54 protein-coding genes and 1 tRNA gene are annotated in these 53,052 nt (G+C 67.5%); 24 read left to right on the forward strand and 31 right to left on the reverse strand.

Annotated features, from left to right (window positions below):
- Positions 1-111 precede the first annotated feature (111 nt).
- Together ACFWPX_RS35150 and ACFWPX_RS35155 are read right to left on the reverse strand one after the other, a co-directional pair.
- A complete protein-coding gene (locus tag ACFWPX_RS35150) occupies positions 112-1,746 on the reverse strand; it encodes a long-chain fatty acid--CoA ligase (protein ID WP_378932859.1) in 1,635 nt (544 codons plus the stop codon).
- Between the two features lie 110 nt (positions 1,747-1,856).
- A complete protein-coding gene (locus ACFWPX_RS35155) occupies positions 1,857-2,237 on the reverse strand; it encodes an ArsR/SmtB family transcription factor (protein ID WP_378915775.1) in 381 nt (126 codons plus the stop codon).
- Positions 2,238-2,289: 52 nt separating this feature from the next.
- Between ACFWPX_RS35155 and ACFWPX_RS35160 the strand changes: the two genes are divergently transcribed.
- From ACFWPX_RS35160 to ACFWPX_RS35170, 3 genes are all read left to right on the forward strand, one after another.
- On the forward strand, positions 2,290-3,429 hold the full coding sequence (locus ACFWPX_RS35160) for an acyl-CoA dehydrogenase family protein (protein ID WP_378932863.1): 1,140 nt from the start codon (positions 2,290-2,292) through the stop codon (positions 3,427-3,429).
- 247 nt (positions 3,430-3,676) lie between these two features.
- Positions 3,677-4,456: a DUF1542 domain-containing protein gene (locus ACFWPX_RS35165; protein ID WP_378932866.1), complete on the forward strand. Its 780-nt coding sequence runs from the start codon at positions 3,677-3,679 to the stop codon at positions 4,454-4,456.
- 74 nt (positions 4,457-4,530) lie between these two features.
- Positions 4,531-4,606, forward strand: a tRNA-Arg gene (locus tag ACFWPX_RS35170).
- Positions 4,607-4,613: 7 nt separating this feature from the next.
- On the opposite strand, the gene ACFWPX_RS35175 is transcribed toward ACFWPX_RS35170, so the two are convergent.
- The 5 genes from ACFWPX_RS35175 to ACFWPX_RS35195 form a co-directional block, all read right to left on the reverse strand.
- Entirely contained in the window at positions 4,614-5,501 is an 888-nt protein-coding gene (locus ACFWPX_RS35175) for an exodeoxyribonuclease III (RefSeq protein ID WP_378932870.1), read from the reverse strand.
- A 183-nt stretch (positions 5,502-5,684) separates the two neighbouring features.
- Complete coding sequence (locus ACFWPX_RS35180; RefSeq protein WP_378932873.1) at positions 5,685-8,066, reverse strand: ATP-binding protein; 2,382 nt, start codon at positions 8,064-8,066, stop codon at positions 5,685-5,687.
- 192 nt (positions 8,067-8,258) lie between these two features.
- Entirely contained in the window at positions 8,259-8,648 is a 390-nt protein-coding gene (locus ACFWPX_RS35185; protein ID WP_378932876.1) for a neutral/alkaline non-lysosomal ceramidase C-terminal domain-containing protein, read from the reverse strand.
- Positions 8,649-8,716: 68 nt separating this feature from the next.
- The gene (locus tag ACFWPX_RS35190; protein ID WP_378932879.1) at positions 8,717-9,145 is read right to left on the reverse strand and encodes a hypothetical protein; all 429 of its coding nucleotides are present in this window, start codon (positions 9,143-9,145) and stop codon (positions 8,717-8,719) included.
- A gap of 31 nt (positions 9,146-9,176) precedes the next feature.
- The gene (locus ACFWPX_RS35195) at positions 9,177-10,076 is read right to left on the reverse strand and encodes a sigma-70 family RNA polymerase sigma factor (RefSeq protein ID WP_378932882.1); all 900 of its coding nucleotides are present in this window, start codon (positions 10,074-10,076) and stop codon (positions 9,177-9,179) included.
- Between the two features lie 276 nt (positions 10,077-10,352).
- Here ACFWPX_RS35195 and ACFWPX_RS35200 point away from each other — a divergent pair, with 276 nt between their 5' ends.
- Complete coding sequence (locus tag ACFWPX_RS35200) at positions 10,353-10,859, forward strand: nuclear transport factor 2 family protein (protein ID WP_378932887.1); 507 nt, start codon at positions 10,353-10,355, stop codon at positions 10,857-10,859.
- Here the strand turns inward: ACFWPX_RS35200 and ACFWPX_RS35205 are convergent.
- Positions 10,847-12,109 carry a serine hydrolase domain-containing protein gene (locus ACFWPX_RS35205; protein ID WP_378932890.1) on the reverse strand — a complete coding sequence of 421 codons (1,263 nt, stop codon included), beginning with the start codon at positions 12,107-12,109 and terminating at the stop codon, positions 10,847-10,849. The genes ACFWPX_RS35200 and ACFWPX_RS35205 overlap by 13 nt on opposite strands.
- A gap of 145 nt (positions 12,110-12,254) precedes the next feature.
- Between ACFWPX_RS35205 and ACFWPX_RS35210 the strand changes: the two genes are divergently transcribed.
- Complete coding sequence (locus ACFWPX_RS35210) at positions 12,255-12,965, forward strand: helix-turn-helix domain-containing protein (RefSeq protein WP_378915755.1); 711 nt, start codon at positions 12,255-12,257, stop codon at positions 12,963-12,965.
- Here ACFWPX_RS35210 and ACFWPX_RS35215 read toward each other — a convergent pair.
- The 6 genes from ACFWPX_RS35215 to ACFWPX_RS35240 form a co-directional block, all read right to left on the reverse strand.
- The gene (locus ACFWPX_RS35215; protein WP_378915753.1) at positions 12,947-13,522 is read right to left on the reverse strand and encodes a dihydrofolate reductase family protein; all 576 of its coding nucleotides are present in this window, start codon (positions 13,520-13,522) and stop codon (positions 12,947-12,949) included. The two genes, ACFWPX_RS35210 and ACFWPX_RS35215, sit on opposite strands and share 19 nt — an antisense overlap.
- A gap of 226 nt (positions 13,523-13,748) precedes the next feature.
- Positions 13,749-14,078: a hypothetical protein gene (locus ACFWPX_RS35220; protein ID WP_378932893.1), complete on the reverse strand. Its 330-nt coding sequence runs from the start codon at positions 14,076-14,078 to the stop codon at positions 13,749-13,751.
- Positions 14,079-14,218: 140 nt separating this feature from the next.
- The gene (locus tag ACFWPX_RS35225) at positions 14,219-14,386 is read right to left on the reverse strand and encodes a DUF4236 domain-containing protein (RefSeq protein WP_084472559.1); all 168 of its coding nucleotides are present in this window, start codon (positions 14,384-14,386) and stop codon (positions 14,219-14,221) included.
- Positions 14,387-14,454: 68 nt separating this feature from the next.
- Entirely contained in the window at positions 14,455-14,739 is a 285-nt protein-coding gene (locus tag ACFWPX_RS35230; protein WP_378915750.1) for a hypothetical protein, read from the reverse strand.
- Positions 14,740-14,858: 119 nt separating this feature from the next.
- On the reverse strand, positions 14,859-15,296 hold the full coding sequence (locus ACFWPX_RS35235) for a DUF6194 family protein (RefSeq protein WP_378932899.1): 438 nt from the start codon (positions 15,294-15,296) through the stop codon (positions 14,859-14,861).
- A 52-nt stretch (positions 15,297-15,348) separates the two neighbouring features.
- Positions 15,349-16,173, reverse strand: coding sequence for a helix-turn-helix transcriptional regulator (locus ACFWPX_RS35240; protein ID WP_378932903.1), 825 nt, complete (start codon positions 16,171-16,173; stop codon positions 15,349-15,351).
- A gap of 130 nt (positions 16,174-16,303) precedes the next feature.
- Here ACFWPX_RS35240 and ACFWPX_RS35245 point away from each other — a divergent pair, with 130 nt between their 5' ends.
- Entirely contained in the window at positions 16,304-16,768 is a 465-nt protein-coding gene (locus tag ACFWPX_RS35245) for a hypothetical protein (RefSeq protein ID WP_378932905.1), read from the forward strand.
- Here the strand turns inward: ACFWPX_RS35245 and ACFWPX_RS35250 are convergent.
- Positions 16,750-17,631, reverse strand: coding sequence for an NAD(P)-dependent oxidoreductase (locus tag ACFWPX_RS35250; RefSeq protein ID WP_378932908.1), 882 nt, complete (start codon positions 17,629-17,631; stop codon positions 16,750-16,752). The two genes, ACFWPX_RS35245 and ACFWPX_RS35250, sit on opposite strands and share 19 nt — an antisense overlap.
- Before the next feature lie 244 nt (positions 17,632-17,875).
- Between ACFWPX_RS35250 and ACFWPX_RS35255 the strand changes: the two genes are divergently transcribed.
- Both ACFWPX_RS35255 and ACFWPX_RS35260 read left to right on the forward strand, forming a co-directional pair.
- Positions 17,876-18,862: an adenylate/guanylate cyclase domain-containing protein gene (locus tag ACFWPX_RS35255; RefSeq protein WP_378915741.1), complete on the forward strand. Its 987-nt coding sequence runs from the start codon at positions 17,876-17,878 to the stop codon at positions 18,860-18,862.
- 82 nt (positions 18,863-18,944) lie between these two features.
- Entirely contained in the window at positions 18,945-19,712 is a 768-nt protein-coding gene (locus ACFWPX_RS35260; RefSeq protein WP_378932913.1) for an RluA family pseudouridine synthase, read from the forward strand.
- 7 nt (positions 19,713-19,719) lie between these two features.
- Here the strand turns inward: ACFWPX_RS35260 and ACFWPX_RS35265 are convergent, their stop codons facing one another.
- Positions 19,720-20,328, reverse strand: a complete 609-nt coding sequence (locus ACFWPX_RS35265) for a TIGR03086 family metal-binding protein (RefSeq protein WP_378932919.1) — start codon at positions 20,326-20,328, stop codon at positions 19,720-19,722.
- A 73-nt stretch (positions 20,329-20,401) separates the two neighbouring features.
- Between ACFWPX_RS35265 and ACFWPX_RS35270 the strand changes: the two genes are divergently transcribed.
- Both ACFWPX_RS35270 and ACFWPX_RS35275 read left to right on the forward strand, forming a co-directional pair.
- Complete coding sequence (locus tag ACFWPX_RS35270) at positions 20,402-20,845, forward strand: MarR family winged helix-turn-helix transcriptional regulator (RefSeq protein WP_378915735.1); 444 nt, start codon at positions 20,402-20,404, stop codon at positions 20,843-20,845.
- 151 nt (positions 20,846-20,996) lie between these two features.
- On the forward strand, positions 20,997-21,776 hold the full coding sequence (locus tag ACFWPX_RS35275) for a phosphodiesterase (RefSeq protein ID WP_378932922.1): 780 nt from the start codon (positions 20,997-20,999) through the stop codon (positions 21,774-21,776).
- 10 nt (positions 21,777-21,786) lie between these two features.
- Here ACFWPX_RS35275 and ACFWPX_RS35280 read toward each other — a convergent pair whose 3' ends face one another.
- A complete protein-coding gene (locus tag ACFWPX_RS35280) occupies positions 21,787-22,671 on the reverse strand; it encodes a LysR family transcriptional regulator (protein ID WP_378932925.1) in 885 nt (294 codons plus the stop codon).
- An 85-nt stretch (positions 22,672-22,756) separates the two neighbouring features.
- Between ACFWPX_RS35280 and ACFWPX_RS35285 the strand changes: the two genes are divergently transcribed.
- The 5 genes from ACFWPX_RS35285 to ACFWPX_RS35305 all read left to right on the forward strand — a co-directional run bounded on the left by ACFWPX_RS35285 (position 22,757) and on the right by ACFWPX_RS35305 (position 28,294).
- Positions 22,757-23,677 (forward strand): DMT family transporter, encoded by a 921-nt coding sequence (locus tag ACFWPX_RS35285; protein WP_378932928.1) that lies wholly within the window; start codon positions 22,757-22,759, stop codon positions 23,675-23,677.
- Between the two features lie 80 nt (positions 23,678-23,757).
- On the forward strand, positions 23,758-25,887 hold the full coding sequence (locus ACFWPX_RS35290) for an ATP-binding cassette domain-containing protein (RefSeq protein ID WP_378932931.1): 2,130 nt from the start codon (positions 23,758-23,760) through the stop codon (positions 25,885-25,887).
- The gene (locus ACFWPX_RS35295; protein WP_378932934.1) at positions 25,884-26,621 is read left to right on the forward strand and encodes an energy-coupling factor transporter transmembrane component T family protein; all 738 of its coding nucleotides are present in this window, start codon (positions 25,884-25,886) and stop codon (positions 26,619-26,621) included. Before ACFWPX_RS35290 ends, ACFWPX_RS35295 begins: the two co-directional genes overlap by 4 nt.
- 244 nt (positions 26,622-26,865) lie before the next feature.
- Positions 26,866-27,498: an ammonium transporter gene (locus tag ACFWPX_RS35300; RefSeq protein ID WP_378932937.1), complete on the forward strand. Its 633-nt coding sequence runs from the start codon at positions 26,866-26,868 to the stop codon at positions 27,496-27,498.
- Between the two features lie 154 nt (positions 27,499-27,652).
- On the forward strand, positions 27,653-28,294 hold the full coding sequence (locus ACFWPX_RS35305) for a cysteine hydrolase family protein (RefSeq protein ID WP_378932940.1): 642 nt from the start codon (positions 27,653-27,655) through the stop codon (positions 28,292-28,294).
- Between the two features lie 63 nt (positions 28,295-28,357).
- Here the strand turns inward: ACFWPX_RS35305 and ACFWPX_RS35310 are convergent, their stop codons facing one another.
- From ACFWPX_RS35310 to ACFWPX_RS35320, 3 genes are all read right to left on the reverse strand, one after another.
- Positions 28,358-28,537 carry an antitoxin gene (locus ACFWPX_RS35310; protein WP_378932943.1) on the reverse strand — a complete coding sequence of 60 codons (180 nt, stop codon included), beginning with the start codon at positions 28,535-28,537 and terminating at the stop codon, positions 28,358-28,360.
- Positions 28,538-28,612: 75 nt separating this feature from the next.
- Complete coding sequence (locus tag ACFWPX_RS35315; protein WP_378932946.1) at positions 28,613-30,871, reverse strand: ATP-dependent DNA ligase; 2,259 nt, start codon at positions 30,869-30,871, stop codon at positions 28,613-28,615.
- Positions 30,872-30,922: 51 nt separating this feature from the next.
- The gene (locus ACFWPX_RS35320) at positions 30,923-31,168 is read right to left on the reverse strand and encodes an antitoxin (RefSeq protein WP_378932949.1); all 246 of its coding nucleotides are present in this window, start codon (positions 31,166-31,168) and stop codon (positions 30,923-30,925) included.
- A 194-nt stretch (positions 31,169-31,362) separates the two neighbouring features.
- On the opposite strand from ACFWPX_RS35320, the gene tnpB reads away from it, so the two are divergent.
- Positions 31,363-32,832, forward strand: a complete 1,470-nt coding sequence (gene tnpB / locus ACFWPX_RS35325) for an IS607 family element RNA-guided endonuclease TnpB (protein WP_378932954.1) — start codon at positions 31,363-31,365, stop codon at positions 32,830-32,832.
- Between the two features lie 27 nt (positions 32,833-32,859).
- Here the strand turns inward: tnpB and ACFWPX_RS35330 are convergent, their stop codons facing one another.
- Together ACFWPX_RS35330 and ACFWPX_RS35335 are read right to left on the reverse strand one after the other, a co-directional pair.
- Positions 32,860-33,993, reverse strand: a complete 1,134-nt coding sequence (locus ACFWPX_RS35330; protein ID WP_378932958.1) for an MBL fold metallo-hydrolase — start codon at positions 33,991-33,993, stop codon at positions 32,860-32,862.
- Positions 33,993-34,721 (reverse strand): enoyl-CoA hydratase, encoded by a 729-nt coding sequence (locus ACFWPX_RS35335; RefSeq protein WP_378932961.1) that lies wholly within the window; start codon positions 34,719-34,721, stop codon positions 33,993-33,995. Before ACFWPX_RS35335 ends, ACFWPX_RS35330 begins: the two co-directional genes overlap by 1 nt.
- Before the next feature lie 115 nt (positions 34,722-34,836).
- Between ACFWPX_RS35335 and ACFWPX_RS35340 the strand changes: the two genes are divergently transcribed.
- Positions 34,837-35,952: an NAD(P)-binding domain-containing protein gene (locus ACFWPX_RS35340; RefSeq protein ID WP_378932964.1), complete on the forward strand. Its 1,116-nt coding sequence runs from the start codon at positions 34,837-34,839 to the stop codon at positions 35,950-35,952.
- Here the strand turns inward: ACFWPX_RS35340 and ACFWPX_RS35345 are convergent.
- Both ACFWPX_RS35345 and ACFWPX_RS35350 read right to left on the reverse strand, forming a co-directional pair.
- A complete protein-coding gene (locus ACFWPX_RS35345; protein ID WP_378932967.1) occupies positions 35,933-36,787 on the reverse strand; it encodes an aldo/keto reductase in 855 nt (284 codons plus the stop codon). The two genes, ACFWPX_RS35340 and ACFWPX_RS35345, sit on opposite strands and share 20 nt — an antisense overlap.
- Before the next feature lie 102 nt (positions 36,788-36,889).
- Complete coding sequence (locus tag ACFWPX_RS35350) at positions 36,890-38,401, reverse strand: carboxyl transferase domain-containing protein (RefSeq protein WP_378933005.1); 1,512 nt, start codon at positions 38,399-38,401, stop codon at positions 36,890-36,892.
- A gap of 106 nt (positions 38,402-38,507) precedes the next feature.
- On the opposite strand from ACFWPX_RS35350, the gene ACFWPX_RS35355 reads away from it, so the two are divergent.
- Positions 38,508-38,786: a helix-turn-helix transcriptional regulator gene (locus ACFWPX_RS35355; RefSeq protein WP_378915706.1), complete on the forward strand. Its 279-nt coding sequence runs from the start codon at positions 38,508-38,510 to the stop codon at positions 38,784-38,786.
- Complete coding sequence (locus ACFWPX_RS35360) at positions 38,783-39,316, forward strand: hypothetical protein (protein WP_378932970.1); 534 nt, start codon at positions 38,783-38,785, stop codon at positions 39,314-39,316. The genes ACFWPX_RS35355 and ACFWPX_RS35360 overlap by 4 nt, the downstream gene beginning before the upstream one ends.
- A 72-nt stretch (positions 39,317-39,388) precedes the next feature.
- Here the strand turns inward: ACFWPX_RS35360 and ACFWPX_RS35365 are convergent, their stop codons facing one another.
- The 4 genes from ACFWPX_RS35365 to ACFWPX_RS35380 are packed head-to-tail and all read right to left on the reverse strand — an operon-like array spanning position 39,389 to position 44,606.
- The gene (locus ACFWPX_RS35365; RefSeq protein WP_174551063.1) at positions 39,389-39,991 is read right to left on the reverse strand and encodes an ATP/GTP-binding protein; all 603 of its coding nucleotides are present in this window, start codon (positions 39,989-39,991) and stop codon (positions 39,389-39,391) included.
- Positions 39,972-40,346, reverse strand: coding sequence for a DUF742 domain-containing protein (locus ACFWPX_RS35370; protein ID WP_056818578.1), 375 nt, complete (start codon positions 40,344-40,346; stop codon positions 39,972-39,974). Before ACFWPX_RS35370 ends, ACFWPX_RS35365 begins: the two co-directional genes overlap by 20 nt.
- Positions 40,347-40,353: 7 nt before the next feature.
- Entirely contained in the window at positions 40,354-40,767 is a 414-nt protein-coding gene (locus ACFWPX_RS35375; protein ID WP_011207200.1) for a roadblock/LC7 domain-containing protein, read from the reverse strand.
- Positions 40,764-44,606 (reverse strand): ATP-binding protein, encoded by a 3,843-nt coding sequence (locus tag ACFWPX_RS35380; RefSeq protein ID WP_378932974.1) that lies wholly within the window; start codon positions 44,604-44,606, stop codon positions 40,764-40,766. The genes ACFWPX_RS35375 and ACFWPX_RS35380 overlap by 4 nt, the downstream gene beginning before the upstream one ends.
- Before the next feature lie 319 nt (positions 44,607-44,925).
- On the opposite strand from ACFWPX_RS35380, the gene ACFWPX_RS35385 reads away from it, so the two are divergent.
- The 3 genes from ACFWPX_RS35385 to ACFWPX_RS35395 all read left to right on the forward strand — a co-directional run bounded on the left by ACFWPX_RS35385 (position 44,926) and on the right by ACFWPX_RS35395 (position 49,051).
- Entirely contained in the window at positions 44,926-46,971 is a 2,046-nt protein-coding gene (locus ACFWPX_RS35385; protein ID WP_378932977.1) for an AMP-binding protein, read from the forward strand.
- A gap of 17 nt (positions 46,972-46,988) precedes the next feature.
- The gene (locus ACFWPX_RS35390; protein WP_378932981.1) at positions 46,989-47,684 is read left to right on the forward strand and encodes a response regulator transcription factor; all 696 of its coding nucleotides are present in this window, start codon (positions 46,989-46,991) and stop codon (positions 47,682-47,684) included.
- A gap of 110 nt (positions 47,685-47,794) precedes the next feature.
- On the forward strand, positions 47,795-49,051 hold the full coding sequence (locus ACFWPX_RS35395) for a sensor histidine kinase (protein WP_378932984.1): 1,257 nt from the start codon (positions 47,795-47,797) through the stop codon (positions 49,049-49,051).
- A 55-nt stretch (positions 49,052-49,106) separates the two neighbouring features.
- Here the strand turns inward: ACFWPX_RS35395 and ACFWPX_RS35400 are convergent, their stop codons facing one another.
- Both ACFWPX_RS35400 and ACFWPX_RS35405 read right to left on the reverse strand, forming a co-directional pair.
- A complete protein-coding gene (locus ACFWPX_RS35400) occupies positions 49,107-49,253 on the reverse strand; it encodes a hypothetical protein (RefSeq protein WP_378915692.1) in 147 nt (48 codons plus the stop codon).
- Positions 49,254-49,350: 97 nt separating this feature from the next.
- A complete protein-coding gene (locus ACFWPX_RS35405) occupies positions 49,351-50,013 on the reverse strand; it encodes a hypothetical protein (protein ID WP_378915690.1) in 663 nt (220 codons plus the stop codon).
- A gap of 279 nt (positions 50,014-50,292) precedes the next feature.
- Here ACFWPX_RS35405 and ACFWPX_RS35410 point away from each other — a divergent pair, with 279 nt between their 5' ends.
- Entirely contained in the window at positions 50,293-51,450 is a 1,158-nt protein-coding gene (locus ACFWPX_RS35410; RefSeq protein ID WP_378932987.1) for a hypothetical protein, read from the forward strand.
- 66 nt (positions 51,451-51,516) lie between these two features.
- Positions 51,517-52,098 carry a Uma2 family endonuclease gene (locus tag ACFWPX_RS35415; RefSeq protein ID WP_378932990.1) on the forward strand — a complete coding sequence of 194 codons (582 nt, stop codon included), beginning with the start codon at positions 51,517-51,519 and terminating at the stop codon, positions 52,096-52,098.
- Positions 52,099-52,149: 51 nt separating this feature from the next.
- On the opposite strand, the gene ACFWPX_RS35420 is transcribed toward ACFWPX_RS35415, so the two are convergent.
- Positions 52,150-52,779, reverse strand: coding sequence for a hypothetical protein (locus ACFWPX_RS35420; RefSeq protein WP_378932993.1), 630 nt, complete (start codon positions 52,777-52,779; stop codon positions 52,150-52,152).
- Between the last annotated feature and the right edge of the window lie 273 nt (positions 52,780-53,052).

The raw sequence follows: 53,052 nt of genomic DNA on the forward strand, positions 1-53,052 counted from the left end.
AAAACACCCCCCCCCGCCCCATTATAAAACCCCCGCCCCGCCGGGGGTTTATCGCCTAAACACAAAAAGCGGGGGCGTTGATTAGCAGCCCCCCCCCGCCTTTTTGCTGTCCTACACCGTGACGACGTCGAGCTCGCCCTCGGCGTACTGGGCGCGCAGGCGCTTCTTGTCGAACTTGCCGACGCTGGTCTTCGGGACCTCGGCGATGAAGGTCCAGCGCTCGGGCAGCTGCCACTTGGCGAACTTGTCGGCCAGGTAGTCGCGCAGCTCGGTGGCCTCGGCGGCGGCGCCTTCGGCCAGCACGATGGCGACCAGCGGGCGCTCGTCCCACTTCTCGTCGGGCACACCGATGACCGCGGCTTCGGCGACGGCCGGGTGGCCCATCACCGAGTTCTCCAGGTCCACCGAGGAGATCCACTCGCCACCGGACTTGATGACGTCCTTGGAGCGGTCGACCAGGGTGAGGTAGCCGTTGGGGCTGATCTTGCCGACATCGCCGGTGCGCAGCCAGCCGTCGTCGAACTTGTCCGGGTCGATCTCCGCGCCGGAGGGCGAGTAGTAGGAGCCGGTGATCCACGCGCCGCGGACCTCGAGCTCGCCGAGCGACTCACCGTCGTTCGGGACGACCTTGCCGTCGTCGCCGACCAGCCGGGCCTCGACGTTGGCCGGGAAACGACCCTGGGTGTAGCGGTACTCCCAGGCCTCGTCAGCACTGACGCCGGCGGGCGCGTGCGCGACGCTGCCCAGCGGGGAGGTCTCGGTCATGCCCCACGCGTGCAGGATGCGCACGCCGTGCTTCTCCTCGAACGCGCGCATCATCGCGGGCGGCACCGCGGAACCACCGACGACAGCGGTGCGCAGGTGCGAGATGTCCTGCGGTGCGGCGGAAAGCGCGGCCAGCACGCCACCCCAGATGGTGGGCACCGCGGCGGCGAAGGTCGGCTTCTCGGCGGCCATCATCTCCAGCAGCGGGGCGGGCTGCAGGAAGCGGTCCGGCATCAGGATGTTGGCGCCCGACATCAACGCCGCGTACGGCAGGCCCCACGCGTTGGCGTGGAACAGCGGCACGATCGCGAGCACATAGTCCGAGCCCTGGAAACCCATGCCGTTGGGCGAGTTCACCTGCATGGCGTGCAGCCAGTTGGAGCGGTGCGAGTAGACGACGCCCTTGGGGTCGCCGGTGGTGCCGGAGGTGTAACACATCGCGGCGGCCGAACGCTCGTCGATGACCGGGAAGTCGAAGTCGGCGGACTGGGCGTCGAGCAGCTCGCGGTAGGAGTGCACGGTGACGCCCTCTGGCGCGGTGAGCGCGGCGGCATCGCCGTTGACGACGATCACATGCTTGACGGTCTTCAGATTCGGCAGGTACTGCGCGAACAGCGGCAGCAGCGTGCCGTCGACGAGCACGACCTTGTCCTCGGCATGGTTGGCGACGAAGACCAGCTGCTCGGGGAACAGGCGGATGTTGAGCGCGTGCAGCACCGAGCCCATCGCGGGCACCGCGATGTAGGCGACCATGTGCTCGTTGTTGTTCCACATGAAGGTGCCGACGCGGTCGCCCTCTTCGATGCCGAGCCCACGCAGCGCGTTGGCCAGGCGGGCGGAATCCGCACCCAGCTCGCGGTAGGTCATGGTACGAACACCGTCTCCGGTCCATGTGGACACAGTGGAATCGCCCTGGAAAGTCGCGGCATAGTTGAGCAGTTTGGCCAGTGATAGCTGGTCGTCCTGCATGGTGCTCAGCATCGGTGCTCCTTCAGTCCCTGCCGTGGCATGAGCCACGTCACAACGGATGCTACCGAAAGGTTTGAGGCTCGCAATCGTTTCCTCCGACAACATTCCTGCAGGTCGGCTGGTCATCGCGAACCAGGTGGCTCCGCATGCGGGGGCTGACCATCGGGACCTCTATGGTGCGATGGCACACCGGGACCGGCATGTTCGGCGTTGTGCACGGCGTCGACGACCAGGCTGCGGACGTGGTCGTTGTCGAGGCTGTAGAAGATGGTTGTCCCCTCGCGGCGGGTGCGCACGAGCCGGGCCATGCGCAGTTTCGCCAGGTGCTGGGACACCGAGGGACCCGGCTTGCCGACCCGGCTCGCCAGTTCGTTCACCGAGAGTTCCCGATCGGCCAGCGCCCAGAGGACCTGGACCCTGGTCGGGTCGGCCAGCATCCGGAACACCTCGACCACCAGCCCCACCTGATCTTCCGCGAGGGGTGAATGAGCATCTGCATTCATGCGCAGATAATAGATCCACGGCGGCGGGTGGGCCCGAAGTACTGTGACGAGCATGGCTGTTGACCGGATGCTGCCCACCGACGAGGCGCGCGAACTGATCGAACTGACCCGCGACATCGCCGACAAGGTGCTGGAGCCGCGCGTCGCCGAGAGCGAGAAGACCGGCGTCTTCCCCGACGGCGTCTTCCCCGCACTCGGTGCGGCCGGGCTGCTCAGCCTGCCGTACCCGGAGGAATTCGGCGGCGGTGCGCAGCCGTACGAGGTGTACCTGCAGGTGCTCGAGGAAATCGCGAGCCGCTGGGCCGCCGTCGCCGTCGCGGTGAGCGTGCACGGCCTGTCCTGCCACCCACTGTTCACCTACGGCACCGACGAACAGAAGCAGCAGTGGCTCGAGCGCATGCTGTCGGGCGAAACCATCGGCGCCTACAGCCTTTCCGAGGCGCACGCCGGTTCCGATGCGGCCGCCCTGCGCTGCCGCGCCACCCCCGTCGACGGCGGCTACAACCTCAACGGCACCAAGGCCTGGATCACCAACGGCGGCCGCGCCGACTTCTACACCCTGTTCGCCCGCACCGGCGAGGGTTCGCGCGGCATCTCCTGTTTCCTGGTCCCCGCCGATACCGAGGGCCTGAGCTTCGGCAAGCCCGAGGAGAAGATGGGCCTGCGCGGCATCCCCACCACCACCGCCGCCTACGACGACGCGTTCCTGCCCACCGAGCGGCGCATCGGCGAAGAGGGACAAGGACTTTCGATCGCCTTCAGCGCACTCGACGCGGGCCGGCTCGGCATCGCCGCCGTCGCCACCGGTGTCGCCCAGCGCGCACTCGACGAAGCGGTCGCCTACGCCAAGGAACGAGAGGCCTTCGGCCGCAAGATCATCGACCACCAGGGCCTCGGCTTCGTCCTCGCCGACATGGCCGCCGCCGTCGACACCGCCCGCGCCACCTACCTCGACGCCGCCCGCCGCCGCGACGCGGGCCTGTCGTATTCGCGCCAGGCCTCGGTCGCCAAACTTGTCGCCACCGACGCGGCCATGAAGGTGACCACCGATGCGGTCCAGGTCTTCGGCGGCTACGGCTACACCCAGGACTTCCCCGTCGAGCGCTACATGCGCGAAGCGAAGGTCATGCAGATCTTCGAAGGAACCAACCAGATCCAGCGCCTGGTAATCGCCCGCCACCTCGCCGGATAGCTCTGCCATTTGGAGCGCTGGCGCGCTCGAGCGGGGCCCTTCGGGCCCTGATCTTCCCTCCCTCCGGGCACTCCTTCGTCGCACCCTCCACTCAGTCCAGATCAGGGCGGGCCCCTTTCGGGAAGAACACATCAGGATCACCGAGTGAGCAAATCAGCAACGCGCTGATCATCGAGGGTTGATGCGTTTGGGCAACCGTTCAGTAAACTGGACAGCATCTCGAGACCTCGACGAAATGAGGCACGTGATGCTGTGGTGGCTGGTTGTGATCGTGATCGTGTGCGTAGGTGCTCTGCTGTACCTGCGCGCCGAACAGAACAAGCGCAACGCGCGCGAACTCGAGGAGGCGCAGGCCGACGCGAGGGCGTCGATCGAGCGGCTTGGCGGGCAGGTCTACCAGCTGACCCCGCGCAACGAGGCCGCCCGGCAGGCGTTGGCCGACGCTTCCGAACGGTACAACGCCGCGGGCGGCCAGATCGACCGCGCGAGCTCGCCTGTCCACGCCCGGCTGGCCAAGCAGTCCGCCCTGGAAGGCCTCTACTACATCCGCGCCGCCCGCACCGCGATGGACATGGACCCCGGCCCCCCGATCCCGGCCATCGACGGCCAAGACATCGCCGGCCAGGTTGACGAGAAGCGCACCATCGCCCACAACGGCCGCCCCATCACCGCATCACCCTCCCCCTCCGCAGGCACCCCGAACTACTTCCCCGGCGGTCGCGTGGCAGGTCGCCCCGTCCCCGCCGGGTGGTATTCCGAGCCGTGGTGGAAGCCCGCGCTGATCGCCGGAGCCTGGGGCGCCGGGTCGGCATTGCTGTTCACGACGCTGTTCGCCGGAATGGGCGGAGTCGGCTACGACGCGCAGGCTTTCGAGGACGGCACCGGCGAAGCGGCCATCGACCAGGACCCCGGCTACGACCAGGGCGGATACGACCCCGGCAACCCCGATACCGGTTACGACAGCAACGACGGTTTCGACAGCGGCAGCGGTTTCGACAGCGGCGGCGGCGGTTTCGACGCCTTCTGATCTCCACCCAACGGGCCTACGCCACCGAACCCACCCCCACGCTATACTCAGCTCGGCCAGCCGAATCTGGCCACGCCTTCGTAGCTCAGGGGATAGAGCAACCCTCTCCTAAAGGGTAGGTCGCAGGTTCGAATCCTGCCGAGGGCACCAGAACTTCTCAGTCAGGCATCGCCGAGTAGGTCACCACGAGGGGCGCGTGATCGGAGAGCCGCTCGGCGGGTGACGGTTCCTTGTCGACGACGACAGCCGTCGCGAGGCGGGCGAGACCGGGCGTCGCGAGTTGGTGGTCCACTCGCCAACCCACATCCTTGGCGAACGATCGACCCGCCCAACTCCACCAGGTGAGCGGACCCGGGCGGTCGCCGTGCACCTGTCGCACCACGTCGACGAGTCGGCGCGTGCCGAGAACCGAACTGAACCACTCGCGGTCGGCAGGCAGGAAGCCGTCCATCGTGCGGGCGGAACGCCAGTTGGTGACATCGTGCCGGGTGTGCGCGATGTTCAGATCCCCGGTGAGGACGAACTCGCGTCCCGCACTCAGCGCAGCGAGCCGGTTCCGGTGCACTTCGCGGGCGAACGCCGCGAGGAACCTCTGCTTCCGTTCGTACTTGGCCCCACCGTCGGGCAGTTCGCGCATCGATCCCGGGCGCTGGAGATGCGCGGGCAGACCACCCTTGGGGAGATAAAGAGAGGCCACCGTCACCGGGCGGTCGGCCAGATCCACCTCGATATAGCGTCCCTGCGTGGCGAACTCACCGAGTCCGCGGGACCTGGGCGGGTGGGTCACCCACGTCCGCACGGCAGCGGCGGGAACCCTCGTCAGTACTGCCACGCCGTTACGACCGGCCACGGAACCGACGTCCACCGCCGCCGAGTAGCCCGGGAAGGTTCCCACATCGGCTGCGGGACAACGCAGCTCCTGCAACGCGACCACATCCGCCGACCTGGCCCGCAACCACTGATCGAATCCACGACGACGTGACGCGCGGATTCCGTTGACATTGAAAGTGGCGACAGTGAAAGAGTCAGCGACCGACGAACCCATGGCAACACTGTGCCGGAGCCCCATACCTCCCACCCGGGTAGCTCCGGTACGCGACCTGCAACCGGTCGTATTCCGCCCGAATCAGCACAGGCTATTCGTCGGTGCGCGACGACCCCGCCCCGGCGAGCAAGCGCTCTACGACCAGACGGTTCGCAGTTGGCGCACTCGCACAGCGTCGATCACCTACTCCGTCTTTGCGATCCAGGCCGCGACCTGAGCGCGGGAGGTGAATCCGAGTTTGGTGAGGATGTGCTCGACGTGGCCCGCGGCGGTGCGTTGGGAGATCACTAATTCGGCCGCGATCTGCTTGTTGGTAAGGCCTTGGGTGATGAGACCGGCGACCTGGCGTTCGCGCTTGGTCAACGCGACGCCCGGACCCCACGTGGGCTTGGTGTCGGTGGATTGTTCGCCGAGTCCGTAGGCGACTGCTTCGTCGATCGCCATCGCTCGACCCTTGGCGAGGGCCGCATCGAACCTGCGGGCGCCGAGGGCCGATCGCGTCAGCCGGACGCATTCGTCGTGATGCTGCGGCACTATCGGGACGATGCTCGCAACTTTGCCATGGGACTGGTCGAGTTCCTCGGCGGCTCCCATCAGTACGGCTGCGCGCTCGGCGTCACCGTCGGCGTGCGCGGTCCAGGCCAACGCCTCGAGAGCCACTGCGGCGACGAGCGGGCTGCCCATGTTCCCGTTGACCCGCAGTGCCTGCTGGAGCAGCTCGTTTGCCCGGGACCGTTCGTCTTCCTGCCAGGCGGCAATTGCCAGGACGCACAACGCAGACGAACGAAAGAGTGTTTCGCCGCATGCTTCGGTAATGGAGAGCATCTGCTGGTAGCGCGCGGTCGCCCGTTGGGTATCACCGGCCACTACATACGCAAAACCCAGACCGGCCACAGCAGCGAGGCACACGAATCCGGGTCGATCCGAATCGAGCAGCTCGACGGCGCGTTCGAGGTGGGAGGTCGCGAGGGCGAGCTCACCGCTGTAGAGCGCCACGGCACCGTCGAGGTGGGCGATCCGCCCCTGCGTCGCCGGCGTGCGGTCCTGTTCGACGAGCACACGCGCCTCCTCGACGAGCGCGGTCGCCGCCGGCACATCACTTTGCATCACCGCCATCACGGCGCCGGCATGGAGCGCTGTGAATCGATCAGGGATGGGTTGTAGGGCGGGGTGGTTCCGGAGAAGCCGGTCGATGAAGCGGCGGCCTTCGCCGTACAGGCCCCGGAAAACCCAGAACCCCAGCAGTCCGGCGGCGGTGCGCAGCCCGGTCGTGACCGCCTGCTCGGTGTCTTCGGCCAGGCAGTATTCCAGCGCACTACGTAGGTTGGGTTGTTCCCGGTCGAGCCGGGCCGTCCAGTAGGTCTGCCGGTCGCTGACCCACTCGTTGTCCGCGGCCAGTGCCATCTGCTCGTACCAGTCGCGGTGTCGCCGACACATCTGCGCGTATTCGCCGATTTCCTGCAGCTTCTGCCGACCGTATTCCCGCACCGTCTCGAGCATCCGAAACCGCACCACGCCATCCGACTCGATCCGGATCAGGATCGACTTGTCCACCAGCGAGGAGAGCACATCCAGCGGATCCGCCGGAGCCAGATCGGCACCGCATATCTGTTCGGCGGCATCGAACTCGAAGCCACCGGCGAACACCGACAATCGAGCCCACAACCGCTGCTCGGCCGGGTCGCACAGCTGGTAGCTCCAGTCGATACACCACCGCAGCGTCTGCTGCCGCATCGGCGCACTCCGGCTGGCACGGGTCAGCAGCCCGTACCGATCATCGAGCCGCGCCAGGATCTGCTCCGGCGACAACGTGCGCATCCGCGCCGCCGCCAGCTCGATCGCCAACGGCAGTCCATCCAACCGCGCGCAGATCCGAGCCACGGTTGCCCTGGTCGCCTCCGAGAGGTCAAGACCGGGCACCACCGCGGACGCGCGGTCGGCGAACAAGGTCACCGCGTCGTAGCGCGGCTGTGCCCGTCTCGACGGCGCCCGATCCGGATCCGGCACCAGTAGCGGCGGCACCGGCACCACCGTCTCGCCGGCGATATCCAGCGGTTCGCGACTGGTGGCCAGAATCCGCAGGTCCTGACAGGCAGACAACCAGGTCGCCACCAGTCGCGCCACCGCCTCAACCAACTGCTCGCAATTGTCCAACACCAGCAGCGACTTCCGCGCGGACAGAAACTCCACCACCACCTCCGGCAACGGCCGCGCCGGATCGTCCCGCAAACCCAGAGCGGCCGCCGCCACCTCGACCAGCAGCGCGGGATCGGACACATCCGCCAGCTCGACCAACCACACCCCGTCGCCGAACGCGCGGCCCGCAGTGGACGCGGCCCGCAGTGCCAACCGGGTCTTGCCCACCCCGCCGATCCCGGTCAACGTCACCAACCGCGCCGTCGACAGCAAGTTCTTCATCTCGGCCAACTCGGTGCGACGGCCGACGAAACTGGTCAACTCCGGCGGTAGATGGCCGGTACTCGGTGCAGGTGTCGACGTCACCGACCCCACCCCGACGCGGCGGGTTGGCGGTCGCACCGGCCGGAACTGTTCGTCCGCGCTCATCAGCTGCCACCATCCACTGGCATCCCAGCACCGAGTAACACCGTTGAATCCTCGCTGATACCCAGCGTATCCCCGCCGAACCTCGGTGACGCGTTGGTCGGCGTCGGCTTCCGCGTCGCCCAGAACAGGCCGGGACCCGGGCGCGTCCACCACTGCACACGGCTCCGCTGAACACCACGAGTTCGGGACCGTTCAGTAGTGATACCTGGCCTGCACGACCGTCACGCCGGGTCCGGTGAATCCGCTGACCTTGCCGCCGATCGCCTTCGAGTCACCCCGATAGGTGATCCGGTACGTGCCGGTCGGGGCGTCACCGGGCACGTCCCAGGTGATCCGCACGCCGGTGACCGGGCCGACGTTGTCGAAGAAGATCTTGGTCGACCAGTCGCTGTCGTCGGCCACCCGCGTCCAGGAACCACCGTCACGGCGATCCACCGTGAGGTAGGTGTCGTAGCGGCGCAGGTTGTTGTTCGGGTTGGCGCCGGAGAAGCCGGCCACCGCCTGCGCGCCCCGCGCCACAGTCGCGGCCACCGGGGCGGTGAGCTGGCCGAAGAATGTTCCGGGAGCGGGCAGGTCGATCACCGGCAGGCCCAGCGGTGAGGCCGGGATGACGCGACGAGGACACCGCGAATGACTTTGCGTCCGATGGTCTAAGGGAGCGGCAGGCAGGAGCTTCCGGTATTGACACCCCGCCCGCCGACCTCGACCGTCACATACTGCGCGGAGGTGACCTGCCCTGGCTTGAACTGCTGGGCAAAGACATTTTGGCGACCGGTGTACACAGGCGTCCATTCGAAGGTCGCGGTGCCGTTCTCCGGGTGGTAGACGGCGACCCCGAGCCGCTCACCGTTCCCCGGAACCTGACCGCCGCTGATGCCGATGGTCACCTCACCGGCCTCGGAAACCGGCGCGTCGACATCGACGGTCACCGTATAGGCGCACCCGGTACGCAGCCCTTCGGCCGGCTGTTCCACATGCACCGCGGTGACCGCGGCGGTCGCGTTCGGCGCGGCCACGATCATGGTCGGCACGGCACCGAGCATCACGGCAAGGCCGAATCGGCGAGTACGGACGTTCATTGGGCTTCCCCTCGTTCGACTACCGCGAAGCCTAGGGAGCGGCCGAGTTCACCCGGGTCAGTTTGGCGGGGTTGGTGACCGAGTAGACCCCGATGACGGTGTCGTCGGGGGCGATATCGAGGACGACGACCGCCAACGGGGCATCACCGTCGAAGATCACCGCGCACGGATCGCCGCTGACCGTCCGCCAACCCACCCGGTAACCATCGAGACCGGCCGCGGCGACGGACATGAAAACTGCGGCGACAGCGGTTCTCCCGTGGACCGGTTGCAAGGAGGTGGCGACGCCGACACCGCCGCTGTCGGTCCAGAGGGTGACCTCCGGCGCCAGGACCGCGAGTAGTTTTTCGAGGTCGCCACCCATCGCGGCCTCGACGAACCGTTCGGTCACCTCCCGGCGGATCCGCGGGTCCACCTGGGTGCGTGGTCTGCGCGCCTGCACGTGGGCTCTGGCGCGATGGGCGATCTGGCGAACCGCGACGGGTGAGCGGTCGACCATGTCGGCGATCTCGGTGTGCGGGTAGGCGAAGACCTCGTTGAGCACGAACACCGCGCGTTCGAGCGGGGTCAGCGACTCCAGGACCACCAGCATCGCCATCGACGACGATTCGGTCCGCACCACGCTCGCCTCGCCGTCGGCAAAGGGCTCGCTGTCGAGCAGTGGCTCCGGAAGCCATTGCCCTACATAGTCTTCGCGGCGCCGGGCCAGCGCGGACCGCCGGGCGAGCGCCTGGTTCACCGCCATCCGGGTGAGGTAGGCGCGGATGTTGTCGATCGCGGCGCCACGAGCGCGGGCCTGCCATGCCAACCACACCTCTTGCAGGACATCCTCGGTGTCGGCGACGCTGCCGAGCATGTTGTAGACCACCGAGAACAGGAGCTCGCGGTAGCCGAGGAATGTCTCGGTCGCGTGGTCGATGTCATCGGTCATGGCAGTCCTCCGGTCGGGCGGGAGATGGTCTCTCTACACAGAGGGCGGCGGCGACGCCCAGCGTGACAAGCGCGCCAGATTCTGTGATCCATTCCACAAAACCACCGCTTAACATCACATTCGGCCCGCAGGGTGGTGCTCCGGACTACCCGCCCGAACCGCGGTGAACCTCCGCTCCGACAACCGTCCAGGGTAGGACGGTGCTTCCTGCTCTGGTCGGATGACGCAGCGCACACGCGAGAGAAGAATGATTCTCACTCCGGAGGGGGGCTCCCTGTGACAACAACGCAAACTCGCGTATCGCGCTCAGAGACGTTCACGGCCGCACTACAAGCCCATGACTTGGCAGGAATCAGCGGCACGCTGGCGCCTGGCGTGGTATTCCACAGCCCGGTGCTCGGGAAGCTGAAGTTCATCGGTCCAGCTGAAGCAGTGCGGGTGTTCGGCGCATTCTTCGACGGCATCACCGATGACGAGTACACGTCGGGCTTCGAGGGCGCACAAGGTGCACGAGTAGTCCAGGGCAGGGCGATGGCCAAACGCAGGCCTATCGATCTCATGATGCTGCTCGACTTCGATGAGCAGAACCTCTTCCGCGACATCAAGGTGTTCGTTCGCCCGCTCGCCGGACTCGGTGCGGTCGCAGCCATCATGGCGCCGCGCCTTGCCGCGCCAAAGGGAAACGTTGCGGTTGCCACGGCACGAGTCCTCGCTGCCCCCGTCAAGGGGGTTACCGGAATGGTGGACGTCGTCGCGCCCTGGCTGGTCAGTCACAGGAGCTGACTTACCCGTGCACTCCGCCACCGCCGAATCCCGCGACCTCGCCAGCGGCGCATAGACCCTCGACCACCGTCGCGTCCAGCCACCTGTTTACGCGAATTCTGCGGTTCGATCAATTCTTCGCAGAGCGCGTGGTCCACCAATTCGTTGACCGCACGCAATTGCGCGAACCCCTCACTGTGCGTGACGTCTTCACCGACCGCGAGGGTGGCGGACAGCGAGACGACGGCGCTGCGGCTTCCGTCGTCGGTCACGCCGGCGTTGGTGAGGAACCCCGTCTGGCCGCCGTTGTGCATCCAATAGGTGCCGCCGCAGGACAGCGGTACCGAGAACAGGCCGAGTCCGTAGCTAGCCCCCGGCCAGACCGTGCCGGTCACGCCGTCGACCGGCACGGTGGTGCGCATCTGTGCCAGTTCCTCGGGTCGTAGCAATGCGCCACCGAGGAGGCTTCGATAGAAGGTGCCCACATCGGCGGTTGTGGAGAGGTAGCCCACGGAGGCGTCGGCGTCCACCAATTCGGTGACATCGACCAGCGGCCCGTCGACCTCGAATTGCTGATAACCCCTCGCGTGCGGGGTGGGGAGTGTGGGCGTGGCGCCGGGCCAGTGGGTATCACGGAGATCGAGCGGTTCGAGGATGCGCGCGCGGACCTCGTCGTACCAGGGACGGTTGGCCACCTGCTCGATGATCATGCCCAACAGGACATAGCCGATATTGGAGTAGGACCACCCGGTACCCGGCGCGAAATCGGGTGCGTGCCGCATGGCCGACGCCAAGGTGTCCCGCGGATCACGCACCTGATAGCGCAGCCGGTAATAGTCTTCGGCGGTTGCCATTTCGGGCGGGCTTTCATGAATACCGCTGGTGTGCTGGAGCAGCTGGCGCACAGTGATCGCGGCACCGTCATTTCCGTTGCCGTGCACCGTATCCGGAACCCACTGTTGCACGGTGTCATCGAGCGCGAGACGCCCTTCACCGACCAGCATGAGGACCACGGTCGCGACCATCGTCTTGGTCAGACTCCCGATTCGGAAATGCCCTTGTGGTGAAACCTGCACCGGGGCAGCGATATCCGACGTCCCAGCCACCCCGAACCTATCGGCACCAGTGACATCCACAACCCTGGCCTGCACTCCGGTGGTGCCGAGTGCCGCGATCGCATCGACGTCGCGTTGCAGGGTGTCGGGCTCGGCGCCACAGCCGCTGACCATCAAGGACAGAGCCAACGCTACCGCCACCATCATGGATCGCATCGGGCGGCCCCTTTCGCATCAGCGCGAACCTACCCACGGCCCACGCCGCACGACATCCCCCGGCAGTACTGCCTCGCACTCCCCCGATTCGACGTACCACCTCACCCCTGGGTATCAGGTCGTGGCAGCGATTAGGATCGCAGCGGTGGGATTGGTGTTCGAGACCCGGCTGTCGGATTCGCCGTGGGTGGATTCGGTCTGGACCTGCCGGAGTGAGCAGGTCGCGGAAATGACCTCCGTGGCGACCGAGACCTGGGGATTGGTGTTCTGGGAGCAGCAGGGTGCGCACTACGCGGCGGTCACCGGGCCCGAGATTCGCACCGGCACCGCGCCCGTTCCCGAGGAAGCGGACTTCGTCGGCATCCAGTTCGCGGTCGGCACATCGTTACGTGCGGTCACCGCGTCGACCCTGGTCGACAGCGGGATCGTCCTGCCCGATGTGACCGATCGAGGTTTCTGGCTGGACGGCGCCCGCTGGGAGAGCCCGCGCGCCGACGATGCGGAAGCGCTGGTCGAACGGCTTATCAACCAGGGCGTGGTGGTCCGCGACGCCATGGTCGCCGACACGCTGCGTGGCATGCCGCCCGCGATCACCGAGCGCACCCTCGAACGTCGCTTCCGGGCGGCGACCGGCCTCACCCAGGGCGCGGTACGCCAGATCGAGCGCGCGCGCACCGCGGCGGTGCTGCTGAGCACGGGTGAGGCGCCGGGCGATGTCGTCGACAAGCTCGGCTACTACGACGAGCCCCACCTCGCCCGCGCGCTGCGCCGGTTCGTCGGACGGACGGCGCGGCAGCTGCGCGAGGGCGGCAGCGGTGTGATCGCGCTGGATCTCACTCAGCGCACGACGTCGTAGACAAGCTTGGCGACGCCGTTGGAGTAGGTCGCCGAATCACGCAGGCGCAGTTGCTGCTTGGGTCGATCGGCCCGGCCGAACAGGCTCTTGCCCGCACCGAGCAGCACCGGGAACACGAGCAGGTTGTATCGATCGATCAGGCCCGCGTCCGAAAGCCGCTCTGCCAGTTCGGCACTGCCGTGAATGTAGATCGGGCCACCATCGGTCTGCTTCAGCTTTTCGATGTCCTCGGTCGAGCGCAGGATGGTGATCTCGCCCCATCCCTCGATCAGCGCGTCATCGGTAAGCGACGAGGAGACAACGTATTTGGGCAACTCCTTGTAGGCGGCGTGATCCTCGGAATCGCGCCAGATCGGGGCGAACGCCTCGTAGCTGCGACGGCCGAACATCAGCGCGGTGGTGTCGGCGAGTTCCTCACCCTTGAGCGAAAACGCCTCCGGCACGAACTCGGTCTCCATCACCCACCCACCACTGCGATGCCCCTCGACCTTCCCACCGGGCGAATCGACCACACCATCGAGCGACATGAATCCCGTGTAAACCAGTTCGCGTGCCATCACATTCCTCCTGAGTAGAGCGTCGTCAACTGCCTGCGGTCAGCCTAGGGAACACTCCCCAACCTTGTCTTGGACGAAACCGACAAGCACGTTCGACGCACGATCCTGCCCGGCCAATCGACGGGCGCCGACCTAATCCTTCACCTCGGCCCGGCGGATCAAGTACCGGCAGATCGACGCCGCGCCCTTTCGGCAGATCGACGGGAGACTCTTCGGACGCGAGTAGTCAGCCGTCGACGTCCGCAGCCGTTGCGTGCTTTGCGTGGATAGCGCTGCGACGTGCGGCGATGCGGGCCGAACGGCGATCGCGGCTCTCGGCAGTGCGACGGGTGTTCGACGATTTGCGTTCGCGGATCGGCTCCGCGGCCTCCGCTCGATCGCCTCCCCCGAACCGATCACGAACCCGGTTTACCGCGGCGGCGACCACGTCCCAGAGGAACGCTGCGACGACGAGCAGGATCAAACCCGCACCCGCGATCGCGAACACAGGCCCGAACGCACTCTCGATCAAAAACTTCCACACAGAAACCAGTACCCCCAACGCAAGTGCGGCCATGCCGCGCAGATCACAACTGGCGAATGCTACAGCCGCTGCTGCCCAACCGCGACCGTTCGTACCAGAGCAACGCGACCATCGGGGGGAGCGACGGCGATCGGTCTGGCGTTGGCTCGGTGAAGGTCACCGGCCGGGCCGGATCAGCGTTGACGCCAGCTCAGGGGGCCGGGGAGGTCGACGCTGTTCTTTCGGGTGCGGGAGTTCCAGGACCATGGGCCGATCTTGATGCCCCAGGATGACAGGCCCGATTGGGTGAAGTTGAACTTCAGCGGTCCGAAGGATTTGCGCTGGCGGAACTTGATGGGCATGAGTGGCCTCCCTGATCGCCGCCAGAATAGCCGATCCGGTTATGTCCCACCGGTTTCCGCGGGGGTCGCTAGGAGGAACCCCGCTGATCCGAACCGCTGCGACGGCGAGCGATGGCGAACATGGTGAGGCCGGCGGTGATGGCCAGGGTGACGGCGAGGGTCAGCAGGATCAGGGGGGCGGTGGCCATGGCGTCGGTTCGGCCCGCGCCGCTGCGGCGGATCAGCAGGGCGGCGATCAGTGGGCCGAGCATTCCCAGGGCGGCGGCTGTCAACAGCAATCCGCCGGTGATCAATTCGACGGGGCCGAGTCGGGCGTTGGCTAGCGACCGCAAGGGCCTGGAATGTACTGACATGACCTCCCCTTCCGTTGGTATCTGAAAAGGTACCGCACCGAATGGAACAAATCTGCGTGATGAGCACAGCCGCCACGAACTTGACATCAGCAAATAGATAGCGACCCGAACGCGCGGTGCTATTCGCCCGCGCGCCGCTCGGCTCGAGTGCGTGCCCGGTCGTGGGCCTCGCGCAACATCTCACGGACCGTCGCCTCGGTGGCCGCACCCGGATCGACCACCGCGAGCCAGTTCGCGGCAGCGTAGAGGGGGTGGGCGACGACGGTGTCATCGATGCTCGCGTCGGTCGGGGCCGCCGCTTCGGTGAAGGTCGCCTTGCTCACGGAGATGTTGACACGGAACCTGCCGGGACGGTTCAGGTCGGAGGTCTCGTCGCCGGGGTAGTCCTTGGTCACGATGGTGGCGAAGGGCTGACCGGCGGGAACGACACCGTCGGGGGCGTAGTAGAAGAAGGTGTCGCCCCAGGCGATCTCGGGAACATCACTGCCTTCGGTGGGCTGCTGCGCCAGCACTCCGCCGAGGCCGGTCACGTACTCGGTGATTTCCTCGATTGTCATGCTTCGAGCGTCTCATCCAGGCGCGACCCGATCCAACCCCCAGGTGAACCGATCAGTGAACGCCGACCAGTTCCCGCGCACACAGCGCACTGACAGCGTCGCTCGCGGTCGATTCCGGAGCCACCGTGTACACCACCAGCAGCTGATCCTGGTCGCCTGGCAGATTCAATGTCTCGTAACCGAACTCGATCCGGCCGACCATAGGATGCTGAATCAGCCTGTCGCCGTACGAATTACCCGCCGAAGGCTGGATCGACCAGATGCGGTGGAACACCGGGTTACCGGCGGTGAGTTCGTCGATGAGCGAGGTCAGCCGGCGATCACGCGGGCAGCGGGTCACCTGGCGGCGGAGGTAGGCAGCGGTCTCCGCGGCAACCGGTTCCCAGTCGGGATAGAAGACGCCCGCGGTGGGATGCAGGACCGTGAAGCGAGCCAGATTACGTTCGGATTCGGCGACGGAGTCGAACCCGAATACCTTGTCGCCCATGGCATTCCATGCCAGTACTTCCATGTGACGCCCGAGTACGAACGCGGGCGTGGTGATCGAGTGGAGCAGTAGTCGGGTGCCGGGGCGAATCGTCGGGGAGTAGTTGTAGTCGGGGTCGGCGGGGCGGACCAGCGTGTAGAAGTGGTCGCGCTCGGCAGCGTCCAGACGCAGGGCGCGGGCAACGGAGTCGAGCACCGAATCGGGGAATTCCTCACCGCGACCCCGCTCCAGCCGGGTGTAGTAATCCACGCTCATCCCGGCCAGCTGGGCGACTTCCTCGCGTCGCAATCCGACCATCCTGCGACGACCGTATTCGCTCAGTCCGACGGCGGCGGGTTGGATGCGGGCGCGCCGAGTGCGAAGGAATTCGCCGAGAGCGGGGGACGACATGGCAGCCAGCGTAGAAGGTAGATGCGGGCCCGTGCGCATCGCGTGGCCCGAAGGAAATTGTTCGGTCGGTTAACGAGGTGCGTCAGGGCGGCGAAATACCAGGTACACCTAGTCGAGGGAGGACGTCGAAGTGTTGATTCGATCCACATTCACCGTCATGTCCGGGGCCGCGCTGGCGGCCGGATTCCTGGCCGCCGGACCGGCCGCCGCCCAATCAGGACTCGGCGATTACACGCCGGTCGACCCTGTGGAGTATCAGGTCCCCGAACCGGAATACGCGGGCAGCGTCTTCTTCACCACGCCCGACGGACGGCACTGCGCCATCTACTGGAACAACGGCCCGGCCGGATGTGACGCGGTCCCGATCGACGCGCCCGCGGGCACCGACCAGCTCCGGGTCGGGATTCTCGAAGCGGCGCACTTCGTCGACGCCGACAGGCCGATCTTCACCCACCCGGCCGCGAAGGTGCTTCCCGAAGGTCACCGGATCACGCGCGAGAACACCACCTGCGGCATCGGTTACCAGGGGACGGTGAGCTGCGAGGTCGGCGAGCACGGCTTCACCCTGTCGGCCACCTACAGCGTGCTGCGCTGAGGCGTTCTCAACTGCTCGATCACCGCGGTGATGCTGCGCGCACCGTGCCCGGCGCCGACCGCACGGCTCAGCAGCTCGTGCATCGGCGCGTGCCAGGACAGGTCGACGCCCGTCTCGGCGCCGAGCTCCACCTCGTCGGCGACGGCGGTGTGGAACAGCTCGACCGACGAGCCGAGACGGGTGTAGTCCTTGTCGTCGATTTCGCCCGCGAGAACCGGCAGCAGCGACTCGATCATCTGCAGCCACTTCACCGAATGGGGCACCATCGTCGAAGCGGGCAGTCCACGCGAGGCCAATACCGCCGCGCCTTCGAGGAAGCCGAGTAGCGCCGGGAGCAGGGTCGCACCGACGGCGGATTCGTAGAGGGCGGCCAGATCCGGTTCGGCACCGAGGAATTCGAGATCACCACCCAGCACGCGCAGGGTGGCGGCGTGGGTGTCGAACACGTCGCGATCACCACCGAAATACAGCAGGGTGCTCGGATCGCCGACGGCCGCGGGCACATTCTTGATCGCGCCACCGAGGAAGCGAGCGCCCTCGCCTTGCGCGTACTCGGCGAATTCCCTGGCTTGGGCGGGTGTTCCGCTGTTCAGGGTGATGAGATCACGGCCCGCCAATCCGCCGATGCCGAGCAGACTCTCGCGCGTGGCGGCGAAGGTGGTGAGGCAGGAGATGATCACCGGGCTCGCGGCGACGGCATCGGCGATGCCGGGGTGCGCGGTCGCGCCCGCGTCCACCAGGGCCGCTGTTCGTTCGTGGCTGCGGTTCCAGACGTGCGTGCGGTGGCCCGCGGCGAGGTAGGCACCGGCCAGTGCACTGCCCATCGATCCGGTGCCGAGCACCGTCACCGATTCCTTGATCATTTCGACTCCTGTCTCGCGGGCGATCGTCCTGGACCGAGTGTCGGTTCGGGCCATCGCGGGAGACAAGTACGCACTTTTGCCGTCAGTTGCGCACCGGCAGGTAAGCGAGGAGGTCACAGCTACCAGGGGCGGCGGCGCTGTGCCAGGTGTCACCGGCGGGGAAGCGGCGCCCGGATTTATGAACGTTGCCAATGCGGGAACAAGGATGGCGCTCACTCGCGCGGCACAGTCGTACAGTTTGGGTATGTCGGAGCCCGAGATGACCGAGTTGGTGCAGCGCAGCGTCGAGGAAGCGCTGCTCGGTGGCCCGCGGCGATATACGCGCACGCAGGTGGCCGAGCAGTCGGGAGTGCCCGAGGCGGAGTCGCGGCGGTTGTGGACGGCGCTGGGTTTTCCGGCCAACGAGGACGACGAGGTCGACTTCACACAGATCGATATCACCGCGGTCACCAATTTCCGCGGCATGAAAGTTGTTGCCGCGTCCAATATTCGGCAACAGGCCGCGGCCGCGCGGACGATCGGCCAGGGCATGGCGCGGCTCGCGGAGTGGCAGGCCGATCTGGTGCTGGCCGAGATCAAGGTGCGCGCCGCCGCGGCCGATCCCGCGCTTCCCTTGGAGGAACGGATAAGGGCCGCAACGGAATCCACGATGGCCGGCATCGATCAGTTGCAGTCGTATGTCTGGCGCAGGCACTTGGCGGCCGCGGTCGCCAGGTCGAGCGTGGCGCAGGGCGACGGTTCGATGCGGACACTGGCGGTGGGATTCGCCGATATGGTCGGCTTCACCCGGCTCACCAGGCACCTACACCCCGACGAATTGTCCACGCTGCTCGAAGCTTTCGAGTCCACCACCACCTCGGCGATCACCGACAACGGTGGCTGGGTGATCAAGAACGTCGGCGACGAGGTGATGTTCGCCGCCGAGACCGCGGCCGACGCCGCCCGCATCGCGCTGGCCATCCAGGAGTCGACCATGCTCGTCGGCGGCACTCCGGAACTGCGCGTCGCCTTCGCCTACGGCGAGGTGCTGCAACGCTTCGGCGACCTCTACGGCTCGGTGGTCAATATCGCCGCACGCCTCACCGGCGTCGCCCGACCGGGCAACATCCTCGTCGACGATGCCGCGGCCGACGCGCTCGACGACAACCCCGATTTCGCCATCCGGCACCTGCGCAGCGTCCGCGTGCGCGGATTCAACCGCCTGCGCCCGCACCGCCTGCGGCAGGCATGATCGCGACGTGCGACGTTACCCCACGGCGGCCCACTGACCAGCCGTCGAGCGGAGTGGGCACACCGTTGCCTAGGGTGTCGTAGTGGACTTGGATTGGCGCAGCGTGCGCGAGGACTACACCGTGTTCGCCGATGACGCGGTGCTCGCGTTGAACAAGCCGTCGGGAATCTCGGTGACCGGCGAACGCCACGACACCGATCTGGTGGAACTGGCGCAGGCGGCGGGGACGCAGTTGTATCCGGTGCACCGGATCGACAAGGTGACATCCGGGCTGGTGCTGCTGGCTACCGATCTGGCCGCGCACGGACCGCTGACCAGGCAGTTCAACAATCAGACCGCCCGCAAGGCGTATCTGGCGATCGTGGCGGGCACCGACCTGCCCGATCGTGGCGAGATCGATCTGCCGCTGAGTGTGGGGCGCAAGAATCGGGTGCGTATCGCGGCGCCGCGGGAAGCGATCAAGCGCGAGGGTGATCGGTGGTTCATCGACGAGGCGGACCTGCTGCCCGCGAAGAACTATCCCTCGCGGACCTTGTTCAGCACCGTCGCCCGGCACGGTGAGCACGCGCTGCTCGCCCTGCGGCCGGTGACCGGGCGCCGTCATCAGATTCGCGTGCAACTGGCCTGGATCGGCCACCCGATCCTGGGCGACCCACTGTTCGACCGCACCGCCACGCTCCCCCGCACCCACCTGCACTCCTGGAAGCTCGGCCTCGACGCCGACTGGCTGACCCCACCGGTCCTCGACCTCGAAGCCACCCCAGGACCCGACTTCTGGGAGCCGTTCACCGGCGACCCCGACGAAGGCGCGCGACTTCTCCACACCGCCGCACAACTGATTTCCGACTGAAACACCACTACTCTCGGCTCGGCAGCCACTCGGGTGAGCGGCCGAGAATTCCCAAGATGCGGGCCAGGGTCGCTGTCGTGTCCGCGACCTCGAGTGCGGGGCCGAAAGCGGCGCCGGGGCGAAGGCGGGCCGTGCCGGTGGGAACCGCTTCGGCGATACGCAGGGCCGTGGGCGCCAGGTCGGAGTCCAGGTCGATGACATGGCCGACCGAGCGGGCGACATCCCAGGCGTGGACGACGCTGTCGATGAGATGGAAGCCGAGGGCGGTCGCGGCCGGGAAGTGACCCGGTGGGATCTCAGGGAGAAACAGGGTCTCGGCCTCACCTGCGGCGAAGGCATCGACGACCTCGTGCGCGGACCGGACATAGTCACCGATCGGATCGACGGCGTGGTGCACCACCCACACCGCCGGGTCGTTCGCACCGCGAGCGGCTGCGGCGAAACCGCGATTCTGGGTGCCCATGTGTTCCAGCAGAGCGCGCAGATCCCAACCAGCGCAGGGTGTTTCGATCGATAGCCGCGCCTCGGACGCCGCCTCGACCGCGTCGATACTCAGCCGCACAGCACGCTCGTGGCGGGCGAGCAGAAGCCGGTCTTCCTTCGAAATAGTACGCATACGCAGACCGTACGCTCATGCTTATCATCTGCCAAGGGTTATCGAACGATCCACCCGGCGGTAGATTTCGACCATGCCGAAAGCGACCCGCCCGGATCTCGCGGCCATGCTCGTACCACTCGGCCGTGCGCTGACCGAGGCGGAACTGCCCGTTCTCGACCGGCACGGGCTCACGATGTGGGCGTACGTGGTGCTGCTCGGGCTCGACGAGCGGCCCGTCCACACCCAGGCCGCGCTCGCCAAGGCGATCCGGGCGGACAAGACCCGGATCATTCCCGTCCTCGACGACCTCCAGCAGCGCGGCTTGATCCTGCGCGAGCCCGATCCGGCCGACCGGCGCGTCAACCTGATCCGGCTCACCGCCGAGGGCGCGGGCCTGCGCGAGCGCGCCCAGCACGACATCCAGGAGCAGGAGCGGCGGCTACTGGCCGAGCTCCCCGCCGACGATCGCCGCACCTTCCTCCGCGTACTACAACTGCTCGCCGACCGCACCGGAACCACGACATCGCGGCGGTGACGAGTGACACAGACCACCTCTTGGGTTTCGGCCCGTGGTACGACTCATGAAGACGGATAAACGCAGGTCATCTAGCCTGGAGAGGTGCCGATGAGTGATACCGGCACACTCTGACGCAACGGAGCGATCCCAGAGAAGAAAGCGACTGCCGATGATCCTGGCGGCTCAGCTCAGCGATACCCACTTCGACCTCAGCGCGCGCAACACCGAACGGGTAGAGGCGGTGATGGGCTATCTGGCGGACCTGCCGCGCAAGCCCGACGTCATCCTCGTGACCGGCGATATCACCGATTCCGGCAGGCCGGAGCAGTACGAGCAGGCACGGCTGGCCCTGCGAGCCGACATTCCCGTGCACCTGCTGCCCGGCAACCACGACGACCGCGCGAACTTCCGCACCGCACTGCTCGGCGAGCCCGCCTCGACCAGTCCCATCAACAGCGTCCACCGAGTCGGCGCGCTCACCATCGTCATGCTCGACTCGAGCATCCCCGGCGAATCGGCCGGTCTGCTGGGCGAGGACACCTTCGACTGGCTGCGCGCGACGCTCGCCGAGGCGCCCGACGGCCCGATCCTGATAGCCCTGCACCACCCACCCAAGCCGGTATTCAGTCCCGTGGTCGATGTCATCGCGCTCGCCGACCCAGGCCGGCTGGCCGCTGTCGTCGCGGGCGACCCGCGCATCGTCGGCATCCTCACCGGCCACGCCCACTCCCCCATCGCGACGACCTTCGCGGGCAAACCCATGATCACCTGCCCGAGCACCGCCTCCGTCCTCGGCGGCGAATGGGAAGTGACGCCACCCCATCGCGTCATGGACTATGCCCCCGACCCGGCCATCGCCCTGCACGTCATCGACGACAACTTCGGTCTCACAACACATTTCCGCACGGTGGCGATGGGCGGCTGGCTGGCCGAGCCGCCACCCGCCTGATCGGTCGCGGCTAGCCCGCCGCGGCCCGCAGTAACTCCATCGTCCGGATGACGACCGGGTTGCACGACTCGGAGTCCTTGATGTGGGCACAGATCGTGCGACGCGGAGTCGGGTTGGTGAGCTCCAGCGCGCGAGAACCGGGCGGCAGGTCCGTGGCGCCGAGCCGAGGGACAACGGTGATGCCGACACCGCGCGCCACGAATCGCAGCGCCGAGGGGTAGTCGGTGGTTTCCACCACGAACCGAGGGGTGAAACCCGCTGCGGCGCAGGCATTCAGCATGGCCTGCCTGCACGGCCCGTGGCTGGTGTCGTTGTCGATCCAGCGGTGCTGCTCGAGTTCGGCTACCTCGACGGTGGTGTGGGCCGCGAGTTCGTGGTCGGCGGGGACCACGGCTACATAGGGCTCGGTCACCAGGTCGTGATGGGTGTAGCCGACGATTTGGGTGGGTTTGCCGAGGCGCACCGTGAGGGCGATATCGGGTCGATTGTCCGAGACCGCGGCCAGCTCGTCGACGATCCTGAGCCGGACCCTGGTGTCGGGGAATTCGTGGGTGAGGGTGGCGACCACATCGGGCATCCAGTTGGTGCCCGCCGAGCTGAACGAGTTGATCGTGATCCGGGCGGCCTTGCCCGCCCGCAGATCCGACACCGTCGACCCGAGCGCGGTCAGCTCGTCGAGCACCTTCGCTGCCTCGCCCGCGATCACCCGCCCCGCCGGGGTCGGCTCCACGCCGCGACCCACCCGTTCCAGCAGCTGCAAGCCGGTTTCGCGCTGGAGCGCGGCGAGGTGCTGGGAGATCGCCGACGGTGAGTAGCCCAGCGTCGACGCGGCCGCGGCCACCGAGCCGGTCGCGACCACGGAGCGGAAGATCATCAAGCGGTGCGTGTCGATCATGCGGGACTCCTCACTTCAGTATTACTGAATAATAGATGGCAAATACCCGCTTGTGCTTACCTCTCAGGTGGTCCACCGTGGAGGCATGAAGTCGCGCCTGCCCGCTCTCGCCCTGGTCGCTGTGATGCTGGCCTGGGCATCGTCGTTCGTGATCATCCGCGGCATCGCGCCCTACGTCTCGCCCGCGGCGATGGCATCAGGGCGACTCCTCGTCGGCGCGATCGTGCTGGTGCTGGTGCTGGCGTTTCGCGGCGGCCGGATGCCGCGCGGCCTGGCGCTGTGGCTCACCATGGCCTACGGCGCGCTGTGGTTCGGGCTGTACACGGTCCTGGTGAACGCCGCCGAACAGCATCTCGACGCGGGCACCACCGCGCTGCTGGTGAATATCGCGCCCATCGTGGTCGCCGTGCTCGCTGGGTTGTTCCTGAACGAAGGCTTCCCGCCGCTGCTCGTCGTCGGTATCGCCGTCAGCTTCAGCGGCGCCGCGATCATCGCGTTCACCGGGCCCGGGCAGCGCGACCGCCTCGGCGTCGCACTCGCGGTGGCAGCGGCCCTGCTCTACGGGATCAGCGTGGTGGCGCAGAAGCTCGTGCTGCGGTCCACCGACCCGCTGACCGCGACGACCCTCGGTGCGGTGGCCGGCGCCGTCGTTCTGCTGCCGTGGGCACCGAAGATGGCACACGAACTGGCCGAAGCCCCTCTCTCCGCCACCGTCGGCGTCGTCTACCTCGGCCTGGTCTCGACCGCCCTCGCCTTCCTGCTCTGGGCCTACGCCCTCGCGCACACCCCCGCGGGAGTAACGGCTTCGTCGAGCTACGCCGTACCGGCGCTGGCCATCGTCATGTCCTGGATCTTCCTTTCCGAGGTCCCCACGCCCACCGCCCTTCTCGGCGGCGCACTGTGCCTGACCGGCGTCGCGATCGCACGCTTGCGGCCGAGCATGTTCCATCGGCGCCCACAGACCGCCCCCATGCCCCAGGACGGCGTGGCCACGGCCTTTCGTTAGCCGACCACCTGCCATCAACCCCACACAACATCCACATCAGCCCCACACCCGCAAACACAACCCCCTGGCAGACTGGACACGTGAGAGACAAGCCCGTGGGTCTGCCCAGCGGTCCCCTGCGCCCGATCGAACTGGCGAGCGGCGCGGTGATGGCCGGGCTCACCGTCGGCCTCATCACCGTCGGCTCACTGGTTCCCATGGCTGCCGCGCTACAGCTCGTCGCAGCAGTCCCCTTGGGCCTGCTCGCCCAGCGGTATCGATTGCGCGCGCTGGTCACAGCCACTATCGCGGCAACGCTGGTCACCTTCGTGGCGGCCGGGGTGATGCCCGCGCTCGGCGTCATGGGCGCGGCCACGCTGGCGGGAATCATCGGGACGGTGAAACGCCGGGGCGGCGGATTCCCCACGGTATTCGCGCTCGGAATCGTCGCAGGCGTGGGCTGGGGACTGTTCTCCGTCGGCAGTCTGCTGCTCTTCTCGCGAACCAGAGACCTGTTCTTCGAAGCGTTCCGGAATACCGCGAAGGGCATCGAGAATCTGGCGGGCCGGGTGCCCGCGCTGGAGCCGCTCGGCCGGACGGCCGCCGAGACCGTCGAGGTGGTGCTGCACTGGTGGTGGATCTACATCGGCGCCACGGTGGCGCTCGGCGTGCTGGTCAGCACGGTGATCTCCTGGTTCGTCCTCGGGGCGGTGCTCGATCGGCTCGCATGGTTGCCGGGCAGTGATCGGCTCGACGCGCCGGCAGATGATCGGCCGGTCGGACCGCTGCCGGTTTCCCTGCACGGGGTCGGCTATCGGTACGAGGGCACGAAGGTCGACGCGCTGGCCGACATCGATCTCACCATTCGTCCGGGCGAGTTCGTCGCCGTCGTCGGTCACAACGGCTCCGGCAAGTCGACCTTGACCAGAGTCCTGGCAGGCAGGCCGCCGACAACGGGTGCGGTGGATCGTCCTGGCTCGGCGGGGCTTGGCGCGATCGGTGGGACCGCGCTGGTCCTGCAACGTCCGGAGAGCCAAACCCTCGGCGTCTCGGTCGCCGACGATGTCGTGTGGGGCCTGTCGGCGGAGTCGGCCGCCGAGGTCGATGTCGACGCGCTCCTCGCCGAGGTCGGCCTCGCCGACATGGGCGCCCGCGAAACCGCCACCCTCTCCGGCGGCCAGCAGCAACGCCTCGCCGTGGCCGCCGCGCTCGCCCGCCGCCCCGCCCTGCTCATCGCCGACGAAGCCACCTCGATGATCGACCCCGACGGCCGCCGCGAACTCGTCGCCCTGCTGGCCGAACTCCCGCGCCGCCACGGCACCGCCGTAGTCCTGGTGACCCACCACGAAGCCGACGCGACCGCCGCCGACCGGGTGATCCACCTCGCCGGCGGCCGCATGGTCGACCACCTCGCGAGCTGGCCAAACCCCGCCCGCGACCAGCGCCGCAGGCCGATGGGTGCCCCGGTCCTCGAACTCACCGATGTGCGCCACACCTACAACCGCGGCACGCCGTGGGAGGCACCTGCCCTGCACGGTGTCGACCTGTCGGTCCGCAAAGGCGAGGCGCTGCTGATCGTCGGCGGCAACGGGTCGGGCAAGTCCACACTGGCCTGGATCATCGCCGGGCTGATCGCGCCGAGCTCGGGGCGCTGTGAACTGCGCGGCACCGCGGTCGACAAGCAGGTCGGCGGGGTGGCCCTGGCCTTCCAGCACTCCCGGTTGCAACTACAGAAGCAGACCGTCGGCGCCGAGATCGCCGACTGGGGTGGGCGGGCGACCGGTTCCGGCGCGGTCGGGCAGGCGCTGGACGCGGTGGGCCTGGATCGCCGCCTCGCCGCGCGCTCGATCGAGGAACTCAGCGGGGGGCAGGCCAAACGGGTGGTCCTCGCCGCGATGGTGGCGAGTCGCCCGCAGGTGGTCGTCCTCGACGAACCACTGGCCGGCCTGGATCCGCAGGGCCGCGCCGAGATCGTGGAACTGCTTGCCCGGCTGCGGGATTCGGGGCTGACATTGATCATCATCTCCCACGACGTCGCCGAGATGTCCATGGTCTGCGACCGCACCGTGCACCTGGACGGCGGCGTGGCGGTCTCGGCGGACGGCCACGCGATCTCGAGAACCGAACGCGCACTCGAGAAGTCGGCCTTCGTGGCCGGTCTGCCCTTGGGCCGCCGCGGTGACGACGGCGCGACGGCACACACCAGCGCACCGAAAGGCACGACCCCATGAGCACAGTGCTGCTGCGTGAAGTACCGGGCGACAGCGTCGTGCACCGCCTGTGGGCAGGCACGAAGATGATCGCCGTGTTCGGCATCAGCCTGCTGCTGATGTTCCTGCCGTCCTGGCCGGTCCTCGGCGTGGTCACGGCCTTCCTTGTGCTGATCTGGGTGCTCGCGCGGCTGCCGCTCGGTGCGATCCCCCGGCTGCCGTGGTGGTTCTGGGGACTCGTCGCGCTCAGCGTCGCGATCACCGCGCCGATCGGGACGAAGGCGATGCTCGGCAACCTGCAAGTCGTCGTGTTCGGGCTGGTGCTGCTGGCGGCCTCGTTCCTGATCGCGTTCACCACCCCGATGGGCGAGATCGCCCCCGCCCTCGCGAAACTCGGTGCGCCACTGCGCAAGTTGCGACTGCCGGTCGACGAATGGGCGGTCGTCGTCGCACTGACCCTGCGCGGTCTGCCACTGTTGTTCGACGAGATCCGGGTGCTGCGCGCAGCCCGCAAACTACGCCCCAAAGAGAACCTGCTGCACCGCACCACCGATCCGCTCATCGACATCCTCACCGCGTGCATGGCGGTGTCGTCGCGGCGCGCGGGCGAACTCGGTGAGGCGATCACCGCGCGTGGCGGGACCGGGATGCTGACGGCCCATCCGAGCGCACCACACCGCCGCGACGCGATCGCGCTGGTGGTCGTGGGTGTGGTCTGCGCGGGCGCCGTGGTGCTGAGCAACGCCATCGGCTGAACCAGGAGCGCTCGATCTCGCTGGTCATCGGCGCGCCGTCCATCGCGCGCACTATCAGCATTCCGCGGTAGTGAGCAATACCCCGAATTCACTGTCCCGAAACCCTATTGCACGATATGGTTCGTCACAGAAATCGAGCTAGGCAGCTTCACGCGCCGGTCACGAGCTTTCCGGGGGGAAGTCAGCACCACGGCGCTTGTTCGAGCAACTCACACCTGATGAAGTCCAGATGGGAAATGTTCATATGATCATCCGCAAAATCGCCGCGGCTGCCATTCCGGTGCTCGCGGTAGCGCTGGTGGGCACCGGAGTGGCCGGAGCCGACCCGGTGACGCCGAATGTCGAGTACCGCACCGAACTGGTCGGTAACACCGTCATCACCACTCTCACCCACGGCACCTTCGCGATCACCGGCGGTGCGGTCGACATCCGTGACGAGGCAGGTGCGACCCTGATCTCGCTGCCCCTCTCGGTCCGCGACGGCAGTTTCGAATACCCGCTGCCGCACACGGTTAGCGAGGACAGCCGGGTACTCGAGCTGACCGCGGTCAAGGACGTCGCCACGGCCAAGCCCAACCTGACTCCGGTCGCCTCGCCCGCGGAAAACTACGCGGCGCAGGCGAACTTCGCCTCCACCTTCGGCCTTGCCACCGCTGTCGGTAGCTTCGTCGGCATGGCCATCGGTGCTGTGATCGGCTTGGTGATCGGCGCGGCGGCCGGCGGAGTCGGCGCGCTTCCCGGCCTCATCACCGGCGCCTCCGTCGGCGGGATCATCGGCAGCCTCATTGTCGGCGGACCCACGCTGATCGTCGCCGGCATGGACCTGATCAACACCTGGACCGCCCCGCCCGGCACCACCCAGTGGGCAGCGAAATAGCCTGCACCACATACTGATCAACTGATCGCCCCGACGCCGGCACCGGCGTCGGGGCGACTCGGTTTCCGGGGCCGGGCATTCCGGTCACCTGGTCGCTCATGACAGGGGCCTGCGAGTCTCGACAGACCCGCGAAGGTCGACGATACTGGCGTCGGTGCGACAAGGAAACGGACTCGACATTCCCGAAACCCTCGGCGATCTGTGCGCGCCCGACCGGATGGCGCTGATCGTCTACGACATGCAGGTCGGCGTCCTCGGCCAGCTGCCCGACGGGCAGGAGATCACCGAACGCGTAGTGCGGGTCGTCGAAGCGGCCCGGCGCGGCGGTTATCCGGTGATCTTCCTGCGGCACTTCTTCCCGCCGCGGCGACTGACCGGCGTGTACGGGATGCGGCTGCTGATGAGCTGGCAGAACGCCGAATCCGTCGACGACGTGGCCTTCATTCTGCAACGCGATACGCCCGCGTTCGAGCTGGTACCGGAACTGGTGCCGCGCGAGGACGAGCTGGTCTTCGACAAGATGTCGATGTCGGCGTTCGAGGGCACGCCCCTGGCCACTCTGCTGCGCGATCTGCGGATCGGCTCCTACGCCATCGCCGGTGTCGCGCTCGAGATCGGGATCGCGCCCACCGTCACCCACTCCACCGACCTTGGCTTCGTGCCCGTGGTGATCGGTGACGCCTGCGGTGGTCGCGACAAGGAAGCGATCGCGCGGGCCTACGACGACTTCGCGTTCCAGGGCAACGCGCTGGTCACCGATGTCGACACGATCTCCGGCCTGATGGCCGGGAACTGACAGCGCGGCAAATAGTCAGCGCGCTGATTCGGCGGGCCGGTGGTGGTCGGCCCGCCGAGCCGATCAGGCCTTCTCGCGCAGGGCGTTCTTGGCCGCGTCCTGGGCGGAGTCGACCTGGCTGCTGAACTTGCCGCCGGTCTTCTCGTCGACCACGTCACCGGCCTTGTCGATGACGCTGTCGACCTTGTCCGCGTGCTGGGCAGCCATGTCCATCGCCTTGCCCGCCAGGTTCTTGAAATCCACCGCGTACTCCTCGTTGATTCGACACCGGGTACAACGCGATTACCCTAGCAACATCGCAGCTTTCGCGGATCAGCATCACCGTGGCGAACTCGTCACACCGTCCCACACCGGATGCCAGAGCCGTCCGGTGTCGGTCCACGCCTGGAAGCGGACCGTGCCGGTGAGCTCGGGGGTGACCCATTGCGCGTCATGGCGTTCGTCTGCGGTCATCTCGTTGGTGAACGGTGAAGCGTCGCATCGCAGCCCGGCCAATTCGGCGGCGATCCGGCGCGACTGCTCGTCACCGAATCCGGTACCCACCCGCCCGACGTAGATGAGGCCGTCCTCGTGCGGCATACCGAGCAGCAGCGACTTGAACGGGCGTTTGTCGCTACGCCGCCACCCGCCGACCACCACCTCGCGTGAGCGCCAGTTGCGCTGTTTGAGCCAGGTCTGGCTGCGCTTGCCCGGCTGATACACCGAATCCAGCCGCTTGGCGACGACCCCTTCCTGCCCCTCCTCGCGACTGGCCTTCATCGCCTCGGCACCCGAACCATCCAGCAGCGCACTGACATTCATCGACGGCGACAGCCTGCCCAGTGCCTCTAGCACGGTGCGGCGGTCGGTGTACTTCTTGCGCAGCAGGGAGGTGCCGTCGAGGTAGAGCACGTCGAAGGCGACGAATACCGCGCGGGCCGAATCCGCTTGCAGCGCCGAGATATCCGAGAGTCCGGCGTCATCGAGCACGACCGCTTCGCCATCCAGCACCACCTGGTGCCCGGCCAGTTCCGCGCCGAGAACGGCCAGACGCGGATACCGGGCGGTCACCGTGTTGCCCGCGCGGCTGCGGACCGTGACCGTGCCGTCGTCGATCTCGACGATCACCCGGAACCCGTCCCACTTGGTTTCGAAGGACCAGTTCGCGGGGGTCAGCGATTCGACATCGCCTGCGGTGGCCAGCATCGGCGACAAGCCGCGCGGGAAACCACTGTCGGCCACGGGTTCTCGACGGGATTGGTCGCGCATCAGGTGCATCAGCCACTGGTCGCCCTTGGTCTGGATGAACGCGTAGCGGCCGGACACCCGCTGTCCGTCGAGTTCGACGATCACCTCGTCGGAGCGCCACTTCTCGGTGACATAGGTGCCCGAATCCCAGATCGTCATCTCCCCAGCGCCGTATTCACCCTTGGGGATGGAGCCGTGGAAGTGCAGGTACTCGAGTGGGTGGTCCTCGGTGCGCACGGCGAGGCGATTGTGTTTCGGCTCGGTCGGCGGGCCCTTGGGCACCGCCCAGGAGGCGAGGACACCATCGCGCTCGAGGCGCACATCCCAGTGCAGGCGGCGGGCGTGATGCTCCTGGATGACGAAGCGATTGCCGGGGCCTGGTTCCGGCGTCGTCTCGGGGACGGGCTCGGGCGTGCGCTGCGGGTCGCGCATGCTGCGGTACTTGGCGAGCGAGTCGGGGCGGGTGGGTAGTGGCGGATCGAGGTCGGCCAGCAGGTCGCCGTCGGTTTTCCAACGGACGAGGACCTCGTCGAAACGTAACTGGCGCAATGCATCAGCGTCTTCGATCTCTGCCCAGGTGCGTGGGGCGGCGGCATTGGGTTCGGCGCGACCGCGCAGCGAGTAGGGGGCGATGGTGGTCTTGGCGGCGTTGTTCTGGCTCCAGTCCAGGAACACCTTGCCGGTGCGGGCCGTCTTCGCCATGGTCGCCGTTACCAGATCCGGGTGCAGCGCTTCGAGATTGGTGGCCACCTGCTTGGCGACGGTGGACGCGCCACGCGAACTCAGCTGCCGATCCAGCGGCACATAAACGTGAATACCCTTGCTACCGCTGGTCACCGGGAACGCCTGCATGCCGATATCGGCGACCATCGCACGCACTGCCAGCGCGACCCGCGCGCATTCGGCCAGCCCGGCACCGGGGCCGGGGTCCAGATCGAACACGATCCTGGTGGCCGGGCCGCGATCGCCTGCGTCGAAACGCCATTGCGGCACATGGATTTCCAGCGCCGCCTGCTGGGCGAGCCAGGCCATCCCGGCCTCGGAATCGATCAGTGGGTACACCACCCGGCGGCTGGAATGCTCGATCGCGGCGCGGTGGATCCACGCGGGCGCGTGCTCGGGGAGGTTCTTCTCGAAGAAATCGGAGTGGTCGACGCCGTTCGGCCACCGTTTCCTGGTAACCGGGCGACCGACGAGATGGGGCAGCGCAGCCTCGGTGATCGCCGAATAGTAGGCGATCACCTCGCCTTTGGTCGTACCGGTTCCCGGGTACAGCACCTTGTCGAGGTTGCTGAGCTCAACCTCGATGTCCGGTTCACCCGGAGCGCCCCGAAATTCCCGGCGGACCATCGACGCGATCGCCGGCGGCGGGGACCGTCTACCGGTCCCCGCGCACCGGAATCAGGCCTTGGGTCCGGGATCGGTCGGTGCGGGGCCACCGGCGGCTGTGCCGGGGCCTGCCTGCGGAGGCACGACCTTCTTGGCCGCTTCCTTACCCTTCTCGATCTTGTCGCTGTACTTGCCCTTGGTCTTGTCATCGATGAAGGTCCCGGCCTTGTCGACCGCCTCATTGATCTTGTCGGCGTTCTGTTCGACCGTTTCCTTGCCCTTACCGAGCAAGCCCTTCAACGTATCCACGAGACTCATCTGACCGTGTTCCTTTCAAGAGGATGGTTCTGAGCTGCTTGGTGTTTCATGAGCAAATCTGATCGAACGTAGGCATATATCAGTACTGTCGCGGCCCGACCGCTGGCGTGGATCGAAATATGTCTCACCGCTATGACATCGTAACCGCTATCGGCGACCGGCAACGAGACCCAGAGGGAAGGAGTTGATCACTGATGGCGAGGTTCGACATCCCTGACGGATGGACGATGCAGGCCTACCGATTCGCGCTCGACCCCACCCCGCACCAACAACCGGTACTCCGATCGCATTGCGGTGCATCCAGGTTCGCGTTCAACCACATGCTCGCCTTGGTCAAAGCGGTGATCGATCAACGCACCGCTGAACGGAGCTACGGGATCTCCGAGGCCGAACTGACCCCGATGATCGGCTGGTCACTACCCGGACTCCGCAAAATCTGGAACCAGCGTAAATACGAGCACGCGCCGTGGTGGGCGGAGAACTCGAAAGAGGCCTACAACACCGGACTCGACGCACTCGCCCGCGCCCTGGATAACTGGGCCACCTCCCGCGCTGGTGTGCGGGCAGGTAAACCAGTCGGATTCCCGAGATTCAAAAACGCGGCCCGGTCTCGGCGGTCCGTTCGATTCACCACGGGAACGATCCGGGTCGAGCCCGACCGCCATCACATCGTCCTACCCCGGGTCGGGCGGCTCAAAACACATGAGTCGACCCGCAAGCTCGCCCGCCGTGTCGAGGCGGGGACCGCACGCATCCTGTCAGCCACCCTCGCCCAGGATTCGCGTCGCCGCTGGTACGTATCGTTCCAAACCCTCGTCACGGCCAAATCCCGTCCCGGGCACGCCCGCCGGTCACCGCACCCGGTGGTCGGGGTCGATGTCGGGGTCAAAGCCGACGCGCTACTGGTGATCGCGACCCCTGACGGTCGCGAAGTAAGCCGCATTCCGGCGCCCAAACCCCTGACTGCCGCGCAAGCCCGGTTGAGAGTGTTGCAACGGCGGGCAGCCCGTCAGCAGGGTCCGCATGACCCCGTCACGAAAAACCGGCGGCAGCCATCGAGGCGGTGGCAGGCCACCACCGCTCGGATCGCCCGCACACACGGGCAGGCCGCCGCAGTCCGCCGCGACGTTCTCCACAAGACCACCACGACCTTGGCTCAGCAGCATCAGGTGATCGTGGTGGAAACTCTGAACGCGGCCGGGATGCGGTCCGCGGGCGGTGACCGGAAGAAGGGGTTGAACCGGGCACTCGCTGACGCGGCCCTCGCTCAGGTCCGACAGATGCTGGCCTATAAAACTCGCTGGTACGGGTCGGTTCTGGTAGAAGCTGATCGGTGGTTTCCGAGTTCGAAGACGTGTTCGGGGTGTGGTGGGCGAAAGCCAAGCCTGACCCTCGCCGACCGTGTCTATAGCTGTGAGTCTTGTGGTCTGTCGATTGATCGTGACCGTAATGCCGCGATCAACCTCGCCCGACTCGGCGAGACCCATCGATCTAGGGTGGGTGAACAGGGTTGCGCCGACAGTGGGTCGGTGCCAGGACGTGGAGCCATCCGCAAGTCCGAGTCTGCGAGAGCGGGCGAGGCAGGAGGCTGTGAAACGTCTACCCCGACGCAGCGTGAGCTGGGTTCGGCGGGGACCGCCTCACCGCAAGGTGCGGCTGCCTGATGGAGCTTCGCTCACCACAGGCAACAGTCACTCCACATCTTCCCACCACGAATCCCGTGGTGGGAGGTCATTCGGAACCACCCTCTGGCCCGGCTTGGGCACTACGACCGGGGTACCCGCGTCGGCGGCTGCCGACACCAGGCGCCGGACGGGTTCGGACCAGCCGTGGAAGGCCAGATTGAACGTGGCCCAGTGGATCGGGACCAGCAGTCCGTAGGCGGCGTCGCCCAGGCACAGGTCGGCGTGCGCGCGCACCGCCTCTTCGGGGTTCATGTGCACATCGGTCCAGCGTTCGTCGTAGGCGCCGATGGGCAGCAGTGTGAGATCGAAGGGGCCGAGCACCGCGCCTGCCTGGGAGAACGCCTTCGTGTAGCCGGTGTCGCCGCCGAAGTAGACCCGCTTGGTTGGCCCCGACAGCGCCCACGACGCCCACAGCGTGGTGTTGCGGACCAGGCCGCGGCCGGAGAAATGCCTGGCCTCGGCGCAGGTGATGGTGAGGCCGCGGTCGCCGGCGTCATGGCCGAGCGAGACCGAGCCACCCCAGTCGAGCTCGATGATCCGGTATTCGGGCACACCCCACTGCCGCAGGTGCGCGCCGATGCCGGTGGGCACCACGAACGGCGCGAGCTGGGTGCGGACGAGTTCGTCGACGGTGGCTTTGTCGAGGTGGTCGTAGTGATCGTGGGAGATGATCACCGCGTCGACGGTCGGCAGCTGCGACAGCTCGCCGGGGACCGGGTGCAGACGGGCGGGACCGACCACCGGCGACGGGGAGACCCGTTCGCTCCACACGGGGTCGGCCAGCACGCGGTAGCCGTCGAGTTCGACCAGCGCGCTCGCGTGCCCGTACCAGGTGACCGCGAGTTCGGCGGCCTGCTCGGGAGCGGCGGGGGTGACCAGCGGGACGGGCTTCGCCGGGCGGCCGATACGGCCCTTGGTTAGTCCCGACCAGATCAGCGACGGTGCGGCACCGGCGGCGAGCATGGAGCTCGGCTCGGTGTTGTGGAAACGGCCGTCGCGGTAGGAGGACTTGCCGATCGCGGTCGGCGCGATCGCCGACGGGCCCGCGCCGATCGAGGTGGGCAGGCCCCACACCGCGCGTGCCATCCAGGCGAGACCGAAGGTGCTCGCCACCGAACCCGCCAGCCGTGTGATCCGCATCAGCGGCCCACGAACTTCGCCGGACGCTTCTCTTGCCGGGCCAGGCGGCCCTCTTTGGCGTCGTCGCTGCTCCACGCGGCTTCCAGCGCGGCCTGCTGCTGCGCGCTGGCCGGATCGCCGGTGCCGTCGTCGTTGAGCATCAGTTTCATGGCTTGCAGCGACAGCGGCGCGAGTGCCGCGATGGACTTGGCCCAGTCCTTGGCGTCGGCGAGCGTGCCGAGCTTGTTGGCGAAGCCGTAGGCGTAAGCGTCTGCGGCGGAAACGGATTCGGCGCCAAGCAGGATCGTGCGGGCGGGGCCGCCACCGATCAGGGCGGCCAGCCGCGACACCGTCCAGCGGTCGACCGAGATGCCGAGCTTGGCCGCGGGCACCGCGATGTAGGCGTCGGGCTCGATCACCCGCAGGTCCGAGGCCAGTGCCAGCTGCACGCCCGCACCGAGCGCGCCGCCGTTGATCGCCGAGATCACCGGAACCGGAACCGATTCGATGGTGTGCAGCATGTCGAGCAGACCGCTCAGGAACGACTCGGAGTACACCCCCGACAGATCGGCACCCGCGCTGAAGATCGGCCCGCGGCCGGTGAGCACGATGGCACGCGCGCCATCGGCCACCGCGTCGAGTATCGCGGCGCGCAACTGCCCGACCAGGTCCTCGTTGAGCGCGTTGCGCCGTTCCTCGCGCTGTAGTTCGATGGTGATCACATCACCATCGCGAGTCACGCCGAGCATGCATCCTCCCCAGAATCAGCGGATTTCGTGGATATTCACACTCTGCCACAGCCCGCCGACAACGCCCGGTAAGGCGATGGCATCGACGCCTGTGGTTCACGACTATTCTCCCCGGATGACGGATTTCGACATCCTGGTGATCGGAGCCGGTCAAGCCGGGCTCTCGGCCGGGTACCACCTGCGCAAGCTCGGGCTGGTACCCGAACGCGATTTCCGCATAGTCGACCACGCACCCGGCCCCGGTGGCGCCTGGCAGTTCCGGTGGCCTTCGCTGACCCTGACAACGGTGAACCGAGTGCACGATCTGCCGGGGATGTCCTTCGCCGAGACCCTGCCCGCCGGGTCGGAGTCGGCGCGAGCGGCCACCGCGGTACCGCACTACTACGAGCTCTACGAAAAGCGCTTCGACCTGCGGGTTCAACGGCAGGTGACGGTGAAAGTGGTCTGCGATCGGACCGCCGACGGCCAGAGCTGCGCGGGCCGCGGCGAGGTACTACAGGTGGAAACCGAGGGTGCGGGCACCTTGCGCGCGCGGGGTCTGATCAACGGCACCGGCACCTGGGAGCATCCGTTCATCCCCCGATATCCGGGCGCCGACACCTTCGCCGGACGCCAGCTGCACACTCGCGACTACCACACGGCCGAGGAGTTCACGGACAAACATGTCGTCATCGTCGGTGGGGGAATCTCGGCGGTGCAGTTGCTCGACGAAATCTCGCTCGTGACCTCCACCACATGGGTCACCAGGTCGGAGCCGCGGTGGCGGGAGACGCCGTTCGCCGAGCAGGACGGGCGCGACGCGGTGGCACTGGTGGAGGACCGTGTGCGCGCGGGGCTGCCACCGGGATCGGTCGTCTCGGTGACGGGGCTGCCGCTCGATGAACGCTTGCTGGCCGCGCGTGCGCGGGGTGTGCTGCGGCGGCTGCCGATGTTCGAGCGGATCGAGCCCACCGGCGTGCGTTGGGCCGACGGCAGTTTCCAGGCGGCCGACGTCATCCTGTGGGCGACCGGTTTCCGCAGCGCACTGGACCATCTGGCACCGCTGCGGCTGCGCGGACCAGGCGGCGGGATCACGATGACCGGGCGATTGGCGACCCAGGTGGCCGTCGACCCGCGTATCCATCTCATCGGCTACGGACCGTCGGCCAGCACGATCGGCGCCAACCGGGCTGGCCGGGCCGCGGCCAGGGAACTGAGCGACTACCTGGGGATCAGGCCAGACCGGCGCTGAACGTCGACGGATCGGCGCCGACCCGCTTGCCCGCGTCGAGGCGGCCGATCAACTCCATCGCCGCGGGATCGAGTTCGAAGGTGAACACGTCGAAGTTCTCGGCGATCCGCGAGGGCGTGACCGATTTCGGGATGACGATATTGCCCAGCTGCAGGTGCCACCGGATGATGACCTGCGCGGGCGTGCGGTCGAGCTCCTTCGCGATGCCGACGATGGTCGAGTTGTCGAGCAGTGTGCCCTGCCCTAGTGGGCTCCACGCCTCGGTGGCGATCGCGTGATCGGCGTCGTATCGGCGCAGGTCACGCTGGGAAAGTGTGGGATGTAATTCGATCTGGTTCACCGTGGGGATCTCGCCCGCCTCGGCGATCAGGGTCTCCAGATCGACCACCCGGAAGTTGGAGACACCGATCGAACCGATCCGGCCCTGCGACTTGAGCGCCTGGAACGCGCGGAACGTGTCGACGAAGCGGCCTGCCGACGGTACCGGCCAGTGGATCAGGTACAGGTCGAGATAATCCAGGCCGAGGCGCTGCATGCTGGTATCGAAGGCGCGCAGGGTGCTGTCGTAGCCCTGGTCGGCGTTCCACAGCTTGGTGGTGATGAAGAGTTCGTCACGGGGAATCCCCGATTCACCGATGGCGCGGCCTACGCCTTCCTCGTTTCCGTAGACCGCGGCCGTGTCGATACTGCGGTAGCCGACCTTCAACGCCTCGGCCACCACCCCGGTGACGTCTTCCGCGGGCACCTGGAACACACCGAAGCCGAGCTGTGGGATCACGTTCCCGTCATTGAGCACGATGGTGGGGACAGGGCTGCTCTCGCTGCGGAAGGTCACCCTCTCGAAGGTAGAAGTGGTTCGGTGTGGCGTCAACGACGGCGCGTCGCGTGTTTCCCCCTGACACAAAGCGGGGCGCTGGTCAGGGGATTACCGGTGGGCTCAGTACACGGATCCGGACAATCCGATTCGCCGGTACCGGGTCTGCCGCATCGATCGCAATTCGGCGGGCTCGCAGGCGCGCAGCGCGGCCAGTTCGGCCGCGATCGCGAGGACCGTGCGACGGGCGAAGGCGACCGGTTCGTCGGCGGCGTCGGGGTACTCCTCGACGATTCGGTCCACCACACCGTCTTCGAGCAGGTCCGCTGACCTAATGCCTTGCGCCGCAGCCATTTCCGGAGCGTGCGCGGTATCGCGGAAGACGATGGCGCTCGCCCCTTCCGGCGGCAGCGGGGCGAGCCAGCCGTGTCTGGCGGCGAGCACCCGGTCGGCGGGCAACAGCGCGAGCGCGCCGCCGCCGGTGCCCTGGCCGAGCAGCACGGAGACGGTCGGGGTGTCGAGGGTGACGAGATCGGCCAGGCAGCGGGCGATTTCGGGGGCGAGCCCGCGTTCCTCGGCCTCCTTGGACAGGGCGGCACCGACGGTGTCGATGACGAGCACCAGCGGCAGCCGCAATTCACGCGCCAGGACCATCGCCCGCCGCGCCTCCCGCAGGGCGGCCGGGCCCATGGTGTGCTCGCCCTCCTGGCCGGATCGGTCGTGCCCGAACACGACGCACGGTTGACCGGCGAAGCGGGCGAGGGCGTGCACAACGGTGCGATCGGACTCACCGCGACCGGTGCCGCTCAGCGGAACCCGTTGCGTCGTATGGCGAAGCAGATCCCGAATGCCCGGCCTGCCCGGCTTGCGCGAGCTGAGCACCGAATCCCAAGCGCTCGCAGCCGGATTCGCCGGTGTCGCCGGACTGAGCACAGGCGCAGCCCAACCCGGCTCGGTCGTCACCGCGACGACGGCGCCGCTGGCGACACTCATCGCCCGGTGGGCGATCCGGCGAAAAATCTCCACCGTCACCACACCATCGATCACACCGTTGCGATAGAGGTTCTCCGCTGTCTGCACGCCCGGCGGAAAGGGCCTGCCGTACAGGGCTTCGTACACGCGCGGCCCGAGAAACCCGATCAGTGCGCCGGGCGCGGCAAAGGTGATGTGCCCCAACGACCCCCACGAAGCGAACACCCCACCCATCGTCGGATCGCGCAGGTACACCAGGTACGGATGCCCCGCCGCCTTGTGCACGGCCACCGCGCCCGCGATCTTCACCATCTGCACGAAAGCGACTGTCCCCTCCTGCATTCGCGTGCCGCCGGAGGTCGGCGAAGCGATCAACGGCAGCCCGAGTTCGGTAGCGCGCTCGACCGCGCGCACGATCCGCTCCGCCGCGGCCACGCCGATCGACCCGGCCAGAAACGCGAACTCACAGGCGATCACCGCGACACGGCGCCCCCGCAACAACCCCTCCCCTGTCAGCACCGACTCATCGGTACCCGCCCGATCGGCCGCGACGACGAGCTCGCGCCGATAACGCGGCGACATCGCGGGCTCTATCGGCGCCCGATCCCAGCTCACAAAAGAGCCCGCATCGAGCAACTGTCCGAGCAGGTCATCCGCCGACATATGCACGCTGTGAGCGTAGCGGGACCGGATTCTGGTCGATCACGGAATCGCGGCGGCGCGTTGGAACACCTTGACTTTCTGTTGTGTTTTTACAACACTCTGTTAGGTGAGCCCAGTCAGACGAGGGGAAACCCTACCGATCTTCAATCGCATCGCGGTGTTGCGCGCGGAGCATCGGATGAGCCGGGCGGCGCTTGCGGAGGCCGTCGATGTCAATGTCCAGACGATCGGCGCGCTCGAGCGTGGCGATCACTATCCGAGCCTCGATCTGGCGATGCGCATCTGCGATGTGTTCGCGCTGCCGGTCGAAGTCGTGTTCTCCCGCAAGGAATTCGGGCCGTTGTCGGCCGAGCTCTACCCACGCACGAAAGGCGAAATGCCATGACAACCACGCTCATCGACCGCTATCAGAACTATCGGATCCGGCGCTGGCTCGTGCAGGAGCAGCGCACTGCCGGGATGCTGAAGAGCTGGCGACCGCGTCGCAGGCGGCGGATTCTCGTGATCCTGGTGACGATCGCACTGCTCGGGATCGCGCTCGCGGGCGTGATGCGCGCGCTCGACCTGTTCGGGGCGCCTGTGGTCGCGCTCGTCTCGGCGGTGGTGTTCCTGCCGAGCTGGACAATGCTGCGGATCGCGTCGGGTGGACAGGACCACGCACCCGACCAGATGCTCGACGAACTGGAGATCGCCGAACGCAACAAGGCGCGCTCGGCGGGGCTCGCGCTCACTCAGTCGCTGACCATGCCGCCACTGGCGTACCTGATCTTCGGCAGCGCGTTCTCACCGCAAGCCGATGCCTATCGCATCGCCTACGCGGGCGGACTGATGATGCTGGCCACGATCCTGGCCGGTGGCTGTGCACCGGCGATGATCCTGGGCTGGACCAGGCCCGATCCCGAACCCGAGTCCTGAACGAGCACGGCCCGAACGCGGGCGGAGCTGCGGCCTTCATCGCGGCAGCCCCGTCCGTCGTGCGAAACCGGCTCAGTAACCCTGCATGACCTTGCGCAGTGCGTACTCGGTCAAGGCGACCAGGGCCTGCTTGGCCGGTTCCCGGCGACGGGCGTCGATCGACATGATCGGCACGTCGGCGGGAACCGCAAGGGCCTGGCGGATGTCCTCGAGCGGGTACTTCGGCGCGTCGTCGAACTCGTTGAGCGCCACCAGGAACGGCAGCCCGCGGGCCTCGAAGTAGTCGACAGCGGCGAAGCTGTCTTCGAGCCTGCGGGTGTCGACCAGCACCACGGCGCCGATGGCGCCGCGGATCAGGTCGTCCCACATGAACCAGAACCGGTACTGGCCCGGCGTACCGAACAAGTACAGGACCAGGTCGTCGGCGAGGCTGATGCGGCCGAAGTCCATCGCCACCGTGGTGGTCGATTTCTGCGGAATACCGGTCAGGTTGTCGATTCCGGTACTGGCGTTGGTGACCAACGCCTCGGTGCGCAGCGGAACGATCTCCGACACCGCGCCGACCATCGTGGTCTTACCCACGCCGAAGCCACCGGCGACCACGATCTTCGCCGAAGTCGGCTTGGCCGTGCGGGTGTCGACCTGCGCCGTCGAATCAAATACGCCGGAGTCCACTGAGAACCCTTTCGATCAGCTCGCGACGTTCATCGTCGCTGGAATCGTCTTTCAAAGTTGCCGAAACCCGGACGTGACCGGCCTCGATCAGATCGGCTACGAGTACCCGGGCCACCCCGATCGGGATGTACAGCTGGGCAGCTATCTCGGCAACGGACGGCGATTGCCTGCACAACTCCACGATGGACGTTTCGAGGTTGTTCAGTTCGTACTGCCGCTCCATGGCGACCGGATGCGATGCGACGAGTGCCTCCAGCGCCAACTCGACCGCCGGCCTGGTGCGGCCGGCAGTCAAGGAGTACGGGCGGACGAGGCTGGGCTCGGCGCTCCCCATGCGGTGATCGTCTATGTCCATCCCACCATCAGGAACCCATCGTGACGCGCGGCGTGGCTTGGACCGTCTGGCCAACGCGCTCGACCAGAAGTGCCATTTCGTAGCCGACCTGACCGATGTCACACGAGGTGTTGGTCAGGACTGCTAGATACGAGCCGTCGCCGACTGCCATGAGCAGCAGGTAACCGTGCTCCATCTCGACGACGGACTGGAGTACCGTACCGCCTTCGAACAGATTCGACACGCCGACGGAAAGGCTCGCCAGTCCGGCGGTCACCGCGGAGAGCTGCTCTGCGCGGTCGACCGGGAGCTGAGCGCTCGCGGCCATCAACAGTCCGTCAGCCGAGACCAGGACGGCATGGGCTACGCCAGGAACCTCGTTGGCGAAGTTCGAAACCAGCCAATCCAGCTGACGGTTCGTACCACCTAGATCGGGGTTCATCGGTCTCCTTTATCTCCGGTTAGGTTCATTGCCTTCATTGCGCGGCCATCCCGGACACCCTGCTGGTGACGACTCAGGCTGTTCCGGATCGTGGCGGGATCGCGTTGCTGCGGGGTGCGATCGGCGGTGCCGCTCACACCACCCGGCACAAGCCTTCCGCCCGGACTGCGCTGAGGCAAGCCGGCGGCGGTACGCACCTCGGACTGGGCTTCGCTCGCCGCGCGAGCAGCCTCCCAGCCGTCATCACCGGGTGATTCGAAGGACGCGGCCATCTGGTTCCGGTCGGAATTCTCGTCCGTGAGCCACGACGACATCATCTCGGCGAAGATCGGTGTTCCGCCCATCACGGAATCACCTTCCGGTGCCGGCTGCAACCTGGTCTGGAAGAACGACGCAGCCTTGACCGGATTGGACCGGAAGCTGTGCCGACCCGGATCACGCCCTGCCGACGCAGCGTTATCCGGCCCCGCAGGGTCCCGATCCCGTTGCGGCAGAGCCACTCCTGGCCCGGCGTTCGCCTGCGGTACAACACTAGCCCCGGGATCGCGCTGCGGCAGCCCATTCGGCGCAGCCGCACGTTGGGGCAGGCCGTTGGACGCGTCTCGCTGCGGTTGACCCGCGGCGGGGGCGCGCTGCGGCAGACCGTTGTCGGCCGGATTCTGCTGCGGCGCAGGGTTTGCGCGTTGCGGCAGGCCGTTGGCCGGACGGGCGGGCTGGGCCCGCTGCGGGAGTCCACCGGACGGATCACGTTGCGGCAGACCACCGGTCTGCTCACGCTGCGGCAGGCCGTTCGACGGATCACGCTGCGGGAGTCCGCCGGTCTGCTCACGCTGTGGGAGTCCGGTCGACGGATCACGCTGCGGCAGCCCGCCGGTCTGCTCACGCTGCGGGAGTCCGTTGGCCGGATCACGCTGTGGCAGGCCGCCGGCCTGCTCACGCTGCGGCGGGCCACCACTGGTCGGATCGAGCCTGGGCAACCCACCGGACTGATCCCGATGCGGCAGACGCGGCGCGGGATCGCGCTGCGGCAGGCCGCCGGAGGGGTTGCCTCGCTGCGGGAGTCCGGTCGAGGGATCACGCTGCACCGGCGCGGAATCACGCTGCGGCGCGGTGCTTCCCTGACCACGCTGCGGCAAACCGGTCGACTGCGCCGGATCACGCTGCGCGTTCGCGGCGTCACGCTGCGGCAGGCCCGTTACCGGATCACGCTGGGGCAGGCCACCGGTCTGCTCACGCTGCGGGAGTCCGGTCGACGGATCACGCTGCGGCAGACCACCGGTCTGCTCACGCTGCGGCAGCCGCTGCGACGGATCACGCTGTGGCAGGCCGACCGAAGGATCACGCTGCGGGGCACCGTTGGCGCCCGGCGAACGCTGCGGCAGACCACCGGGGGTGCTCCCCCGCTGGGTCTGTGCCGAATCGCGCTGGGGCGGTGTCGAGTCACGCGGCGGCTGAGCGGGCGGCTGAGCGGAATCCCGCGACGGCGCACCGTTGGCACCCGGCTGACGCTGCGGCAACCCACCACCGGCCTGCGGCGGTCCACCGGGCTTCTGCTCACCCGGACCCTGCTGACCCGGCCCGGCGGGCGGACGCTGCGGTCCACCCGGTGCCAGATTGCGCTTGGGCAGGTTGGCCGCGGCGAGCTTGCCACGCTGGGGCACATTCGTCTGTCCGGGCGCCGGCGGACGCAGCGACGGCGACGACTGCTCCGCCGCGTCCTGGGCCGCGCCGGAAGCCATCGAGTTACCCGGCTGACGCTGCGGCAACCCGCCACCGGCACCCGCCGGGGTCGGCCCGCTGACGCCGGGATCCACGGTGACCATCACGTTGCCACCCGGGGTGCGGGTGATCGCGCGGGTCTGCATGGTGCTCGGCGGCTGCTGCGGGTTCTGCTGCTGCGGCGGTGTCTGCGGGCTCGGCTGCTGCTTCTGCAACTGCTGCGGCGGGATCACGGTGCCGCCGGCACCCGAGACGATCAGGCCGACCGGCACGTGCACGGTGACGGTGACGCCGGGATCGCGGGCGGTGTCGAAGGTCGGGCGCAGCCGCACGGTGAGACCGTGACGCTCGGCTAGTCGGCCGACCACGAACAGACCCATGTGGCGGGCGGTGTCGGGGCCTGGCTCGGCGGTCTGCTCGAGCCGGTGGTTGATCTCCGACATCTCCGCGGGCGGCATACCGATACCGCGGTCGGCGACCTCGATCAGCAGACCCTGGTCGTGCGCCTGGGCGAAGGTGAACTTGACGTCGGTCTCCGGCGGGGAGGCCCGCAGCGCGTTGTCGAGCAGCTCGGCGAACAGGTGCGCCATGTCGGAGGCGGCCGGTTCGACCAGCGAGCCGCGCGGCGTGGCGCCGAGCTTGACCCGTTCGTAGTCCTCGACCTCGGAGATCGCGGCACGGAGCACGTCGGCGATCTCGACCGGGGCGGACTTGGTGCGGCGCTGCTTGGTACCCGCGAGGATCAGCAGGTTGTCACCGTTACGGCGCATGCGCGCGGCGAGGTGGTCGAGCCGGAAGAGGTTCTCGAGCAGGCGCGGGTCCTTCTCGTCGTACTCCATCGCCTCGATGAGGGTGAGCTGATGGTCGACGAGCGACTTGGACCGGCGGGCCAGCGTCTCGAACATGTCGTTGACCTGCGAACGCATCTGCGCCTGGTCACTGGCCAGGCGCAGCGCCTGACCGTGGATATCGTCGACGGCGCGGGCGAGCTGGCCGATCTCCTCGTCGGAGCGCACCGGCATCGGCTCCAGCGGCACGTCCTCGGGCGCGGCACCGTTGCGGAGCTGGGCGACCTCGTGCGGCAGATCGGACTCGGCGACGCGCAGCGCGGCCAGGCGAAGGCGGTGCAGCGGCACGATCATCGAGCGGGCGACGAACACGGCCAGCAAGAGCGCGGCCAGGATCGTCGCGATGACGACGGCGGTATAGGTCCAGGCACCGGTGGCAGCCGCGTCGGTGAGCTCGTCCATCGAGACTTCGATGGCCTTGGTGGCCTCGTTCACGACGCCTTCGTAGGCCTGCAAACTCGAGTAGAGCGAGGTGCGCAGGTCGCCGACGGGCAGCTTGCCCGCGGCCACCTCGGGACCGCCGATCAGGTTCGCCCGGATATCGGCCTGCGCCTTGAGGTCGGCGATCACCCGATCGCCGTCGGGGAAGCGGTTGGACAGCACGTCGAGCAGATGACGCTCGGTCGCGACACCGGTGAGGAAGATCTGCGCGCCTGTTTCCTGCCCACGCAGCATCCCGGCCAGACCGGCGAGCTCGTCGACGAGCACCGAACGCGTGTTGAGCGAGTCGACCAGACGCAGCTTGGCCGTGTCCATCACCGGATCGCTCACCTGAGCGATGGTGGATTCCACGATGCTGACGCTGTCCTTGGTCATCTGCTCGACCGAGGAGAGCACCGGCTCGGAAGACGACGACAGCGCCTTGCCCTGCGCACGCACGTTCTTGGCTTGTTTGATCATCCGCTCGAGCGCGACGTGCGCGGTCGGCAGATCGGTCAGCCGACCGAGCGATGTCTCGGCAGCGGCGACAGCGGCGTCGAGATCGGTGAGGTCCTTGTCGGTGACGAGGGTGACCCCCGGACCGGCGGGCACCAGCTGGCTGCCGGCCACCTTCGCGGAGCTGGCGCTCAGCGCGGTGACCGTCGGAATCGTGTCTACCTGCTCGTTGATACTGGAGAGCCGGTTGGCCTCCGAGAACTCGGAGGTAATTCTCGACACGCCGAGCCCGACCGCGACCGCGAGTGGCACGGCAAGTACGGCCGTAACCTTCCAACGCAGGTCCCAGTTGCCGAGCGCCCAGCGTTTGCTGCCGGACCTAGCGGCGTCACGCATCTCCCACTCACTTTCCAAACTGGCCTCGTACCGTACGCCTGAGGCGAACCTCCACAGGCGCGATGGTGGCTCGCCAGTGGCTGCTGGCCGAGAACTACGGCTGGCCGAGAAATTGCGTCTACGACTGCCCGAATAAGTGACATCGGATTCTAACGGATCAATAACTTCTTGGCTGACTCCCGGTCGAGGTCCGCTCCATGACCAGCCTGTTGTAGGCAAAACCAAAGGTCGCGGCACCCCATCGGGTGTCGCGTGAAGTCTGCCACAATCATCTGGATCTATCGAGCGGGCATCGAAGCGAGGCTAGGGAGTCACGGGGTTGGACACCGAACACGAGTACCGGCCGGTCTATCAGACCAGCCTGGTCGACCCAGCCGACTTCTGGTCCGCCGCAGCTCAGAGCATCGAGTGGGATGTCGAACCGCAGCAGATCGTGGATGCCGCCGACAAGCGGTCGGCCAGGTGGTTCCCCGACGCCCGCCTCAATACCTGTGTGAATGCTCTCGATCGTCACGTTCGGGCGGGCACTGTCGACCAGGGTGGACACGCCGATCGACCGGCCCTCATATATGTCTCCGCTATGACGGACACCACCACGATTTACACCTACGCCGAATTGCTCGGCAAAGTGGCCGAGTTCGCCGGTGCCATGCGTGATCTCGGTGTGGTGGCCGGTGATCGAGTGGTGATCTATCTGCCGATGATCCCCGAAGCGGTGATCGCGATGCTGGCGTGTGCCCGCATCGGCGCGGTGCACTCGGTGGTGTTCGGCGGGTTCGCCGCACCCGAGCTGGCCGCCCGCATCGACGATGCCGAGCCGGTCCTGATCGTCACCGCCTCGGGCGGGCTCGAACCCAACCGCCGCATCGAGTACCCGCCGATCGTGATGGCCGCGCTCGATCTCGCCGAGACCGCGTCGGTGCGCACGGTGATCGTCAAGCAGCGCCCCGAGTTCACGACGATCGAGTTCCCCGCGGCCCTGCCCGCCACCGACGTGCTGCCGTCCTCGGAGCAGACCGTCGCCGCCCGCTGGGTCGATTGGGATGCCTGCGTCGACGGCGTGGCGCCCGCCGATCCGGTCTCGGTGGCCGCCACCGATCCGCTCTACATCCTCTACACCTCCGGCACCACCGGAAAGCCGAAGGGCGTGGTGCGCGACAACGGCGGGCACGCGGTGGCGCTGGCTTGGTCGATGCGCAATATCTACGACGTCGGCCCTGGTCAGGTGTTCTGGGCCGCCTCCGACGTGGGCTGGGTCGTCGGCCACTCCTACATCGTCTACGCGCCCTTGCTGGTCGGCGCGACGACGGTGCTCTACGAGGGCAAACCGGTCGGCACGCCCGACGCGGGCGCGTTCTGGCGGATCGTCGACGAGCACGACGTGCGGGTGCTGTTCACCGCCCCGACCGCGTTGCGCGCGATCCGCCGCGCCGACCCCGACGCCACCGCGGCCCACCGCTCCGACCTGTCCCGGCTGCGCGCGCTGTTCTGCGCGGGCGAGCGCCTCGATCCGGCCACCTTCGAGTGGGCGACGAACACCCTGCTCGCCGATCACCCCGACACCCCCGTGGTCGATCACTGGTGGCAGACCGAGACCGGCTGGCCGATCTGCGCCGACCCGCTCGGCCTGCAGCGACTGCCCGTCAAGTCCGGTTCGGCGAGTGTGCCGGTGCCCGGCTACCGGCTGCGCGTTCTCGACGCGAACGGCAACGCGGTGCCCACCGGAACCGAGGGCAACATCGTCATCGGGCTGCCGCTGCCCCCCGGCTGCCTGACCGGATTGTGGCGCGACCGGGAACGTTTCATCCGCTCGTACCTATCGGCCTTCCCCGGCCACTACCTCACCGGCGACTCCGGCTACTTCGACGAGGACGGCTACCTCTTCGTCCTCGGCCGCAGCGACGACGTGATCAACATCGCCGGGCACCGCCTGTCGGCGGGCAGCATCGAGGCCGCGATCGCCGGGCACGAGGCCGTCGCCGAATGCGCGGTGATCGGCATGCCCGACGAGCTCAAGGGCAGCCTCCCGCTGGCGTACGTGGTGCTCAAACAGGGCGTCGACATCGACCAGCAGCAGCTGCGCACCGAACTCGACGACCGGGTGCGCGCCCAGATCGGCGCGATCGCCACCCTGCACGACTCGATCATCGTCACCGGTCTGCCCAAGACCCGCTCCGGCAAGATCCTGCGCAAGACGATCCGCCAGCTCACCGCCGGTGAACACGTCGAACCGCCAGCCACCATCGAGGATCCCAACGTCCTGACGGCCCTCGCCGACCGCATCCTGGCCAACCCGCCGCTCGGCAGCATCACCACGGCCACCACCCCTGAACAGGACAACGACCCGGTCTCCCCGGCCCCGTGAGCACCTAAGATCACCAGGTGACTTCCTCTACGGTGCTTGTCGTCGACGACGACGAGGACGTTCTCGCCTCGGTCGAACGTGGCCTGCGACTGTCCGGGTTCCGGGTACTCGTCGCGCGCGACGGCGGTGCCGCGCTGCGGGCCGTCGCCGAGCAGGCACCCGACGCGGTGGTCCTCGACATGAACATGCCGGTTCTCGACGGTGCGGGCGTTGTCACAGCCTTGCGGGCGATGGGCAACGACGTGCCCATCTGCGTGCTCAGTGCCCGTGCCTCGGTGGACGACCGGATCGCGGGCCTCGAGTCGGGCGCCGACGACTATCTGGTGAAGCCGTTCGAGCTGGCCGAACTGGTGGCCAGGATCAAGGCCCTGCTGCGCCGTCGCACCGATACGCCGGAGCCGGTGACGCCCGGCGCGCTGACCGTCGGTCCGCTGCTGGTGGATGTCGCGGGTTATCGCGCACTACTGCACGGACGCGAAATCGAGCTCACCAAAAGGGAATTCGAATTGCTGTCCACACTTGCCCGGAATGCCGGTGTGGTGTTGACGCGCGAACGGCTGCTGGAATTGGTGTGGGGTTACGATTTCATAGCCGATACGAATGTGGTGGATGTGTTCGTCGGATACCTGCGCCGGAAACTCGAAATAGATGACACGCCAAGGATTTTGCACACGATTCGCGGGGTGGGTTTCGTACTCCGGGAATCGAAATGATCTCCGCACCCCCGCTGAAACATCGTCGCAGACAATCGTTTTCGCTCCGGACAAGAGTCGCCGGAGCGGCGGCGGCGGGTGCCGTCATCATCGTCACGATCGCCGCATTCGTGGGATTTCAGGCAATCGAACGCAATAATGTCACCCAAACCGATCAGCAACTGGAAATCGCCTCGCGCATCGTGCTGATCGAGCCGGTACTGGCCACCGGTTTCGTGAACCTGACCGGCTTGCAGAACACCATGGCGCTCACGGTGCGCGACGACGGCCAGGTGACCGCGTCGAGCTCGACCCAGCTGCCGGACCTGCCCCCCGGCTCGCAGACCGTCGAGCTGAACGACCAGCCCTACCGGGTGCTCACCACCACCGAGAACCAGCCAGCGGGCCGCACCGTCTCCCTGGCGATTCCGACCACCGAGGCGAGCAAGGCGACCGACGACCAGCAGCGCTGGGTACTCGCGGGCGCGGCGATCGCGGTGGCGGCCGCGGCGGCGCTCGGCTGGTTGCTCGCCGGGCGTGCGGTCGGCCCGATCGTGAAGCTGACCAGACAGGTATCGGCCCGCAGCGCCGTCGGCGCGCCGGACGAGCCGGCGCACCCGGTCGACGGTTCCGGTGTCGACGAGGCGGTGAAGCTGGCCGACGCGGTGAACACCATGCTGGCCCGCGTCGACCAGGCACAGGCCGAGACCGCCGCCGCACTGGAGACCGCCCGCGATTTCGCCGCCGTCTCCGCCCACGAACTGCGCACCCCGCTCACCGCGATCCGCACCGACCTCGAGGTCCTGCGCACCCTCGACCTCACCGACGAACAGCGCCACGAGATCCTCGCCGACCTCGCCCGCAACGAGACCAGGGTGGAAACCACCCTGTCCGCGCTGGAACGGCTCGCCCGCGGCGATCTCACCGCCGAAACCGACCACGTCCCCACCGATGTCGCCGATCTGTGCGATCAGGCCGCCCACGACGCCATGCGCCACAACCCCGGGCTGTCGGTGCGCATCGACACCGACGCCGAACTGGTGACCCGCGGCCTGCCCGCGGGCCTGCGCCTGGCGGTCGACAACGCACTCACCAATTCGGTGAAGCACGGCGGCGCCACCGCGGCCGTCGTCTCGGCGCACCGCACGCCGCACGGCCGGATCGTCATCGCCGTCGACGACAACGGCACCGGCGTCGTGCCCGGCGAACGCGAGGCGGTCTTCGCGCGGTTCGCCCGTGGCACCAACGCCACCAAGGGCGGTTCGGGCCTGGGCCTCGCGCTGGTGGCCCAGCAGGCCCAGCTGCACGGTGGGCTGGCGTACTTCGAGGACAGCCCGCTCGGCGGCGCCCGCCTCGTCATCGACCTGCCCGCCCGACCGGCCAGGTAGCCAACGCGAAAGCCCCGCACTCACGGTGATCGTGGGTGCGGGGCTGAGCTCGCTACTACTTGTCGCTCTTGAAGGCGTCCTTCACTCTGCCCGCCGCGCGCTCGGCTGCGTCCTTCACGTTGGCCGCTGCCTTCTTCGCTTCCGCCTCGATCTTTTCGGCCTCGGCTTTGGCCTTGGCTTTGACATCGTCGGTGTCGGACATCGAACCTCCACTCTCGTGAGTTCCGCGCCTGACCGGCACGGGGTGAAGACACTCGCGAGAATACCGCACAGTTAACGGCTGGCGACTGAAGCGATAATCAGGGGAGAACCTGCGGGATCGACTCCGGGATGACCAGGCCGATGACCGCGCCGAGCACCGCGCCGGTGAGCGCGTAGGTCAGACCCGAGCCGAGTGCGCAGACGAAGTAGCCGATGATGAACGCGGCCAGTGCGGGGATGCACAGGATCGCCGCGGTCAGGAAGCCGATGGTGGCACCGGCGGCCGCACCGTTCGCGACGGGGTCGTGGTTGCCGGCCTCGGGGTTGGTGGCGATGCTCTTCAGCTCGGCGGTGGTGGCGGCGGACAGCTGCGGGGCGATCTGCAGCGTGCGACCGTCCTCGGAGATCACCGAGGCCAGCGCGATGTTGTTGCCGCCGACGGTGGCCATCGTCAGCGGAAACTCGCTGACCTTGGCGCCGGTGGCGGAGACCACGTCGACCTTGGTGGAGTCCGGCGACAGCACGAAGGTGCCGTTGTCGACGGTCGCGGAGATGGTGCGCAGGTCCGGCGAGACGGCGGTCTTGTAGCCGACGCCCTCGGAGACGCCCTCGCTTGCGATCCCCGCGGCGATCTCGGCCTGGCGCGCGACGGTGACGTCAGCGACCGCGGTGCCCGTGGTGACGAGCGAGGCGGCGACGGCCAGCGGCAGTGCGGCGAAGACCGCGCGACGGCCCACGCGAGTGATGGTGTGGTTGAACATGTTCGATGTCTCCCTCCCGATGCTTCCGAAGAATCCCCGAACCCCCCGGACGAATCGAAAAAATCTCGATGTCGATTGACTCGAGAGTTGTACCGAACCACCACCGGGTTACGTAACCTGTTGTGACACAAGGCATAGTTTGAACAGGCAGCTATCGATCGGCGACCTCCGACGCGGCCGAGTCAGCATACCGGCAGTTACCCGCGACCTGCCCATCCTCAACGAACTCTCAGACATCTCCCACCTTCGGCACCGATGTCCGGGGATACCGTCGCCGGTGTGATCGACAAACGCGCTCGCCTGCTCTGCCTTGCCACTGCCCTCGCGCTGGCGGGCGGTGCCGTCGCCTGCACGGGCGGGGATGCGGCACCGACCGGAATCGCCCTCGTGAACGCCGATTCCGGCCCCACCGGCGAGCGCGTCGCCAAGGCGGTGCAGGACGCGGGCGGCTACGACTGGACCGTCGCCAAGCCAGGGGAGATCGACGAAAGCGACTACGCCGCCGTGATCACCCTGCCCGCCGACCTCACCGCGTCGATGGCCACCCTCGCCACCCCGGAACCCAAGCGCGCCAAGGTCACCGTCACCACCCACGACGACGCCGACCCGAACACGGTGAACGGCGCGGTCGACGCGGTGACCCATCGGATCGGCGCGTCCGGCGTCGACGCCGCCCTTGCCGCGGTCTCGCAGGCACGAAACCAGATGACCTCCGTGCAGTTCACCGCCCAGCTGCTCAGCGCGGGCGTGAACGCCGCCGCCGACGGCGCGAACCAGTTCAGCGGTGGTGCCGACCAGCTACTCGGCTTCCTCGACTACGCGAAAGAGGGTGCGGGCCAGCTCACTTCGGCCATCGAGCTGCTGAACCAAACCGTCGACGGCGCCGCGAAGCAGGCCGACCAGCTCGCCGATGCCCTCGGCGCTACCGGGGTCACCATCGCCGGCGTCCAAACCAGCGCGGCCGCCATGGGCTCGGGCCTCGACCAGATCCTGCCGCTGCTGCGGGCCCTCCCCTTCGCAGGCGACCCGCAACTCGCCGATATCATCACCAAACTCGAAGCGCTACGGGGCGTTTCGAACCAGGCAGGCACCCAGCTCGCCGGACTCAGCGAATTGACCGGCGCCGCAGTCGATCCCAACACCGACCTCGGCACCCTCCTGCGCACCGTCGTAGCCCGCCTCAACAGCGCCCGCGACCAGCTCACCCAGGGCGCCGAACTCGCCAAGGGCCTACCCACCCTCGCCGAACAGGGCGGCGCCCAACTGGTTTCCGCCATCGAACAGCTCACCGGCGGCGTCGGCGCCCTGCAGAACATCGTCGGCAATCTCAACAACCAGACCACCAAGGCCCTCGACGCCCTCCCCCCACGCGGCCAGTCCCAACAATCCGCCCTCGCCCTGGCCCTGACCGACCCCGTCGAGGTCGTCCGCGAGTGAGAGTCCCGCCACCGAGGTCGTCCACGAACAGTGTCGAGGTGCCGACATGGTCGGTAAGCTCGGCCCATGACGATCCAGGCCGTGGACTCGCTACCGCATCAGATGACGGAAGAGCAGTACCGTCAGCTCCCCGAGAACATCTCCCGGGAGATCGAGGTGGTGCACGGGCACGTCATCCTCTGCGAATCGCCGGCGCCTGAGCACAACCGCATCGCCCGCCGACTTGCCGGTGCGATGGAGGACCTGCCGAGCACCGAACCGTGCATCCGCGCCGAGACCGACATCGATGTGGTGCTCTGGCGGGTTCCGAAGTTCACCTTTCGGCGGCCCGATGTCACCGTGTACCGATGCCTGGACCAGCCGGGTGACAAGCCGGAGGAGGGCGACGCGCTGATCGTGGTCGAGGTGTCCTCGCCGTCGACCGCCGCCGAGGACTTGCTCGACAAGAAGGCGCAATACGCGCGAGTCGGCATCCCGCTCTACCTCGTCATCATGCTCGACACGAAGTTCTGGATCGCCGAGGTGCTCGAGTTCCGGCTCGACGCGCACGCACGCGAGTATCGGCTGCACCAGATCCACCGAGACGGGCTGCTCCGACTGGAGCATGTGGTCGTCGGCGATATCGCGTTCGCGGACCTCACCCGCTGAAACGAAACGGCCCGGTCGGTGGATCCGACCGGGCCGTAGCGGTTTTCATGATCAGGGCAGTACCTGCGGGATGATATCGGGGGCCGCGGCGCCGACGACCGCGCCGATGAGGGCGCCGACCAAGGCGTTGGGGAGGCCGACCAGGCCCAGGCACGGCAGGTAGACGATCAGGAACGCCATGATCGCGGGGATGCAGACGATGGCGGCGACGATCAGGCCGACTCCCGCTCCCGCTGCCGCGCCGTTCTGGACCGGATCGGGGAACTGTGCGGTGGGTGTTGTCGCGATGTTCTTCAGTTCGGTGCTCGCCGCGGCGGTGGGCTGCGGTGTCACCGTCAGACTGCGGCCGTCGGCGGCGATCTCGGACGCCAGGGTGACGGCATTGCCGCCGGCCGTGGTGAACGACGTGGGGATCTCCCCGATCGGGGTGCCGGTCGCCGACTCGACGATCACCCGGTCCCGATCGGGCGCCAGCACGAACCGGCCCTCGTCCACCGACGCGGAAACCGTGCGCAGGTCCGGCGCGACCACGGTGCGATAGCCCTCGCCCGTGCTCGCCAAACCGGCCGCGTACTGCGCCTGCTGATCGACCTCCGCCGACGAAACGCCGGCCAGGCTCACCGCCACCGCGACGGGCAGCGCTACCGCCAGCGCACGGCGAACAACCTTGTGTTGGAACATGATCGAGAATCTCCCTCCCGAAACTCCCGAAGAACCCGGCCCCGGGCGAATCGAACAAGTCACTGTCATGGACAACGCATTGGAAACGAATCACGCGGGAGCCATCGGGCTCCGTCATACGCGGGGCACATTACCCGGCGGGCCGAGGCCACCGCGCCCTTACCCCTGAAACAGCAACGGCCCGGGTGTGGAAGGTGTGACACCGGCCGCGTAGCCTGGGGGAAGTACGGTGTATTTTAAACAAAAAACGGCGGCGACCGAAATCTAGGGGTG

Source organism: Nocardia sp. NPDC058518, from assembly GCF_042719655.1.
GTDB lineage: Bacteria > Actinomycetota > Actinomycetes > Mycobacteriales > Mycobacteriaceae > Nocardia.

Coding starts and splice junctions, on each gene's coding strand:
- ACFWPX_RS35150 (WP_378932859.1), bottom strand. CDS start 1,746: ATGCTGAGCACCATGCAGGACGACCAGCTATCACTGGCCAAACTGCTC.
- ACFWPX_RS35155 (WP_378915775.1), bottom strand. CDS start 2,237: ATGAATGCAGATGCTCATTCACCCCTCGCGGAAGATCAGGTGGGGCTG.
- ACFWPX_RS35160 (WP_378932863.1), top strand. CDS start 2,290: ATGGCTGTTGACCGGATGCTGCCCACCGACGAGGCGCGCGAACTGATC.
- ACFWPX_RS35165 (WP_378932866.1), top strand. CDS start 3,677: ATGCTGTGGTGGCTGGTTGTGATCGTGATCGTGTGCGTAGGTGCTCTG.
- ACFWPX_RS35175 (WP_378932870.1), bottom strand. CDS start 5,501: ATGGGTTCGTCGGTCGCTGACTCTTTCACTGTCGCCACTTTCAATGTC.
- ACFWPX_RS35180 (WP_378932873.1), bottom strand. CDS start 8,066: ATGAGCGCGGACGAACAGTTCCGGCCGGTGCGACCGCCAACCCGCCGC.
- ACFWPX_RS35190 (WP_378932879.1), bottom strand. CDS start 9,145: ATGAACGTCCGTACTCGCCGATTCGGCCTTGCCGTGATGCTCGGTGCC.
- ACFWPX_RS35195 (WP_378932882.1), bottom strand. CDS start 10,076: ATGACCGATGACATCGACCACGCGACCGAGACATTCCTCGGCTACCGC.
- ACFWPX_RS35205 (WP_378932890.1), bottom strand. CDS start 12,109: ATGCGATCCATGATGGTGGCGGTAGCGTTGGCTCTGTCCTTGATGGTC.
- ACFWPX_RS35215 (WP_378915753.1), bottom strand. CDS start 13,522: ATGGCACGCGAACTGGTTTACACGGGATTCATGTCGCTCGATGGTGTG.
- ACFWPX_RS35220 (WP_378932893.1), bottom strand. CDS start 14,078: ATGGCCGCACTTGCGTTGGGGGTACTGGTTTCTGTGTGGAAGTTTTTG.
- ACFWPX_RS35225 (WP_084472559.1), bottom strand. CDS start 14,386: ATGCCCATCAAGTTCCGCCAGCGCAAATCCTTCGGACCGCTGAAGTTC.
- ACFWPX_RS35230 (WP_378915750.1), bottom strand. CDS start 14,739: ATGTCAGTACATTCCAGGCCCTTGCGGTCGCTAGCCAACGCCCGACTC.
- ACFWPX_RS35235 (WP_378932899.1), bottom strand. CDS start 15,296: ATGACAATCGAGGAAATCACCGAGTACGTGACCGGCCTCGGCGGAGTG.
- ACFWPX_RS35240 (WP_378932903.1), bottom strand. CDS start 16,173: ATGTCGTCCCCCGCTCTCGGCGAATTCCTTCGCACTCGGCGCGCCCGC.
- ACFWPX_RS35250 (WP_378932908.1), bottom strand. CDS start 17,631: ATGATCAAGGAATCGGTGACGGTGCTCGGCACCGGATCGATGGGCAGT.
- ACFWPX_RS35255 (WP_378915741.1), top strand. CDS start 17,876: ATGTCGGAGCCCGAGATGACCGAGTTGGTGCAGCGCAGCGTCGAGGAA.
- ACFWPX_RS35265 (WP_378932919.1), bottom strand. CDS start 20,328: ATGCGTACTATTTCGAAGGAAGACCGGCTTCTGCTCGCCCGCCACGAG.
- ACFWPX_RS35270 (WP_378915735.1), top strand. CDS start 20,402: ATGCCGAAAGCGACCCGCCCGGATCTCGCGGCCATGCTCGTACCACTC.
- ACFWPX_RS35275 (WP_378932922.1), top strand. CDS start 20,997: ATGATCCTGGCGGCTCAGCTCAGCGATACCCACTTCGACCTCAGCGCG.
- ACFWPX_RS35280 (WP_378932925.1), bottom strand. CDS start 22,671: ATGATCGACACGCACCGCTTGATGATCTTCCGCTCCGTGGTCGCGACC.
- ACFWPX_RS35285 (WP_378932928.1), top strand. CDS start 22,757: ATGAAGTCGCGCCTGCCCGCTCTCGCCCTGGTCGCTGTGATGCTGGCC.
- ACFWPX_RS35295 (WP_378932934.1), top strand. CDS start 25,884: ATGAGCACAGTGCTGCTGCGTGAAGTACCGGGCGACAGCGTCGTGCAC.
- ACFWPX_RS35300 (WP_378932937.1), top strand. CDS start 26,866: ATGATCATCCGCAAAATCGCCGCGGCTGCCATTCCGGTGCTCGCGGTA.
- ACFWPX_RS35315 (WP_378932946.1), bottom strand. CDS start 30,871: ATGGTCCGCCGGGAATTTCGGGGCGCTCCGGGTGAACCGGACATCGAG.
- ACFWPX_RS35320 (WP_378932949.1), bottom strand. CDS start 31,168: ATGAGTCTCGTGGATACGTTGAAGGGCTTGCTCGGTAAGGGCAAGGAA.
- tnpB (WP_378932954.1), top strand. CDS start 31,363: ATGGCGAGGTTCGACATCCCTGACGGATGGACGATGCAGGCCTACCGA.
- ACFWPX_RS35330 (WP_378932958.1), bottom strand. CDS start 33,993: ATGCGGATCACACGGCTGGCGGGTTCGGTGGCGAGCACCTTCGGTCTC.
- ACFWPX_RS35335 (WP_378932961.1), bottom strand. CDS start 34,721: ATGCTCGGCGTGACTCGCGATGGTGATGTGATCACCATCGAACTACAG.
- ACFWPX_RS35340 (WP_378932964.1), top strand. CDS start 34,837: ATGACGGATTTCGACATCCTGGTGATCGGAGCCGGTCAAGCCGGGCTC.
- ACFWPX_RS35350 (WP_378933005.1), bottom strand. CDS start 38,401: ATGTCGGCGGATGACCTGCTCGGACAGTTGCTCGATGCGGGCTCTTTT.
- ACFWPX_RS35360 (WP_378932970.1), top strand. CDS start 38,783: ATGACAACCACGCTCATCGACCGCTATCAGAACTATCGGATCCGGCGC.
- ACFWPX_RS35370 (WP_056818578.1), bottom strand. CDS start 40,346: ATGGACATAGACGATCACCGCATGGGGAGCGCCGAGCCCAGCCTCGTC.
- ACFWPX_RS35375 (WP_011207200.1), bottom strand. CDS start 40,767: ATGAACCCCGATCTAGGTGGTACGAACCGTCAGCTGGATTGGCTGGTT.
- ACFWPX_RS35380 (WP_378932974.1), bottom strand. CDS start 44,606: ATGCGTGACGCCGCTAGGTCCGGCAGCAAACGCTGGGCGCTCGGCAAC.
- ACFWPX_RS35400 (WP_378915692.1), bottom strand. CDS start 49,253: ATGTCCGACACCGACGATGTCAAAGCCAAGGCCAAAGCCGAGGCCGAA.
- ACFWPX_RS35405 (WP_378915690.1), bottom strand. CDS start 50,013: ATGTTCAACCACACCATCACTCGCGTGGGCCGTCGCGCGGTCTTCGCC.
- ACFWPX_RS35415 (WP_378932990.1), top strand. CDS start 51,517: ATGACGATCCAGGCCGTGGACTCGCTACCGCATCAGATGACGGAAGAG.
- ACFWPX_RS35420 (WP_378932993.1), bottom strand. CDS start 52,779: ATGTTCCAACACAAGGTTGTTCGCCGTGCGCTGGCGGTAGCGCTGCCC.